42 protein-coding genes are annotated in these 57,671 nt (G+C 39.3%); 17 read left to right on the top strand and 25 right to left on the bottom strand.

Annotated features, from left to right (window positions below; translation table 11 throughout):
• Positions 1-28: 28 nt before the first annotated feature.
• From P1X15_RS28685 to P1X15_RS28650, 8 genes are all read right to left on the bottom strand, one after another.
• Positions 29-1,237 carry a glycosyltransferase family 2 protein gene (locus tag P1X15_RS28685; protein ID WP_277341567.1) on the bottom strand — a complete coding sequence of 403 codons (1,209 nt, stop codon included), beginning with the start codon at positions 1,235-1,237 and terminating at the stop codon, positions 29-31.
• 17 nt (positions 1,238-1,254) lie between these two features.
• The gene (locus tag P1X15_RS28680; RefSeq protein WP_277341566.1) at positions 1,255-2,196 is read right to left on the bottom strand and encodes a glycosyltransferase family 2 protein; all 942 of its coding nucleotides are present in this window, start codon (positions 2,194-2,196) and stop codon (positions 1,255-1,257) included.
• Entirely contained in the window at positions 2,193-3,365 is a 1,173-nt protein-coding gene (locus P1X15_RS28675) for a sugar transferase (RefSeq protein WP_277341565.1), read from the bottom strand. The genes P1X15_RS28680 and P1X15_RS28675 overlap by 4 nt, the downstream gene beginning before the upstream one ends.
• Before the next feature lie 15 nt (positions 3,366-3,380).
• A complete protein-coding gene (locus P1X15_RS28670; RefSeq protein WP_028665681.1) occupies positions 3,381-3,767 on the bottom strand; it encodes a PleD family two-component system response regulator in 387 nt (128 codons plus the stop codon).
• A gap of 559 nt (positions 3,768-4,326) precedes the next feature.
• Entirely contained in the window at positions 4,327-5,430 is a 1,104-nt protein-coding gene (locus P1X15_RS28665) for a hybrid sensor histidine kinase/response regulator (RefSeq protein WP_277341564.1), read from the bottom strand.
• A gap of 6 nt (positions 5,431-5,436) precedes the next feature.
• Positions 5,437-6,018: a chemotaxis protein CheB gene (locus tag P1X15_RS28660; protein WP_277341563.1), complete on the bottom strand. Its 582-nt coding sequence runs from the start codon at positions 6,016-6,018 to the stop codon at positions 5,437-5,439.
• A 10-nt stretch (positions 6,019-6,028) separates the two neighbouring features.
• A complete protein-coding gene (locus tag P1X15_RS28655) occupies positions 6,029-6,856 on the bottom strand; it encodes a protein-glutamate O-methyltransferase CheR (protein WP_277341562.1) in 828 nt (275 codons plus the stop codon).
• Between the two features lie 2 nt (positions 6,857-6,858).
• Positions 6,859-10,314, bottom strand: coding sequence for a response regulator (locus tag P1X15_RS28650; RefSeq protein ID WP_277341561.1), 3,456 nt, complete (start codon positions 10,312-10,314; stop codon positions 6,859-6,861).
• Positions 10,315-10,575: 261 nt separating this feature from the next.
• On the opposite strand from P1X15_RS28650, the gene P1X15_RS28645 reads away from it, so the two are divergent.
• Positions 10,576-11,097 carry a DinB family protein gene (locus tag P1X15_RS28645; protein ID WP_277341560.1) on the top strand — a complete coding sequence of 174 codons (522 nt, stop codon included), beginning with the start codon at positions 10,576-10,578 and terminating at the stop codon, positions 11,095-11,097.
• Here the strand turns inward: P1X15_RS28645 and P1X15_RS28640 are convergent.
• The 6 genes from P1X15_RS28640 to pgi all read right to left on the bottom strand — a co-directional run bounded on the left by P1X15_RS28640 (position 11,089) and on the right by pgi (position 19,301).
• Positions 11,089-11,541, bottom strand: a complete 453-nt coding sequence (locus P1X15_RS28640) for a GNAT family N-acetyltransferase (protein ID WP_277341559.1) — start codon at positions 11,539-11,541, stop codon at positions 11,089-11,091. The genes P1X15_RS28645 and P1X15_RS28640 overlap by 9 nt on opposite strands.
• A gap of 24 nt (positions 11,542-11,565) precedes the next feature.
• Entirely contained in the window at positions 11,566-12,720 is a 1,155-nt protein-coding gene (locus P1X15_RS28635; protein ID WP_277341558.1) for a helix-turn-helix transcriptional regulator, read from the bottom strand.
• A gap of 52 nt (positions 12,721-12,772) precedes the next feature.
• Positions 12,773-15,136, bottom strand: a complete 2,364-nt coding sequence (locus tag P1X15_RS28630; RefSeq protein WP_277341557.1) for a leucine-rich repeat domain-containing protein — start codon at positions 15,134-15,136, stop codon at positions 12,773-12,775.
• A gap of 39 nt (positions 15,137-15,175) precedes the next feature.
• Positions 15,176-16,276, bottom strand: coding sequence for an ATP-binding protein (locus P1X15_RS28625; RefSeq protein WP_277341556.1), 1,101 nt, complete (start codon positions 16,274-16,276; stop codon positions 15,176-15,178).
• A gap of 1 nt (position 16,277) precedes the next feature.
• Complete coding sequence (locus tag P1X15_RS28620) at positions 16,278-17,543, bottom strand: DUF2201 family putative metallopeptidase (RefSeq protein ID WP_277341555.1); 1,266 nt, start codon at positions 17,541-17,543, stop codon at positions 16,278-16,280.
• A gap of 108 nt (positions 17,544-17,651) precedes the next feature.
• Positions 17,652-19,301, bottom strand: a complete 1,650-nt coding sequence (pgi, locus tag P1X15_RS28615) for a glucose-6-phosphate isomerase (RefSeq protein WP_277341554.1) — start codon at positions 19,299-19,301, stop codon at positions 17,652-17,654.
• A gap of 603 nt (positions 19,302-19,904) precedes the next feature.
• On the opposite strand from pgi, the gene P1X15_RS28610 reads away from it, so the two are divergent.
• The 3 genes from P1X15_RS28610 (at position 19,905) to P1X15_RS28600 (ending at position 23,438) form a co-directional block, all read left to right on the top strand.
• Entirely contained in the window at positions 19,905-20,957 is a 1,053-nt protein-coding gene (locus P1X15_RS28610; protein WP_277341553.1) for a hypothetical protein, read from the top strand.
• Between the two features lie 214 nt (positions 20,958-21,171).
• Positions 21,172-22,104 (top strand): RraA family protein, encoded by a 933-nt coding sequence (locus P1X15_RS28605; RefSeq protein ID WP_277341600.1) that lies wholly within the window; start codon positions 21,172-21,174, stop codon positions 22,102-22,104.
• A 59-nt stretch (positions 22,105-22,163) separates the two neighbouring features.
• The gene (locus tag P1X15_RS28600; RefSeq protein ID WP_277341552.1) at positions 22,164-23,438 is read left to right on the top strand and encodes a mandelate racemase/muconate lactonizing enzyme family protein; all 1,275 of its coding nucleotides are present in this window, start codon (positions 22,164-22,166) and stop codon (positions 23,436-23,438) included.
• A gap of 69 nt (positions 23,439-23,507) precedes the next feature.
• On the opposite strand, the gene P1X15_RS28595 is transcribed toward P1X15_RS28600, so the two are convergent.
• The 3 genes from P1X15_RS28595 to P1X15_RS28585 all read right to left on the bottom strand — a co-directional run bounded on the left by P1X15_RS28595 (position 23,508) and on the right by P1X15_RS28585 (position 25,566).
• Positions 23,508-24,044, bottom strand: coding sequence for a hypothetical protein (locus P1X15_RS28595; RefSeq protein WP_277341551.1), 537 nt, complete (start codon positions 24,042-24,044; stop codon positions 23,508-23,510).
• Positions 24,045-24,072: 28 nt separating this feature from the next.
• The gene (locus tag P1X15_RS28590) at positions 24,073-24,606 is read right to left on the bottom strand and encodes a helix-hairpin-helix domain-containing protein (RefSeq protein WP_277341550.1); all 534 of its coding nucleotides are present in this window, start codon (positions 24,604-24,606) and stop codon (positions 24,073-24,075) included.
• A 66-nt stretch (positions 24,607-24,672) separates the two neighbouring features.
• Positions 24,673-25,566: an OmpA family protein gene (locus tag P1X15_RS28585; protein ID WP_277341549.1), complete on the bottom strand. Its 894-nt coding sequence runs from the start codon at positions 25,564-25,566 to the stop codon at positions 24,673-24,675.
• Positions 25,567-25,988: 422 nt separating this feature from the next.
• Between P1X15_RS28585 and P1X15_RS28580 the strand changes: the two genes are divergently transcribed.
• On the top strand, positions 25,989-26,315 hold the full coding sequence (locus tag P1X15_RS28580) for a hypothetical protein (RefSeq protein WP_277341548.1): 327 nt from the start codon (positions 25,989-25,991) through the stop codon (positions 26,313-26,315).
• 99 nt (positions 26,316-26,414) lie between these two features.
• On the opposite strand, the gene P1X15_RS28575 is transcribed toward P1X15_RS28580, so the two are convergent.
• Complete coding sequence (locus P1X15_RS28575; protein WP_277341547.1) at positions 26,415-27,524, bottom strand: o-succinylbenzoate synthase; 1,110 nt, start codon at positions 27,522-27,524, stop codon at positions 26,415-26,417.
• Positions 27,525-27,653: 129 nt separating this feature from the next.
• Between P1X15_RS28575 and lpxK the strand changes: the two genes are divergently transcribed.
• On the top strand, positions 27,654-28,649 hold the full coding sequence (gene lpxK / locus P1X15_RS28570) for a tetraacyldisaccharide 4'-kinase (protein ID WP_277341546.1): 996 nt from the start codon (positions 27,654-27,656) through the stop codon (positions 28,647-28,649).
• On the opposite strand, the gene P1X15_RS28565 is transcribed toward lpxK, so the two are convergent.
• The 4 genes from P1X15_RS28565 to P1X15_RS28550 all read right to left on the bottom strand — a co-directional run bounded on the left by P1X15_RS28565 (position 28,618) and on the right by P1X15_RS28550 (position 34,122).
• Positions 28,618-30,045 (bottom strand): T9SS type B sorting domain-containing protein, encoded by a 1,428-nt coding sequence (locus tag P1X15_RS28565; protein ID WP_277341545.1) that lies wholly within the window; start codon positions 30,043-30,045, stop codon positions 28,618-28,620. The genes lpxK and P1X15_RS28565 overlap by 32 nt on opposite strands.
• 128 nt (positions 30,046-30,173) lie before the next feature.
• Positions 30,174-30,803 carry a gluconate 2-dehydrogenase subunit 3 family protein gene (locus P1X15_RS28560; protein WP_277341544.1) on the bottom strand — a complete coding sequence of 210 codons (630 nt, stop codon included), beginning with the start codon at positions 30,801-30,803 and terminating at the stop codon, positions 30,174-30,176.
• 60 nt (positions 30,804-30,863) lie between these two features.
• The gene (locus P1X15_RS28555; RefSeq protein ID WP_277341543.1) at positions 30,864-32,603 is read right to left on the bottom strand and encodes a GMC family oxidoreductase; all 1,740 of its coding nucleotides are present in this window, start codon (positions 32,601-32,603) and stop codon (positions 30,864-30,866) included.
• Between the two features lie 100 nt (positions 32,604-32,703).
• Positions 32,704-34,122, bottom strand: coding sequence for a DUF4153 domain-containing protein (locus tag P1X15_RS28550; RefSeq protein WP_277341542.1), 1,419 nt, complete (start codon positions 34,120-34,122; stop codon positions 32,704-32,706).
• A gap of 111 nt (positions 34,123-34,233) precedes the next feature.
• Between P1X15_RS28550 and P1X15_RS28545 the strand changes: the two genes are divergently transcribed.
• From P1X15_RS28545 to P1X15_RS28500, 10 genes are all read left to right on the top strand, one after another.
• Positions 34,234-35,994, top strand: coding sequence for a glycosyltransferase family 39 protein (locus tag P1X15_RS28545; RefSeq protein ID WP_277341541.1), 1,761 nt, complete (start codon positions 34,234-34,236; stop codon positions 35,992-35,994).
• Positions 35,994-36,809 carry a transketolase gene (locus P1X15_RS28540; RefSeq protein ID WP_277341540.1) on the top strand — a complete coding sequence of 272 codons (816 nt, stop codon included), beginning with the start codon at positions 35,994-35,996 and terminating at the stop codon, positions 36,807-36,809. The genes P1X15_RS28545 and P1X15_RS28540 overlap by 1 nt, the downstream gene beginning before the upstream one ends.
• A 93-nt stretch (positions 36,810-36,902) precedes the next feature.
• A complete protein-coding gene (locus P1X15_RS28535) occupies positions 36,903-38,882 on the top strand; it encodes an NAD-dependent epimerase/dehydratase family protein (RefSeq protein ID WP_277341539.1) in 1,980 nt (659 codons plus the stop codon).
• Positions 38,883-38,907: 25 nt separating this feature from the next.
• The gene (locus tag P1X15_RS28530; protein ID WP_277341538.1) at positions 38,908-40,617 is read left to right on the top strand and encodes a hypothetical protein; all 1,710 of its coding nucleotides are present in this window, start codon (positions 38,908-38,910) and stop codon (positions 40,615-40,617) included.
• 111 nt (positions 40,618-40,728) lie between these two features.
• On the top strand, positions 40,729-41,652 hold the full coding sequence (locus P1X15_RS28525) for a transketolase family protein (protein ID WP_277341537.1): 924 nt from the start codon (positions 40,729-40,731) through the stop codon (positions 41,650-41,652).
• 8 nt (positions 41,653-41,660) lie between these two features.
• A complete protein-coding gene (locus tag P1X15_RS28520) occupies positions 41,661-43,283 on the top strand; it encodes a hypothetical protein (RefSeq protein ID WP_277341536.1) in 1,623 nt (540 codons plus the stop codon).
• Positions 43,280-44,398 (top strand): acyltransferase, encoded by a 1,119-nt coding sequence (locus P1X15_RS28515; RefSeq protein ID WP_277341535.1) that lies wholly within the window; start codon positions 43,280-43,282, stop codon positions 44,396-44,398. Before P1X15_RS28520 ends, P1X15_RS28515 begins: the two co-directional genes overlap by 4 nt.
• A gap of 155 nt (positions 44,399-44,553) precedes the next feature.
• Entirely contained in the window at positions 44,554-45,300 is a 747-nt protein-coding gene (locus P1X15_RS28510) for a glycosyltransferase family 2 protein (RefSeq protein WP_277341534.1), read from the top strand.
• Between the two features lie 74 nt (positions 45,301-45,374).
• Complete coding sequence (locus P1X15_RS28505) at positions 45,375-48,101, top strand: hypothetical protein (RefSeq protein ID WP_277341533.1); 2,727 nt, start codon at positions 45,375-45,377, stop codon at positions 48,099-48,101.
• Between the two features lie 2 nt (positions 48,102-48,103).
• Complete coding sequence (locus P1X15_RS28500; RefSeq protein WP_277341532.1) at positions 48,104-49,099, top strand: hypothetical protein; 996 nt, start codon at positions 48,104-48,106, stop codon at positions 49,097-49,099.
• Positions 49,100-49,108: 9 nt separating this feature from the next.
• Here the strand turns inward: P1X15_RS28500 and P1X15_RS28495 are convergent, their stop codons facing one another.
• From P1X15_RS28495 to P1X15_RS28485, 3 genes are all read right to left on the bottom strand, one after another.
• The gene (locus tag P1X15_RS28495) at positions 49,109-49,483 is read right to left on the bottom strand and encodes a hypothetical protein (RefSeq protein ID WP_277341531.1); all 375 of its coding nucleotides are present in this window, start codon (positions 49,481-49,483) and stop codon (positions 49,109-49,111) included.
• 3 nt (positions 49,484-49,486) lie between these two features.
• Complete coding sequence (locus P1X15_RS28490) at positions 49,487-54,130, bottom strand: ATP-binding protein (RefSeq protein ID WP_277341530.1); 4,644 nt, start codon at positions 54,128-54,130, stop codon at positions 49,487-49,489.
• A 180-nt stretch (positions 54,131-54,310) separates the two neighbouring features.
• On the bottom strand, positions 54,311-56,209 hold the full coding sequence (locus P1X15_RS28485) for a beta-N-acetylhexosaminidase (RefSeq protein ID WP_277341529.1): 1,899 nt from the start codon (positions 56,207-56,209) through the stop codon (positions 54,311-54,313).
• Positions 56,210-56,948: 739 nt separating this feature from the next.
• On the opposite strand from P1X15_RS28485, the gene P1X15_RS28480 reads away from it, so the two are divergent.
• Positions 56,949-57,557, top strand: coding sequence for a hypothetical protein (locus tag P1X15_RS28480; protein WP_277341528.1), 609 nt, complete (start codon positions 56,949-56,951; stop codon positions 57,555-57,557).
• The last annotated feature ends 114 nt before the right edge of the window (positions 57,558-57,671 follow it).

The raw sequence follows: 57,671 nt of genomic DNA, 5'->3' as shown, positions 1-57,671 counted from the left end.
CGCTATTGTGAAGCAGCAGCCTGTGTTATTACGATTTTTTCAAAGTTATGCCCTCTGCTCGTCTTACTTTTTCCCAAGCCCCTGATTGCTTTCCACGCAAGTATCGTACCAATCCCGCCAGCGCACATACATTCATGAAGGTAAAGTAAAACGGCACAAAGAGGAGTTTCCACCGCAGTTGACGCTGCTCAAGCTGATACCCTACCCATGCTGCTCCATAAAACAAACACTGCAATAGAAACATCACAGCCCACCCATACGAAATCACATCCGTAGGAGGATAGGATTTCCAAGCCAACCAAGCATTGGTCAAAAAAATGAGGGGCAAACACAAAGGCGCCACCGCCCACCGAAACACTCGATGCGATACGTATTCAAAAGTAAGTACCCCATACTGGAAAGGATTCAGCAAATGTTTAAGACGTACAATCGACTGAAAACCGCCCGCTGCAATCCGAATTTTTCGTTTTTGTTCGTCCAAAATCGAATAGGAAGGAGCTTCTAAAGCATAAGCCTCAGGCTCGTAAGCCACTCGGTATCCTCGCCCAGCTATGCGCAATGAAATTATAAAATCATCCAGAATAGTATCGGTTTCGACGGGTTCATAAAGCTCCGTACGAAGCGCAAACAACTCCCCTGCCGCTCCCACTATGGTATGTAGCTCGGCATCCCAGCGTTTGAGTTGGGATTCGTATTTCCAATATAGCCCTTCGCCTGCTCCCGCCGCCGATTCACTATCAGCGGTCTGAATACGTTTTTCGCCAGCTACTGCACCTACTTGAGGGTCAGAAAAATGCCTCACTATATTTCTGACAGCCAGACGATTAAGATGGGTATTGGCATCCGTAAAAATCACGATAGGCGTATGAACATACTGCATGGCATTGTTCATGGCAGCTACTTTTCCACGGCGCTCACTCCCGCCAAGTACTTCTACCACTCCTTTATAATGCTCCTCAATCCATTGCTCCGAACCGTCATTGGAGCCTTCTGTTACAAAAAGAAAGCGAATCTTATCTTTTGGATATTCTTGCGCAAGAGAATTTTGGATTTTGTCGGGCAAGCACGAAAGTTCGTTGTAAGCAGGCACCGCCAATGTCACCTCAGGTAGATAGTCTTCAGAGTAGTAAGGCTTCCTGCGCCCTTTTATCGCAATCATCACCCACACCACTATTCCATACCCAAGGTAAGTATATACAACCAGCGCCAATCCAAGAATAAATAACAATTCTATCATCGTCGAAAAAGGAGAGATTAAACTCGGTAAGGAATAAGTTCGACAGGAGGGTCTATGCTGCCATTGGCTTTGATGTGATGCTGCCAATTCCACTTAATGGCCTCCTTGATGGCTTTCAAATAAGGCCATTCCCTTTTAAGTAAATGCACCATAAAGGCTTTGGGAACAGCCAATAGAAAATAATATACACAAAACACAAAAAGTGGCCATCCTTGGGTATTGCGCCGCATAAACCACAGCCGATTTCGTATGTGATAATATACTTTCATGGGATTGGCTTTCCCTACACTTATCGATTCTTTATGATAAATCAAAGCCTGTGCTTGATAGTATATTTGAAAGCCCGCACGTCTTATACGTGCCGACCAGTCAAGTTCTTCATAATACAAAAAATAACTCTCCTCCCAAGTGCCTGTTTTGGCCAACACTTCTTTTTTTACCATCATGGCAGCTCCATGCGCAAAATGTGTAGGGCCAGATACATCATACTGCCCATGATCTTGTTCTTCTAAACCAATTGCCCAAGTACGCCCCGTGTATTTGCTCAAAGGGTGGTATCCAGCGTATTGAATCACGTTTGGATGATCAAAAAAACGAATTTTGGGACAAACGACTCCCACCGTAGGATCTTTCTGAAAAGGTTGAAGAAGCTGCTCCAATAAGTCGGGCGTCACTACGGTATCGTTGTTTAAGAAAAAATAATAATCGCCTTTTGCTGCCTTGATTCCTACATTATTACCGCCCGAAAACCCTAGATTTTTGTCACTCAAAATCACCCGTACTCCTTCATAGTTTCCTTGGGCTATCAGAGGTGTGGGATCTTCTGCGGAAGCGTTGTCTACTACAATCACCTCAAAATTACGATACGTAAGCAGACGTGTCGAATCAAGCATCTGACAAGTGACTGCCGCTTGGTTGTAATTGATGGTAATAAAAGATACAAAAGGTAAGCGACTCATACATTTTCTTTTTGAAACAATGCTTTGACCGTTTTCAACATAATGACTAAGTCGGTAGTAAAAGAGTATTTTTTTGCATACAAAACATCTAACTGAATACGCTCTATATCAGACACTTTCGCTTTGCCTCTTTTGGTAACTTGCCAAAGCCCCGTCAAGCCCGCAGGAGCTGCAAAACGCCGTGCATAGCCCGTGGCGGTTAGTTTTTCGGCCTCATAAGGAGGCAAGGGGCGATTACCAACAAATGACATATCGCCAATGAGAATGTTGAACAATTGGGGCAATTCGTCGATACTCGTATTTCTTAATATCTTCCCTAGCCTAGTGACTCGCGGGTCTTCCTTAAATTTCATGAAAGTTGCTTTGGCCTTTTGTCGCTTATGGTATACATCTTCGCAGACTTGTTCGTTGTCCAAAAACAAAGGGCGTTGGCACTCCGTACCCGCCAGCTGGCAGGCCTCACACAAGTAATCCTCAGTGTCGGTTTCGGGAGTGGCGGTATTGTACAAATTGAGCGAGCTCATGCTCGAAATAAGCTTATCGGCTCCTGTACGCATCGTACGAAATTTGTACATATTAAACATTTTATAGCCCATTCCTACCCTTCTAGAGCCATAAAAGATAGGGCCTTTGGAGTCGAGCTTGACCAATACCGCTACTATCAGCAGCAGCGGTGACAAAAACAGCAAAGCCGTAAAAGAAACCACTATATCAAAAGCCCGCTTACCGACGGGCATCCGAATCGACGAATGCGTATACGGGATTTTTTTTGACTCTTTGTATTCTTTTTTCTGAATCAGGTACTGAAACCTTATTTTGAGCGCTTCAGTAGGATAGGGAATACCAAAAACATCAATAATATGTTTTTTTAAGGCTTGATTGGTGAGCTTGGATTCGTTGACAGTACTTAAGACAATCACCGCCAAATGCTTCATATATTCATAATAATCGATTCCCTCTAAAATATGGTTATATCCTAGAGAATCATTGACTACCACCAAATCCGCCAAATTTCCTTTCTCAAGATATTCTAATGCGTCTATTTGATTTTGCTGAAGGGTTATTTCTACCATATCTGCAAAATCTTTGGTAAAAGTAGCGATGAGCTGCGGGTCATTTTCGACATATACAACTCGAAAAACAACCTTGCCGTGGGTGTTGGTTTGCATTTGATTCTCTTCTCATTAAAGTTGTTTGGCACGGCGCATCACTGCCATCACTTTTGCCCTTACTTCTAAGGGATTAAAGGGTTTTGTCATATAGTCATCAGCCCCTAGCTCCAAGCATTTGATGCGGGTGTTACTATCATCAAATGTTGACAAAATCATGATAGGTAAATGACGAAAGGTAGGACTAGCCCGAATCGTTCGAATCAAATCTTCTCCGTTCATGTAGGGCATTTGCAAATCTGTCAGAATGATATCTACAGGGTTGCCTTCTTCAAGCCATCCCATAGCTTCAATGCCATTGATATGGGTAGTTACTTCAAAGTCATCTTTCAAAGAATGGCGTAACACTTTTCGGATAAAAGCGTCATCTTCAACAATCAAAACATGATACCGGTTTGCCATATTCTAGTAAATTTTTAATATAGTCTTTTCAGTTTTATGATTAACATACGTACTTCATTAAGCCCACCTTTAAATGAGCTCAAATGATTAAAAATGATGGAAGAGTAGGGATTGAAACTAGTAATTGGTACTTATGAATGCAGTTTTCAGAGACATTTGTTTGTAAGTTCTGAAAAGGTATAGTATGTAATTTTATATGTTCATTAAACAAGTTTATAGAATGCTCAAACAATACTTTTATTCATAAATTCCAGCTTGGATAGAAGCTAAATTACTTTTTATATTTATTGTATAGACTCTCTTTAATCCTTTTTAGTCACATAACAAACTAAATTTATCGACAATGGTTGAAAACATCCTTACTTTTTTCTCTGAAAGATAAATCTCTCAATAGAGCCTTTGTATTTATTATTATAGCAACAATTATACCTATCTTTTACAAACAAATATACTCTCTTTGCTTCATATCAGCACTAGCACACAGAAAAAATATATACCAAAACACACTAATTATACCTTTTTACAGAGTTCTCACTATATAGTACCATCTTTTACTTGCTTACTTCCTCCATTGGAAATAAAACGTACTTCCTTTACCCAGCGTGGAGTCTACCCAGATATTGCCACCTTGCTCTTCGACGAGTATTTTGAGAATCGATAGCCCTAGTCCCGTACTGCTATCTGCAAAGGAATTGTTAACAGAGGTACGATAAAATTTAAAAATGGCTTCTTGGTCATCAGCCGGAATGCCCATGCCATTGTCTTTTACATAAAACTCATAGTAATCTTCTTTCTCCAAGTAGCCAATTTCGATGTACCCCTCAGGTTTATCGTTATATTTAAAAGCGTTGCTAATCAGGTTCTGAAAAATTTGTTGGAGTTTTACCTTTTTAGTAAAAATAGTAGGTAGTTCCTGCGGATATATAATCTTGATATGTGCGGGCAAAAACATCGAATGTACCACTTGCTCCACTAGCTCTTGTACGTTCACCTCTTCAATCACTTGCTGCTCCATGCTTTTGCGAGAGTAATCAAGCAGAGAATTGATCATATTGGAGAGGTACATTGCAGCTTCTTTGGTATGAGAGATATACTCATGCCGCTCTTCTGCGGAGAGCATTTCGTCGTCGTCCATCTCCAATAGCGATAGTGCGCCGATAATACCCGTCAACGGTGATTTCAGATCATGTGCTACAATTGAAGTAAATTTTTCGAGCTGTTTATTAATTCTCTCTAGTTCGTTTGCGGTACTTTTAAGCTCTTGTTGATAGTAGTAAAGACGCTGAAAAACCTTAACTTTCGCTTTAGTCACATTGACATCAAGGGGTTTTTGGAGATAATCCACCGCCCCTTCATCAAAGCCTTTCAGGATGTAATGTTCTTCTTTGTTGATGGCTGTCACGAAAATAATAGAGATATTTTTGGTTTTAGGGTTCGTTTTTAGAATACGTGCCACTTCAAACCCATCCATGCCAGGCATCTGTACATCAAGCATGATAAGACCAATATTGTTGTGTTTGAGGGTGTATTTAAGAGCTTCGTTCCCCGAATTGGCTTTTAAGAAAGTGCGATTATCATCTGCCAACATTTCCTCTAACGCAAGAAGGTTTTCTTCTCTATCATCAACCAAAAGAATTTTAAATTCCCGTAAAGTATGTGGCATGTGTACTTATATGTTATCGTTAAGTTGTTTCAAAAACGTCGTTATGTGGGAGGTTGGCAAACAAAGTGCCGATTGATTTTGTAGCAAAGCGGCATGAGGCATGATAGGGTATTCGGCGGTAGCGGGATCTTGGACAATCCCTATTCCACCTTTTCTGATAACCTCCGAAACCCCCTTAGTGCCGTCGGTATTGGCACCACTTAGCAAAATACCAACAGCCTGCTGCGCATATACCTGCGCTACACTCTCAAAAGTAACATCAATTGAAGGCCTGCTAAAAGAAATAGGTTCAGAATAATCAAGACTAAAGGTTTTATTTGGCTCGATAAGCAAGTGATAGTTTTGGGGAGCTAAATAAACCCTCTGCGCTAAGATAGGCTCTTTGTCGTCTGGTTCATGTACATTTTGGACATGTCGTATGTGCGATAAAAGTTTGTCCATTTCGCTGAACACATTTTTTGAACGATGAATCACAATCACTACCGTAAAAGAGAAAATCTCTGGAAGCGCCTCTAGCAAAGACATTACTACGGGCAAACTCCCCGCAGATCCTCCAATGACTACCATCTTTATGTCTTGTTTTTGCATCTTTCAAAACTTAATTTTTTCGTCGATAGATACGAGTGGCCGCACTTACTGATTCAAACTGCTCCTTTACATCGGTAAATAATAGAGATTCTTTGATTCCAACTGCTAAGTATCCTTTGGGAGACAAACTATTATAAAATAACTTGAAGACATGGTTTTGTAACTCTCGGTTAAAGTAAATCATGACGTTTCGGCAACAAATTAATTGAAATTCATTAAAAACTTGGTCTACGGCCAAATTATGTTGTGCAAAAAGAATATTAGAACGGAACTCCTTTCGAATGATAGCCGACTGATAATGAGCAGTATAGTAGACAGAAAAATCATTTTTTCCTCCCGATTGGATATAATTGATGGTGTATTCTTTGGTTTGTTCCATCGAAATAATGCCCTTCCTCGCACGCTCCAAATTGGCTGGGTTGAGATCGGTAGCGTAGAGTTTGGTCCGATTAAGAAGCCCTGCTTCATGTAGTAAAATACTCATCGAAAACACCTCTTCGCCCGTGGCACAGCCAGCATGCCAAATTTTGATAATAGGATAAGATGCCAAAGCGGGCAAGACTTTTTCGCGCAAGTCTTTATAAAACAAAGGATCTCGAAACATTTCTGTGACGTTGACCGTCAACGTTTCCAAAAACCAAGTAAAAAAGGAAGGCTCATTTATTAAGTTATACTTCAATTCATAAAGGGTTTTCAGATTGGCGATGTTCATACATCTTGCAATGCGCCTAGTAAGCGAGGTACGTGCGTAGTTTCTGAAATCATAGCCATACTTTTGTAAGATGAGCTGAATGATCTCGTCTAATTCTACATCTGTAAGTCGATACCCAATATCCATACCTATTTTGACAACCAAACACGCATTAAAGAGAACAATTGCCCCGTATCGATGGGCTTAGTGATATAGTCAGACGCTCCTGCTTGCATTACTTTTTCTTTGTCGTCAGGCATCGCCTTGGCCGTCAGAGCAATAATCGGCAAGGCTCCAAGTTTCAAATCCTGTCTTATACGACGAATGGCCTCATAGCCATCCATTTCGGGCATCATGATATCCATCAAAACTAAATCCGTATCGAGGTTTTGTTTGAGCATCTCAAGTGCTTCTCGGCCATTATCGGCGGTGACTATGTTTACTTCCTGCTCTTCGAGCAACGTACTCAACGCAAAGACATTGCGCATATCGTCGTCGACAAGCAAAACTTTTTTTCCTTTGAGTCCTGTATTGTTAAGAGCAGTGAAAGATACAGGCAGTTTTTTGGCCTCAACTTCTTTGACTTTGTAAATAAACAATTCTAACTCATCCATTAATCGTTCCATTGACTGCGCCGACTCTCTAATCACTACATTGGCTAAACGGTGCAATTGACGGTCAGTAGCGGGACTGAGGTCTTCGGCTATATAAACGATTACAGGTAGAGATTTCGGATGTTTGACTGCTTGCAGTCCTTTCAAGTTTTCAATCCCTTTCTGGAGATTTTTGCGCATATCAACAATCAAGCAATCATAATCCAACTGGTTCATTTTGTCGATTGCTTCCCCATTATTTTTTACAAAGTCGCTTTTCAAATCACTATAACGAGCCTCTATTTCTTTGCCCAGCAAATCCCCTTGCTGACGTTGCTCATCCGACAAAATCAAAATATTTTTGAGGTCTAACTCTAACTGAGCACCCAAAAGACTAAATACTTTTTCTAAATCTTGTACTTTGACTGGTTTTTGGATATAAGCCAATGCCCCTCCAATAGACACCCGAGTATCTTCAGCTCCCGAAATCACATGGACTGGAATATTTTTGAGACCTTCATTGTTTTTGAGCCAATGCAAAATATTCCATCCATCCACTACGGGAAGATGTAAATCAAGAATAATGGCAGAAGGATTGTATTTTTTAGCGTACATAAGCCCTTCATCTCCTTGTAGAGCCACAATAGTTTTATAGTTTTTGGTTCTAGCAAAGTCCTGCACTATATTAGCAAACACTGGGTCATCCTCAATAATAAGCATGATTTGGTCCCCATTTTTAAGGTTGTTCCGATCGTCGGTAATAGTGGTCTGTGAAATTATCTCTTTAGAAAGAACGATTTCTTCGATTTTTTTCTCTTCAATCGGCGGGACAGGTGCCGTTGAAGTGACTGGTGGCTCAAACGAATCAAGCGGCAAAAACACCGAAAATTTGCTTCCTTTAGAAATCTCGCTTTCTAGTCTAATCTCCCCACCCATACGCTTTACTAATTCTTTGATAATCGAAAGCCCCAAACCAGTACCTCCATATTTACGGTTAGTAGCACCATCGGCTTGCTGAAATGCCTCAAAAATTAGTTTTTGCTTGTCTTCAGGAATACCTATTCCAGTATCCGAAACAGATATGGATATTTGTCTTTGAGCCTTGTTGAGGGGGCTTTCCAAATAAAGGTGGGAAGCATTTGTCAGCTCAAAAGTCAAATGTACTTGCCCACCCTTGGGTGTAAATTTAAAGGCGTTGGAAAGCAGATTTTGGATAATTTGCTGTAAACGCTGTTTGTCGGTAAAAATACTTTTCGGCAAAGTTTCATCTACTTTCGTAATCATTTGAACCGATTTTTCTTCTGCTACCACCTGAAACAACTGTTTAACATCTTCTACAATACCCTGTAGCGGTACTTGTTCGTACTGAAACTCAATTTTTCCGGCTTCTATTTTCGACAAGTCTAATATATCATTAATAAGGTTGAGCAAATCAGACCCCGATTTATGAATTACCTTGGCATACTCAAGCTGTTTATCAGTCAAATTGTTGTTTTTATTTTCTTTCAACAAATTGGCCAAAATCAATACACTATTCAATGGTGTTCGCAACTCATGTGACATATTAGCCAAAAACTCAGACTTATACTTGCCCGTAATTTCGAGTTCTTTGGCTTTCAAGGCCAAAGCCTGACGAGCTACTTCTACGGCTTCATTTTTCTCTTCTAGCTCCGTATTGATGTGGCGGAGTTCTTCTTCTTGTACTCTCAATTCTTCTTCAGAAGCTTGCAGACGCTCTGCTTGAAGCGACAGCTCCTCGTTGGTTTGACGTAGCTCGTCTTGTTGGTTTTCCAAAACACTTTTTTGGTACTGAACTTGTTCCAACAAATTAACAATCTGCAAATGCGATTGAATAGAATTTAAGGCAGCGGCAATGTCTTTTGCGATATTTTTTAGCAAACTGAGCTGATTCTCACTTAAAGCAAAAAAAGAAACTAATTCTATTACTCCTTTAAGCTCTTTCCCAACCCACAATGGTATACAATGAATTTCACCAGGTTTTTTTTCACCACTAGCCGATTTGATAGTCCAATACGATTCTGGAATAGCTCTAACACTCACCAACTCCCGTTCTTTTGCGGCTTGCCCCACAATTCCCTCTCCTATTTCACAAAAGTAAGGAGCTTGTGGTGAAAGAGCACTCGAACCGCTCAAGACAAGTTGTTTGGTTTCGGGATGGTAGCAGTAAAACGCAGCAGCGGGCAGTTCTAAATAGAAAGTAAGGGCTTTGAGTACTTTTTGGGCTAATTCTTCAACTTCATTCACGTTTTGAATCGCATCATTCACCACAGTAAGGCCTTTCAGATACCAATTTTTTTCACGACTGCTTTGGTTCAGTTCGGCCAACTCGCGTAGATTCTCCTGAAGTTGTTGCTCCGTAATCCCTTTATTTTTAAACTCTAAATAATAAAAATACGTCAAGATTATCGCTAATACTCCCAAAAAAACGGTCCCCCAAATACTATCCCTAGTAAGCTCATTTACGTGAGTGACCATGTATTGGTCTCTTGTCACAATCATCCGTTGCTCATTATCATACATTTGTTTGAGCAAACGCCGCACGTTATCCATTTGTTTTTTTTCATTCTCCACAAATTCCGTAACCACCTTTCTATCATACTGTTCAAAATTAGGTGGCTGCGTACTCCATAGATTTCGCATTGCCAAAATCACTATTTCAATCTGAGAAAGGCGATTTAGTTGTTTGGCATTGTCACTGACTAGCTCTGAGAGTTTTTCGATGGTAGGATTAAGATGAGACTGAGCCAGGGTGAATGGGAGCAGGTATTTTTTTTCGTTGGTGCTACGATAGGCTCGTTGCCCCGTTTCCATATCTACAAGAAGTTTTTCAAGCGTCACGATTTGATTAATCGCCTCGTGTTTTTTTTTATTCCATGCTGCTTCGGCCACCTGCATCTGGATGGTATCATAAAAAGTATACCCTACAACACCCCCTAGCATAATAATCATAATAGAACCTAAATAAAGCCAGTTGGTCGAAGAAATTTTCATATATTCCAAAGTAGTTATTAAAATATGGAAGTGCTATTGCAAAAAATGAACCAATTTGAATATCATAAAAATGGAGGTGATTGCTCTGACCCAAATATAACTAACTTATAAAGAAGTACAAAGCACTCATACTTAATGATTAACCTAGTTTCTTATCTGACAAATTCATAATTTTGGTATATTTTTAATTTTTACCAACAAATCCCAAAAACTTCAATTTTTACTGTTCTTTCATCTATAAATACCAATTTTATTTTTTTAATGAGTACTTCCCAAAAACTTGAAGTATGGCTTAGAGGCCCTCTACCAAGCATCCCCACCCTACTCCAGCCAGTAGCCCATGCTTTGCTACAAGCACGCGAAGAAGTCGCTGCTCTTGGGCATGGTTTTGATAACCAACTACTCTGGCAATGTCCAGCAGGGATGGCCTCCGTGGGTTTCCATTTACAGCACCTTACGGGGGTTTTGGATAGGTTGTTTACCTACGCGCGTGGCGAAGCTCTCTCTCCTATCCAACTTGAGTGGCTTGCTGCCGAAGGTTCACCCCAAACAGAAGCTGATAGTTTTGAGCGTTTATTCCAAAAATTTAGTAATCAAATTGAGAAAGCACTTCTTCAGCTTGGGCATACTGATATAGCCCAACTGACCGAAATACGGGGTGTAGGGCGTGCCCAAATCCCCTCTACAGTAATAGGGCTGCTCTTTCATGCAGCTGAGCATACCCAACGCCACCTGGGGCAGCTGTTAGTTACGGTAGCAATTGTTAAAACACAATCAAGCTAACCGCAAATGTAAAATCGGGTAGGGTTTTCCTAAGCCGTCGAGTTCGGAGCGCGAGACTACTTCAAAACCCTGACGTTGGTAAAAACCCAGTGCGTCAGGGTTTTGCTCATTTACATCTACTTTACAAATTCCAAGCTTAATAGCACGCTGCGTCAGTAGTTTACCAATACCTTTTCCGCGCATATTTGGATGTATAAAGAGCATTTCTAGGTTATCTTCGTGCAGTCCCATAAACCCTACTATCGCTCCGCTATTATCTTTGACACAAAACAAATCAACCGCTTTCAAAAACTCATTGAGAATCAAAGGCTTAAAATATTGAATATCTGCTTCTAACAAAAAATGATGCGTAGCTCTCACAGAAGCTTCCCACACTTCCATAATCTCCTGATAGTGCTCAGGAAATCCTGGGTATATTTGTGAATCAAACAAACGTACTTGCATAGACGATAGGAAAGATTAGAGTTCTCAATTCAGGAATTTGGCACGGTATTGGGCGGGCGTTTGTCCCGTAATTCGCTTAAAAGCCGTATGAAATGCCGAAGTAGAATTATACCCTACTTGCTCCGCAATTTCGTCAATTTTAAGATGCATATGTGCCCCATCTGTTAGCAGCTTTTGGGCTTCTTCTACTCGGCACTTTGCCATCAAATCAAAAAAACTTTGTCCAAGGCGGTCGTTGAGTACCTGCGATAAATGATGCTGAGATACCGATAATCGCTGAGCCAATTTCGGCAACGTTAGGTCGTTTTCGAGATAAGGTTTTTGGGTTTGGAGATAGGTCTGTAGTTTTTGCAAAATCACTTCACCATTATCCTCTGACAACGAAGACTTTTCATATTTTTTTCGGTTTTCTACCGTATTCTCCACCTGAAACAACACCGAATGACTCAATGTAAGATAGCTTGTAGCATAGATGTAAAAAGTCACTAAGCTTCCCAGTAAATAGTCTCCCAAATCTTTCTGAAAACTAAGTTTGACTCCTACAAAGACCATTGGAAAAAGGCAAAAAAGAAAAACATAATTGCGTACTTGCGTAAGAGGAACCGCTGTTTGCCTGGTAAAAAAAGGTAGTTGATTTTTTTTGAACGATAAATATACTTCTTTCAAACTCAACCCAATATAAATCAAGATACTAAAGAGAGTTAGGTCATTGACGTGGTCGCGCAGGTACAAAGGGTCTTCTGGAATCCAATAAGTAAATGGGCGGTAGGATAGCTCTGGATGCCAAGCCGTAATGTAAGAGTTGTATTTATAATCGTAAGACTGGTATTGCCAAAAAATCGAGTAGAGACACCAAAACCCAAACGGAAGTAGATGCCATTGCCAGTGCTTGGGCAATCGCCCATGTAAGCGGGCATGTACAAAAAAATAAGGCAATACCGCCAATAGGAAGTTGGTGGGTTCGGCAAAGTTATCGGCCCACAGCGTCTGAAATTGATAGTTGGTATAGCACAAAAATATCTCAAAAATAGCCGCTGAATAAGCCCACATAATCCACCCCAAAGTACGATTGGCCACAGAAGTGGCTCTAGTACCGGTGAGAAAAAGCCCTCCCAATAAGATGCCTTGTACGACACCCAACAAAATCACAATCGCAAAAATATCAATGCGTGGAGGCATAAAGGGAAGGGTACACCAAGGCAGAAATAGTTAATATCTTATCACTAGGCACTTATAACAGCACCTTACAATTCGGCAATTTTTCAGTAAAACTACTTGGTATTTTAATATCTTTTTTTCTTGGATTAAAACTAAAATAATCACTACACCTTAAATCCAATACTTCTAAGCTATCTAGCTTTTCCAATGCGGTTGGGAATTTAGTAATTGAATTAAACGATAAATTTAAAATTCTTAACTTAGATAAGTTACTAATTTCCAAAGGCAATGACTTTAGATAGTTATAAGAAAGGTCTAATTCTTCTATATTCTCAAACAAAACAATATTCTCTGACAAAGACGAAAATTTACAATCATGCATATCTATTTTAGTAATTTGTTTAAGATTGGGATGGTCTGAAGGAAATTCAATGTTTATTCGTGGCTGTCCACTCCCCAAATGGTCTCGATTCGGGGGATACCCAACGCCACTATGAAAGTCCAGATGATTGCCTTTGGTAAGGCTTAAAAGTGCATGCTTTCTATGTTCACTATTCAGCGGATAATTTCCTAAAACAAATGCAAAACCTTTATAACAATATTTCATCAATAGCTTCGCAAATTGATAAACTTCTTCTTCACTTACAAATTTGAGCATTTTTTCTAATTTCCACCTTATATCACTTTCTTCAATATTCTGAATACCAGCAAAGGTGTGTTTGTCTTTTAGTATCCCAAACCATTGATTTACACCTTGTTTCTCTAGCAGTTTTCTTATATCTGCTCTCACCTTTGAATCATCAAAAGTTTTACTTAACACTAAAAACTCTTCCAATATTTCATCTGTAAAACCACCAGATTTAAGCATTTCTATACCTAAATTCACAGAAGTTGGGTCCGTACTCCTTAAAAGTTGCTTAACTCCTTCTTGCATCACGGTCTCTCCTTCTGAAGCTTCTTGAATTAAAAACATATCCTCTTCCCCAACTTTCTTAATAACTTGATATAATTGATGTTCTAAAATAAAATTAAACTCAGATTTATTATAATACTCTAGAGCCTGCTTCGGCTTTTTCCCTAAAACAACGTGAGTAACCTTTTCATTGAGTACACGAGAAAGAGAAATTCCTAGTACATTCAACTTATCCTTTATTTCATTTTTATTTTCAACAAAATTTCCATCTAAAAAGCAAACACTTCCTTTGGTAAAAGACTCATAACTTTTTTTATTTAATTCCAATTCCTGTAAACGAGAAAGGGTCGTATCAGCAATCACTTTAAATGGTACATTCAAACCTTGTAACAAGCGAAACAAAGGCCACTCCTTAATTATATCATTGGGCAAATTATCCTTAATAGTATAAAAAAACCATTCTTTGTCTTCTCTACTCAAACCACTCTTAGCTAGGGCACTCATAAACAATGAAATTTCATGACTATCCAATGCTTTAAAAGCAAATAATCCCCAACATAACAATGTTTTTTTTATTTCAAGCATAAAAAGTTCATCTTTCATTGGATTACCTTTTATATTGAAAGATGATTTCAGCGGAGGAACAAATTGAAGAAACGTAAAATCTTCAATCTGATTATTTTCTAAGTTCAGGAATTCAAGATTCGAAAACAATGACCAGTCATCTGAAAGTTTTTTTAAATTTGTCCCATTTATGCTCAAATCAGAAACTCGCCAAAGTACATCTTTCAAATTTGGCCATTCTTCAATAATGCTATTTTTCAATCTAAATACTCTAAGCTTCAGGCAATATTCTAAGTTTTCAGGAAAATATTTTATATTTGACATATCCAAATATCTTAAAGATTTACATTCTTTCAAACCAAGCACTCTAAGTTCATTAAAGTTATTTTCAAGATTAAAAAAGTTCATTTTTTTAAAATATTCTACATCAACAAATTTTAATTTACTATTTTCGAAAAGCTCTAATGTAGAAATATCTCTCGAAAGGCATGCAGAAGAAATGCTTTCAATTTCTGTATTTTTTAATGAAATAAACGACAATTTGCACAGCTTACTTATACCTCCAACTTCTTTAATTGGAGCATTTATGTTAAGCGAATACAAGTTTTCTAAATGATCTATATTTTCTTCAGAAATATACTCCAATAAGGAAGAAAACACGTTAAGATACCTAATATTACTAGGAAGAATTCTAACTCCCAATGATGTTAATTTTGTTAATCCTAGTGAAAGAGTTTGAATTGATTTCAATTTAGATAAATTCCTTGGTAAATTCTCTAAGTTATGGTTAGAAATAGTGAGTTCTTTCAAGTTTTCACTTTCACATTCTATCAATAAACTTTCAATATCGTCCATATTGCACCGAACATCCGTTATTGATAACTCAGTAGCTGCTTTCAACTTTTCTAAATCATATTCATTAACATTTTCAATCACCATACGTGTATCTATGTATTCCATAATTATTGCAGGTTTAGCATTAAATTTTGTCTTCAAAAATTACATTTTTCTTAAAATAAATTTTGATATTTCTGGGTCAGTTAATATCATTTTCAATGAGGGATTACCAAAAGCGACTAAGTCTTGTGCCATTGTCAATCGAATATCATTTGGAATAAACTCCATTTTGATAAAAGATTTTACATTCTCTAATTGTTCTTTGGTGAGTTTTAGATTATTTATAGTCAAATAGTTAATCAATCTAGTGCATATTGTAGCAATAATATCAACACGAATAGTTTCTTTAAATATTATTTCTTTAAGAGGTGATAAAACTACACGTTCAAAGTTTTTAGCATTCAATATTTCTTCGGGGCTAATTAGTTCACCTAGGTTATTATTTACAAAATTGATAAAAGATGTAACTGTGTTAGTATCAAGGCAAGAATCGGCAAGAAGCTGAACTAATGGAAGGTTTTCATATAAATCATCTATGTCTTTTATAGTGTCAAAAAATTGGACTAATGTACGTGGAGTTGTGCGATTCCCTGTTACAATTTCGGGATACAACAGTACAAAGTTTATCCCTCTGGGATCAATTTTTGATTTTTCAGCCCATTTAGCCCATTCTTTCACATCAAACTCCAAAGAGATATGAAGCATTCGAGTCAGCATTGCATCATCCATTGGAGTTACCGAATAGTCTCCGCCGTCTGGATTGGCAGTAAGAATTATTTGCCACAAAGGAGGGAGCTTCCAACTTACCAACTCAAAATTTTGAAGCAATTGCATAATTCCTCTCAATATACGTTCATCAGCCCTATTCACGTCATCAATAAGAAGGATGCCTGGCCCCGCCTCTGTTGGAACCCATTCTGGCGAACGAAACACCGTACGGCCATTCTCAACACTTGGCATCCCTAACAAATCTCCCATTTCTTCAAATTGAGCAGGGGCAATATAAGCAAAATCAAAATTTCGTTCTTTGGCAATAGCTTCTACAATTTCAGTTTTGCCAATACCATGACGCCCCCATATACAAACTGGTGTTTTTTTCCTATTTTGTTTTTCAAGTTCTAAATTTACTGTTAAAACATGGTTCACAAACTGGATTACTTCATCAGCTTTTGTTTTTGTTCCATAAAATGTATAGCTATGCATACTAAATTGATATTTTTTTGTGAATTTTTATTTTTTGTCCACTTAATGAGTCCCAAAGTACATTTGTGTTATTTATCCCTTTAGAGCTTATTACCCACATAATAGGTTTTCTATTTTTAACAACTGGAGTATTCCCAAATCCATCAGTAAAATATATAATTGCGTCAGCTATATATTTCTCATTTGCATAAGCAATAGGCTCATTAAAGTTAGTACCTCCTCTTCCATGAACTGTATTAGGTAGTTGGCCTTTATACATATAAGTATTATGTATTTTTGTATCACACTCAACCACACATATTTCCGTTTTTTGCCTCCAAATATAATAAAGTTCACTAAAAAATTCCATTAACTCTTCTAAATCAATACTCCTTGAAGTATCAATGGCTACTAAAATTTTCTTTCTATTTTTGATTTTAATCCCTGGTACACTACCATATCTCTTAGAGGGCTTACTAATTGTATTTTTGATATAGGTACGAGTACTATTTCCAGCAAATATCCTTAAAGCTCTCTTCCAATCAAAAGAAGGAGCCATAGATTCCATAATTTGTTCTATTTGATATTGTACTCCAGCAGGAAGAGTTCCTATATATTTTGGACCTACTCTTTTAACAGAAGTGTCAATGATTTTTATCAGTAACCTTTCAATTATTTTCTTGTCTGATTCCGGCAGCTTTTGTAAATCTGTTATCCATGAGTCGTGCATTTCAAACTGCCATCCACCTTTATTCATTAAATCAACAAATTTCTTCTGTTGGCTTGGTAGTTTTTCGTAAGCATTGCTTTCTACACCTAAAAAACTCCCAATATCATTCCATTCCTTTATCAATTTTTCATAATAGTACCCTACGTCTTTATTCAACTCCAATGATAAACTCGAAAAATCACTTATCAACACGGCGCCCTCTGGTAATTGTTTTTTTTCTATATATTGATTTACTACTATATCGGCAGCGATATTAAATATCTTCTTATTGGAGTACTTTCCAATTTGAAAAATATGTTTTAACACTATGTGAAGAATCTCATGCTTCAACAATCCATATCTAAGCTCTGGCGTATCTAGTTCATATTCCCAAAATTGTGGATTAATGTAAAGTTGTAGCATTCTGTTAGACGTAGTTCCTATCGCCATAGTGGGTACGTAGGAAGATACCTCTCTGATAATACCTGTAAAAAAGTGGCCATAGAATGGTTCCCTTAAAATCAATTGAATGGTTGTTTTTGAAACTTGTTCTAGAATAATAGCAGAAGAAGAGACCATGATAATTATCTAAAAAGCAACCCCTTATGATAGAGGTTAGTTTGGGAAATATCTAAGTGACTAGAAAAAGCTTTAAGTCACTTAGATATTTATTCATTATAACTAAGATTACCGCCAACGCTTGTATTGATTAATCAAGCCGTTGGTACTGCTATCATGAGCATCGATAGGCCAGTCATTTTGAAGTTCGGGATAGATTTGATTGGCAAGTTGTTTGCCAAGTTCTACGCCCCATTGGTCAAAACTAAAGATATTCCATATCACACCCTGCACGAAGATTTTGTGTTCGTACATGGCAATCAAGCTCCCCAATACCCGTGGCGTGACTTTCTTCACCAAAATAGAGTTGGTAGGGCGATTACCTTCAAAAACCTTGAAAGGAGCCAAAGCAGCTATTTCTTCGGCAGATTTTCCAGCCTTTGCTAATTCACCAGCCGCTTCTTCGTAGGTTTTGCCGTTCATGAGAGCTTCGGTTTGGGCAAAGAAATTAGAAAGCAACATCTTATGGTGCTCACCGATAGGATTATGACTCAAAGCTGGCGCGATAAAATCGGCGGGAATCAATTTGGTACCTTGGTGAATCAACTGATAAAAAGCGTGCTGACCATTGGTACCAGGCTCTCCCCAAATGATGGGTCCAGTCTGATAATTTACTTTTTCGCCGTTTCTGCTTATATACTTGCCGTTTGATTCCATATCTCCTTGTTGGAAATAAGCCGCAAAACGATGTAAATACTGGTCGTAAGGTAAAATAGCGTGGGTATCAGCATCAAAGAAATTGTTGTACCAAATACCCAACAAAGCCAATATTACTGGAATGTTTTTCTCAAAACGAGCCGATTGGAAATGATTGTCCATATCGTGCGCACCAGCCAAAAGCTGTTCGAAGTTTTGGAAACCGATAAAGCACGCAATCGACAAGCCAATCGCCGACCATAAAGAGTAACGCCCTCCTACCCAATCCCAAAAACCAAACATATTTTCGGGGTCGATACCAAATTTTTCTACTTCGGAGCGATTGGTCGAAATTGCCACAAAGTGCTTGGCTACATGGGAACTTTCCTTGGCTGTTTCCAAAAACCACCGCCGCGCAGACAGGGCATTGGCCATGGTCTCTTGAGTAGTGAAGGTTTTGGAAGCAATCATAAAAAGGGTGGTCTCAGGATTGAGCGTCGCCAAGGTTTCGGCGATATGAGTTCCGTCCACATTTGAAACAAAATGCACATTCAGCCCTTTTTTTCCGTAGGACTTCAATGCTTCTGTTACCATCACTGGGCCTAAATCTGACCCCCCGATACCGATATTTACTAAATCAGTGATTTTTTTGCCCGAAAAACCTTTCCATTCGCCGCTACGGATTTTCTCCGAAAACCCTTTCATCTTTTCCAACACTTCATTCACATCCGGCATTACGTCTTTACCATCTACAACAACAGGCGTATTAGAACGATTGCGAAGAGCAGTGTGTAATACGGCACGATTTTCGGTAGCGTTTATTTTATCGCCCGTAAACATCTTCTCGATAGCATCAGAAAGCTGACACTCACGCGCCAAATCACATAGATAGGCAATGGTACGGCCATTGATGCGGTTTTTGGAATAATCGACCACAATATCTCCCAAACGCAATGAAAATTTTTTGAAACGATTGGGGTCTTCTGCAAAAAGCTCTTTCATGTGCTTCTTGCTTAGGCTTTTGTGATGCGTTTTAAGTTTGCGGTAAGCAGCCGTCTGGTCAAAAGGAATGGCTTGTAACATCTTTAATAGGATTTTTATGAACATGCAAAAGTAGGATTTTCGACGGCTTTCTGCATGTTTTAGTCCAATAAAGTGTATTTAAGGGCGAATTTGTGGGGTTTTTGCTATTTATGTATAAGCAAATGAAAACAGAATTAATATCTGCTTTCCAAAAAGAGTTTATTACATAGCTTTATAAAAGCCACTTTTCTTTAGCCAAACAATAGGGAAGATTTAATTAAACTACTCGAAGGTACCTAAAAAACACTAATCTTCTCTTTTAGGACATTTTTTGCAGTGTTTACCTTTCTTTTTGTACGCTTTGCAACATTTTTTGAGCTCACACGCAAAGGCACAACCAAGAAAAGCATTAGGAGTAAAAAACTTCTCTTCGGTTTCAACAAAAGAACAAGCAGGTACTTCGATGGGGGTCATTACTATGTTAGTGTTTCTTTTATAAACGCAAAATTACCTTATTTAGATTAAATACAAACAAAAAATATCCATTATTTTTTTGCTGCTCTTATCAAGTATGTCAAATTGCATATAAAAAAGACCAAAATCCTTTAAAATTAGCCCTTTCTGACTTTTATTTGCGCACCATAAAAAACTTTTTTAATTCCTATGAAAATCAATATTTTAGTTGCTATTCTGCTGCTTTCAGTAGGATATACAACCGCTCAAACGCCCGATGAGAAACATCTCAAAAATATCAAACAACTTACTTTTGGCGGCGACAATGCCGAAGCATATTTCAGCTTCAACAACCAATACGTAAGCTTTCAGTCCAACAATCCTAAATGGGGATTACAGTGCGATCAAATTTTTTATTTGGATGTCAACAAAGGACTCAAAAATCCTGACGAACGACCTCCCTTTATCAGCACGGGCAAAGGTCGCACTACTTGCTCTTATTTCATGCCCGACAACAAACACATCCTCTTTGCAAGTACCCACCTTGGAAGCGACTCTTGCCCCCCTCCTGCCAAGCCCTATTTGAACAAATATCTATGGGCTATTTATGACACGTACGACATTTTTGTGTCGGATATGAAAGGAAAAGTAGTTAAACAACTCACCACCGAAAAAGGCTACGATGCCGAAGCTACTATTTCACCTAAGGGAGACAAAATCGTGTTTACTTCTACTCGTGATGGCGACCTTGACTTGTATATAATGGATATAGACGGCAAAAACGTAAAGCGAATTACGAATGAATTGGGCTACGACGGAGGTGCTTTTTTCTCACCGGATGGCAAAAAACTTGTTTTTAGAGCTTCTCGCCCCAAATCTCCCGAAGAAATTGCCGAGTATAAAAAACTACTTTCAATGGGCCTTGTGGCTCCTACCGACATGGAGATTTATGTATGCAACGTAGATGGTTCGGATTTGAAGCAAATTACCAAACTCGGTAAGGCCAATTGGGCGCCTTATTTCACACCCAAAGGCGACAAGATCATTTTTTCTTCCAACCACCATTCGCAGCGAGGCTATGATTTTCAGCTTTATACCATCAACCTCGACGGTACAGGTGTCGAACGCATTACCAACAATAGTATCTTTAATGCTTTTCCTATGTTTTCATATGATGGCAAAAAACTGATTTTTAGTTCAAACCGAGGAAACGCACCTGGCTCGCGCGATACCAATTTATTCATTGCTGATTGGGTAGATTAACAACACTACTTGCCCCTACTCAAGCAATCGCTTGTTCCTCTGAGGAGTGGTATAAAACCAAAACGTCGATGCTTATTAAAGTCAAAAACTTAATGGGCATCGACATATAATCATACACTTTCTATGATTAAGTATATAAGTTTGATAAGTGACTTTGAATGACAAACTAACTTATCGAATTAACCTATCTTTAATCATGAAACGTCTCATTGTGATGAGCCTCTTTGGGGCTTTGCTTCAGTTCTACTCCCCTGTTTTTTCCCAACAAATTTCGAAAGAAGAATTATTGTTTTTGACTCCTGAATGGAAGGGAGAAAGGTTTCCCGACGGACGCCCCAAGGTATCAGATGCACTCCTAAAACGCATGAGACTTGTTACTCATGAAGAAGCTTGGGCGGTAATGAAAGGAGAAAACTACAAATTTCAATATGCCGAAGGATGGCAATGTATCAACCCCGACAGTGTGCTGGTAGGCAGAGCCTTGACCGCTACCTTTATGCCAGGGCGACCCGATGTCCACCGCGTCATTGACAAAAAAGGCCATGAAAAGGACGGGCGTATTAAGTCCCAAAACGCTTGGCCCATCGACATGCTCGTCAGAGGAGATGTATATGTGGTAGATCAGTTTGGGGCTCACGAAAATGGTCCTACTATTGGCGACAACCTTGGCAATTCTATCTATGCCAAATCTGGCAATGGTATCGTGTATGAAGGTGCTATTAGAGATATAGCAGGTTTGAAAGAAATCGGGGGATTTACTTCCTTTTTTCGTAGCTACCACCCTTCACACCATCTCAACAATCCCGACGGTGAACTCAACACTACTTTAGTAGCGATCAATCATCCTACCCGAATAGGCAAAGTGATGGTCATGCCAGGAGATGTGGTACTTGGCCGCGATGGCGCTGTGACGTTTATTCCGCCTCATTTGACCGAAAAAGTAGTCACTACTTCCGAAATCGTACGCTTACGAGACATGTTTGGGCACGAGCGCCTCCGACAGCAAAAATATACCGCCGGGCAGATTGACAACCGCTGGACTCCCGAAATCGAAAAAGATTTTTCGCAATGGCTCAATGCCCATATCAATGAACTCCCCGTTCCGAAAGAACAAATCCAAGAATACTTAAAGAAAAGGACTTGGTAATTTTAAGTTTTGCCAAATTTCTAACTCAACTTCGTTTCACTTTTTTAACCTTTGATTGAATGAACTCCCGCCGTAAATTTCTTACCAAAAGCGCTTTAGCGAGTGCTTTTGGGCTTTCTACTATTCATAGTTTCGGCCAAGGTCTTGAGACCGCCGTTGAACGCGCACCTTTATCTTCAGCCCCCTCTGACCTCAAAATTACCGACATCAAATGCGGCTATATCCGTGGTGGTCATAGCTTGTTTGTCAAAATCTACACCAACCAAGGCATCATCGGCCACGGCGAAGGCGTAGATGCAACGCCCGGCACTTATCATTTAGTAAAAATGTTTGGACAGCGTATCAAAGGCAAAAGCCCCTTGAATGTCAATCGCCTTTTTGAAGATATTCGCCGTTCTGGTTTTTTTGAAGGCGCTCAATCAGGAATGTACATTGCCGTCCTTACAGCCGTAGAATCAGCCCTTTGGGATCTCACGGGCAAAGCTTTAGGGCTTCCTGTTTATCAACTTCTAGGAGGTAAATTTAGGGACAAAATCAGGGTTTATTGTGATACGGCACTTTATCAAAATAATCTCCCCAAACCGCAAGATTTTGCTGACGCAGCGCTTGAAGCTAAAAAACTGGGCTTTTCGGCGGTGAAATTTGATTTGGATCAAGCCAAAGATCCCAATAAGTATGATGCCTACAACTGGACAGCAAGCCCCGCCGAACTTCAACGGATGTACGACCAAATGGCCGCTGCGCGTCAAGCAGTAGGCCCTAATATTGACATCTGTGCCGACATGCATGGCCGATACGACATGGTGACGGGGCAACAAGTAGCCAAGATGATGGAGCCTCTGAAACTTATGTGGTTAGAGGAGCCTATTCCTGCCGAAAACCCCGAAGCTTATAAAATCATTGCCGACTCCACTACTACCCCCATTTGTGCGGGTGAAAATCATTATTTAGCGCACGGTTTTAGAAGATTGCTCGAAATTGGAGCGGTAGATATCATCATGCCAGACTTACAAAAAGCGGGGGGATTGGGAGAAGGGCAGCGAATCGCCAATTTGGCCAACCTATATTATGTACCTTTTGCGCCACACATGGTGGCGTCTTATTTAGGGGCCATGGCTGCTTGCCATGTGTGTGCCTCCGTTCCTAATTTTATGATACTTGAATGGCAAATTTATTTTCAAAAAGATCCCATGTTTAAAGAAATCGTGACTTTTGAGGGGCCTATGGTTGAAAATGGCTTTATCAAGCTATCTGAAAAACCAGGAATTGGGGTCGAAATCAACGAGGAAGGTATGAAAAAATACGCTCCTCCCGGAGTACCTTTTTTTGAATAACAAATCTACCAAAACAAACGCCCCTCCACGATTCGTATAGAGGGGCGTTTTTAAGTTTGTGGCTTCGGCTTACTGAAGTCGGCCTTTATTTAATTCATCTTGCCATTTTTTGAGCTCCTCCCATTTACCATCTCGGGCTAGAGCGGCCTGCTCAGGCCATGTGGTTGGATCATGCATTTGAAATCTAGGGCCTTTTGCCTCTAACCATTCCTTTAGATTCACGGCAGAAGTAGCGGCTAGCCTAGCAAAAGTCTTCACCCCTTCTGCATTAAGTATTTCTTCTATTTTGGGTCCTATCCCTTCTATGATTTTTAAATCATCCGCGACTTCTTCAATCAGCACTGGCATATCCACTATAGCTGCCCTTTGAGAAGTAGCATGTACTTGGACTAGTTTTGAATCTTCTGACAAGGTGCTTTTTTTGTGGCAATTGTCCAAATCCACTCTACGATTATGGATATCAACGTGAAGTTGCGCAAGCTGAGCCGAAAAAATACGGCGAGCAATCCACCATCCTAAATACGCAAAAAATGATAGCAAGGCCAACGCTTCTAGCAAGGCTACCCAAAAATTTTGACTAAGCGGAGTTATATCTAAAATAATCATGTTGTCTTGACGGATTTTTTACTTTATCTTATTGATTTGTCCTACCACCTTTGAGTTGTTCTTGCCATACTTTCAACTCTTCCCATTTTTCGTCACGCGCATAAGCAGCTTGCTCCGGCCAAGTAGAGGGCTCATGCATCTGGAATCTGCTCCCTGCCGTGGTCAAAATATCTTTGATACGATCAGGAGAAGTATTGGCTAAATCATCAAATGTGTTGATACCAGCCTCATTAAGCAACTTTTCGATTTTAGGTCCAATCCCTTCCACAATTTTCAAATCATCTATTTTTAAGTCCGCTACAGTGACTGGTACTGCTACCGCTAAAGGAACCGCAAGAGACTTTTCTTCAGAAATGACGGGTGTTTCCAGAATTTTACGAGTTCGACTATGACAATCGTCAACGGCGGCATCCAATTCTGCCAGCTCATTTTCTAAATCATCGATTTCTCTCACTTTACTAATATAACCAATAATAAAACCTAATATACTGGCAATCACCAGCATAAGAATTTGCTGCCACCAAGCATCAGCTAGTCCAAAGGGATTGAAATGTTCATACATATGAATTAAGGGAGTTGAAGAGTTTTTAACATATTAAAAAAAACACTTGTCAATAGCTACGCGCAACTATTGTACTACAATTGACACCCGACGGTTTGCTTTACGGCCTTCAGGAGTGCTATTGGATGATTTAGGCTGGGTTTCACCTTTGGCATCAGTTACAAGTTGATCAGCTGTAATACCGTTTTTCACAAAAACAGCTTTTACTTCCTCTGCGCGATTTTTCGAAAGTTTCATGTTGACATCATCTGGTCCAACGTCATCAGTATGACCAGTCAATATCAATTTTTTGTCCTTGTGACTTGCTAAGTATTGTTTAGCTTCGTTCACAAACTGCTGATTGGCTTCTGTCTTAATATAAGAAGCACTTCCCGTTTTAAAATACAAATCAAGAGGCTTGAAAACGCCTTCATATTTTTCGGATGCCGCTAGCTCTTCTTCGGTTTTAGGCATTATCAAACTATCAAATTTGAACTCCATACCATGCGTCGAATCCTCAAGGCTAAACGTTAAATCCACTTGTTTACTCTCAGTAGTCAATTGCCCCGAAGGTACCCCCGCCGCTAGCAAATATTGTTTGAGAGCATCGGCACGCGCCAGTCCCAAGTCCGCAAAAGAGGAAGGATTTTGCTCTATCGAAGAGTACAACCCCACAATAGAAAGTTTACGTTGAGGGTTTTGTTTAAGATAGGCCGCCAACGAGTCGAGTTCTTTCTTAACATTCAAGTAGTTGGGCTCTACCAATGATTTTTTAAACCCAAAATTCAACGCAGATGTCAAATTTAAGTTTGTCCCGTCGACGATGTTAAGAGCTGGCACGGTATACTCTACGGGGGAAGAAGATACCGCTGCTGTCGGTCCTTCACAGAGTTGCTTAATCTTACAAACGTGCCAGTAAGTAGAGCCGCCTATCCAACCAATAAGCGCAATCCAAGCTAATGTTTTGATTCCAGATAGCATAAGGAGTTTATAATTGAGTAAACAAAAAGAAGTTATTGGTATTTATGACGTTAAAATTTCAAATAAGTCTCTCATTAGGCTTTAAGAAGTTTTTATTTCTAAAAAAAAACGCTGGAAAGCGATTGCCAAAAATTGTTTTATTTGAAGGTCTACCACAAAAAAATAAATATTTTTACACAAAATAAAATTTTGTTAATTATATAACAAAACCGATTAATTATATAATAAAATTGATTTAATATCAAACAAAAGGATAAATATCAAAATAATATTCCGAATCAATATAATATTTGCCGCCACTTATATCAAAAAACGCCCGTTCATCCATTTTCACTTCTCTAATAAACAACTAAGTCCGAAATTTGCATTGTTAAAAACAAATAACAGCCACAACAAAAGACAATTAAATCAAAGTAACCATTATGAAAACGTTAGTAATCACAGCCGCCTTAAGTGTTTTATCACTTGGACATATTGCAGTAGCTCAAGATGGAAAGAGCATCCGCACTCAATCTCAGATTGTAAAAGAAATGTTGGAAGCACTCCCAACCCAAGATACTAATACAGAACCAGCTCCTTTGTTTTCAATCAACGACCTGCGTCTTATCGCTTCTCTCCCTACAGTTGATCAAAACGTAGAAATTCCTCAATTGATCAATGAGAAAGAAGTTTTTGTAAAAAACAATGGTGTAGATGCCCCCAAAGCTGAAGTAAAGCCCGCTGGTGAGGTTCGTCGCGCTGACAAATAATCTGATAAAATCAATTCCCCAAGGTCACTTTTACAAGTGACCTTTTTTTATTGTAAAAAACCAATACAAGTATCTAGCTCATTAGCAACTTATTAGGATTCAGGCGGTAGTAGAGATACGAGTAGCATTCAACACACTGAAATCCCACGAAGAAAAAGCATCATGGTATAACTGTCCTTTTTCAATCACCAATGGGCTCGGGATATTATTATGATAAAGTTGTCCAGTTCCTAAGCCTTGTGGCAGTTGATTGTCAAACTCAGCCGTAAACTGAGCAATGGCATTGAGCCCCACATTCGATTCCAAGGCAGAAGTAATCCACCATCCGATATCAAGACGTTGAGCGGTCTCGATCCATTCGCGGGTAAGCTCAAACCCACCTAAAAGCGTAGGTTTAAGAATAATATATTGAGGTTTGAGACTTTTTAAGAGGCGGCGCTTTTCTGCATAATCAAAAGTTCCGATCAATTCTTCGTCTAAAGCTATTGGGATAGGAGATGTTTCGCAAAGCTCCGCCATAAAGGCCAATTGTTTAGATTTTATGGGCTGTTCGATAGAATGTATTTCAAATTCTGCCAACTTTTGGAGTTTCTCCTTCGCTTCGAAGGGTTGAAATGCACCGTTTGCGTCTACTCTAATGCTGATTTCATGGGCTCCAAAATGGCTGCGTATATGTTTCAAAATTGACCGTTCTTGTTCAAAATCAAGCGCTCCAATTTTCAGTTTAAGCGTATCAAATCCGGCCGTAATTTTTTCTTCAATCTGCTGTAGCATAAACTCATTAGTCCCCATCCATATCAGTCCATTGATAGGAATGCGACGGCGACTAGCTACAAAATCATTTGAGAAAAGCACACTTTTGCAACCATTGAGGTAATCTAACATGGCTGACTCAAATCCAAATCGAATAGAGGGCCACTGATTACCAATAAGTTGTTCTAAAATAATAGGAATATTCCAACTGTATAACTCTAAATCCAATTGATTGAAACTTTGACATATAGACTGTAAAGTTTCTTCAAAATCTGGACGATCATCGATGCTCAGTCCTGCCAAAGGACCGCATTCACCCAATCCCACCAATGAAGGCTCACTATCGTCATAGATTTTAATCAACCAAGATACTTTTTCGCTCAAGACACCGCGAGAAGTTCCTGCTTCAAAGCGAAAATTTAGCTTATACGGTTGATAATGAACCTGTAATGACATTAGAAATATACTGTTTGGGGTAATATGGTGCACAATTTAGAGAAAATTACCTTACTTTGCTTAAGTCACTTTAAGAAAATGTTAAGAAATTTATCAAAAGGTATTAGGCTATTGTTAAGCCCTTTCAGCTTGTTGTATTGTTCAATCACATCATTACGAAATTATGGATACGACTCTGGATTAAAAAAAACATACCAATCAGTCACCTTTAGCATCAATGTGGGTAATTTGACGGTTGGTGGAACTGGCAAAACACCCCACATCGAATACATTACGACTCTTTTAAAACCTCTTTATACTTTGGCAATCCTCAGCAGGGGCTATGGAAGAGATTCTAAAGGCTATCTCAAAGCCTCTCCCCAATCAAGTGCTGCCGAAATTGGCGATGAGCCCCTCCAAATTTATCGACGATTTGGGCAACAGATACCTGTATATGTATGCGAAAAACGAGCTGTGGGTCTACAACTTATTCAACAAGAAAAACCTTCTCCTCAAATCATATTGCTAGACGATGCCTTTCAGCACCGCGCTATCACTCCTCACCTCAATTTGTTATTGAGCGACTACGGACGATTATTCTACCAAGATTTTCTCCTTCCAAGTGGTTTATTGAGAGAATCACGCGCTGGTGCTAAAAGAGCCGATGCAGTCGTCATCACAAAATGCCCTGCTACCTTGGAAGCTACCCAAAAAACGCTCATCACAACTTCGGTAAAGCACTACGCAGGCAGCGATACGCCTGTATTTTTTTCTACTTTCGAATACGGTCTTCCTACTGCTTATATTCCTAATACAGCTTATGCTTTCCCTAACCAATTTTGGCTTGTGTCGGGAATTGCACAACCTCATATTTTTGAAGAAGCAGCCAAAGAGCATTTCCAAATAATGGGACACACGGCTTTTGGTGACCATCATTCTTTCTCCAACGATGACCTCCAAAAAATCATTAAGCAGGGTTATCCGATTCTAACAACCGAAAAAGACTGGGTGAAGCTACAGCCTTTGGTAGAAAACATAAAAACAGAAGCTGGCAAGTTCTTTTACTGGCCCATTAAAGTAAAATTTGACACGTCCGATTTTGACAACTTTATTCTTAACGAAGCAGCGCGACAGTTCCACGTTTAATAAAACTTCTACCCACTTTATCACTCACAATCACCTTATAAAAATAAGGTCCATTCGGAGCTGGTTGGCCATTGAGTTTACCGTTCCAATAGCGGACGTTAGGTGTAGTTTCAAAGATAATATTCCCCCAGCGATCATAAATAAAAATTTCAGACTCGCCTTCTGCCTCAGTTTTGATTTCAAAAACATCATTGATTCCGTCTCCATTGGGGGTAAAGGCGTCGGGAACAAAGACTCCTGCTAAAGAAGCACATAAAGCAGCAGGCGGATTGACACATATTTCATTCGATAAGATTTCCCCGTCTTTTGTACTGAGTTGTAATCGATAACAAGCTTGTTCTCCACATTGTGCCTCGGGGTCATCTTTAGACCACACCGTCTGAGTAGGTGCCCACCACAAGGCATTGTTTTTAGTAACTGTTCTTTTTGTTATTTCTGCGGGATAAATATAAGGAGCAATATTGATAGTATTGTAAGTAGAGCTTGGAACTACTTTCAGAAAAGTGGTACACAAAATATTTGACTCAAGTGAAGCAATACAGTTTTCGGTAGGGCGAAATTTGTAGCAAAATATTCGATTGGTATCAACCGTTATTTTCACTTTTTCTTCTTCACTTCTGACAACAATCCCTGTATTCTGAAAAGTTGTAAGGCCATTTTGGCGGTAGAGCGTAAGCTCAAATTGATTAGGATTAGAGATTGTTAACTCTCCAGTAGTAGCATCTAGTATTTCAAGCTTCGTAATTTTTGCCGGAACAGTTGCTACATTTAAAGAAATGGTACGAGTAGTTTTCCCTCCACAGTTGCTAGTTTTATGTTTCCCCTGGACGGTAACCGATTTTGTTTCAAAATTGGCATACTGATGCGGTGCCGACAAATTTAATCTATTGATAATAGACGCATTGCCGTCGCCCCATTCAATCACATATTCTTCATATTGTGGAATATCATGGTTGGTGATTGTGAGCGTGACGTTGCCGTCTGGGCAAGGTACTACCGTAAATTCGGGAGGAGTGGGGTCTTGCACCGTAATCGTCGTACAAGCTCTTTGGGGTTGTCCTTGAGCATTTTCTGATAGTTTCATTACAACATAACTACCAGCCTTCGTATAATTAAAAGAAGCATCAGTAGTAGAAGTATAACCAGAAGGATCACCGCCTTTGTAATCAAAAATATACCGAACGTTGGTCAACCCTGTTGGCGATTGGGTATCTATTATTTGATGCGGAGCACATCCCACCGGGTTCAAAACTTTGATAACACCCGGTAAAATACCATTCCCAACACATTGATTATCAGCGGGTGTTTGGGCAGAAGTGAACAAACTTACACCATTAAACACAAAAAACAACAACAGCCACTTTTCTGAACAAAACAAAAAAGGTGGTACGAACAATAGAGTTTTTTTACGATAAATCTTCCTCAAAAATCGCATTCACTTTATCCTTTATTCGTAAAAATAACAAAATAGCGGGACAAAAATTGCACCCGCTATCGAAAATTACTAGTATTTCTTCAAAAAATCTAAGAATCGTAACTTAATCCATATTTTTTCAAAACGTCCTCAGGTACGCCATCCCAAGCATTAGGGCGGTTTCCTACATATCCCAAATATTTAAATCCCACTTCAGTAGTAAAATATCCCGTTGCGGTTAAGTTTCGCATTAGGTTAAAAAACGATACTCCCTGGCTCATTTCTGGTTTGGCTTGAGCTGGATAAGCAATTTGGTCGAGCATTTGTATTTGTTGGGCTTTAGGACAAGCTACAAATTTCTTTCCAAACTGTTTGAGGCATTGGTTATCCAACCAGCTCAACCCACCACGCATGGGAGTTTGATGCTGCGGCATATCTTTAACGATAAATTCGATAAATTCGGCAACTTTAGCTTCCGTTGCTCCACCAAATTGGCCATCGGCCGGAATGATGAAATCGGCCAGTACCCGAATCGTCTGCATCTCGTGCGGAGTAAAAAAGACCGTAGCTGCAAGTTTAGCATCTCTAGCAAGTTCTGCTGCACTTTTGCCGTTTTTAAAGTCAGAAAGTGAAGGGGGTGCTACTGCTTTTTTGGGTACATCTGCCTGCGCTTCTGTACCAGCGATGGTAGCCGTAAGGGTACCGAGTGACAATGCTTTTAAGGTATCTCTGCGTTTCATTTTTGTAGCGATTAAATGGTGGGTAGCAAACATCCATAAATACTTACCACCACACTCCAATTATAAATTCCCTTTCTTTCTTTGGTCAATAATGTATTCTGAAGCACGCATTGAAAGTGCCAAAATCGTCCATGTAGGGTTTTTATCGGCCTGTGACACGAATGTACCTGCATCTACCACAAATACATTGCGTGCATCATGCAACTGACTGTATCGATTAGTAACAGATTTGCTTGGGTCATCTCCCATACGAGTAGTTCCTACTTCGTGGATAATACGACCTGGCGCCGCTAATCCGTAGTTGGTTTCGGGGCCAGGTTTTGAGCCATTAGGAATCCCCCCCATAGCAGTGATGATTTCCTCAAAGGTATCTTGCATGTGCTTGGCCTGCTTGATTTCGTGCTCCGACCATGTGTATTGGAAGCGTAATACAGGAATACCGTATTTGTCTACCACATTAGGGTCTATTTCGCAGAAGTTGTCTTCACGGGCAATTGCCTCTCCACGGCCTGCCATCCCAAAATTGGCCCCGTAGAAATAACGGTAATCTTCTTTCAATGAAAGTCCGTATCCTCCTGCCTGTTTCATTTTGCCGTCTTTGCCAGGATACTTTCCGTTCATATTTTCCATACCAAATCCAAAACCATAGCCTGGCATTCCCATGCCTCCGCCATACTCGATGTGGTACCCGCGTGGGAAGTCAAGTTTTTTGTCGTTGAGCCACCAAGGCGTATAAACGTGCATCCCTCCTACTCCGTCTTCATTATAGCGCTTACGATCTACCAAATGAGGCAAAAAAGCACTACGTCCTGCACCTGTCGAATCGTGGAGGTATTTACCAAGTACACCGCTTGAATTACCTAGCCCTTTGGTATGTCTTGACGACTTTGAATTCATCAACAAACGCGCTGACTCGCAAGCACTTGCGGCAAGCACAACTACTTTAGCGCGAACAGTATACTCTTGAAGATTGTTTTTGTCTACGTAAGATACTCCCGTAGCTTCGCCGTTTTCGTTGGTAATGACCTCACGAGCCATTGCATTAGTAAAGACTTTTACGTTACCAGTCTTTACGGCAGGTTTTACCAATACTGACGAAGAAGAAAAGTCGGCATAAGCTTGGCATCCACGACTACACTGAGAGCAATAGAAACATGAACCACGCTCATTGTTGATAGGCTTGGTCAAAATCGATAAGCGCGACGGGATAATAGGAATGTTGACTTTTTTACCTGCCTGCTTTAGCATCAACTCATGCAAACGAGGCTTGGGGGGCGGCAAAAATATACCGTCGGGTTCGTTTGGAATGTTTTCTACACTTCCAAAAACACCCACAAGTCTGTCTACTTTATCATAGTAAGGTTTTACATCATCATAGCTGATAGGCCAGTTGTCACCAAGCCCATCTACATCTTTACGCTTAAAATCTAAAGGACCAAAACGCAGCGAAATCCGTCCCCAGTGATTGGTACGTCCACCTAGCATCCGCGAACGAAACCAGTCAAATTGAGTGCCGCTTTTGCGCGTATATGGCTCTCCTTCAATATCCCAGCCCCCCCAAGCAGCATCAAAATCCCCAAAAGGACGATGCGTACTTGCACCACGACGAGGCGACTCCCAAGGGTTTTTGAGTTGAGTAATATACTTTGGGTCGGCGGGATCGTACCAAGGCCCTGCTTCAATCAAGGCAACTTTCGCACCCGATTCAGCCAATACTTTGGCCGCCATACCACCACCAGCACCTGACCCTACAATACAAACATCATAGACGGTGGGTTGTTCTTTGATTTGGAAACTCATATACGTAGAAACAAAAGGGTTTTTAAAATTTTTGTTTAATTCTATAAAGGATTTCGCCTTTTACAAATACTGTATAATTTTTTATCAAGGCTATTCGTAATCATAAAGTTTTTCGGAGCCACTCTACATCCCAGCAGCGAGAACGCCAATCGGGCTGTAGCTTATGTGTAGATTTCCAATATTTAATCTCTTCCAAAAGGTGTTTCTCCCTACCTGCTACTCTGCTATCTTTTTGCTCTATAAGCATCTTCAAATACGGCAGCCTGCTAGGTTCGAGGGTTGAAATATACATCAAATCTAAATGTTTGGCATAATTTATATTGTACCAAGTCATAAAACGACTCCAATCGACGAGCCCCATTGTGACTGTCACGATGTACACCATCCATAAGTTTCGACGCCACAAAAACATGTTAGAACGTCGGTATTTAATTTTAACATACGTTAGAATCAGCCCCCCAAGCGTCAGTAATAATCCTAAATGCACCCCTACTTTTTTAAAAGTTAAACCAAAAGACTGAATATACACTGTATTTTTATAAAAAGTAAGTATTCCCAAACATGCGTTCAAGACAATCCAAATTACTGCCAGTCGGATTAAAAGTTTATTTTTTGAGTAAAAATTTAGATTCCCCTTAAAATAGTACATGATTAGTCCGATAGCAAATAGGATACTTATAATCAATGCATTAAAGCCTTCGTGCAATTGTCCCGAAAAATCTTTGGAGGAAGGATAAAACCCCGGAACCAAAATTTGAAGCAAATTAAATACCAAAAATATACTAATCAGAAAATTAAGCATGACAAATGAGATAACACCTTCCTTGTTTTGATACGCAAGAGCTAGCATTTTAATGTTTGGCCGATTTTCTCTGATGCGCTCCACACTATCTGAATGAGCAATATCCCGTTGCGTAAGTATCGACTCTCCAACCGGATAAAACAGACCACATAAGCTTATCATGATACATAAAATATAGCCGATTAATAAAAAATCTACCTCCAGCTCAAAGGTTGGTAATTCAATTCCAAACTCAGGATTGGCCCAACAATAAAGTAAATAAAAAAAAGCGGTCACCGAAAAAGGTATCACATACAACGAGTACTTGGCTTGCCCTAAAACCCGTTTCCCATTGCCTACAAAGTGCTTAAAACCTTGGAATAGATACTTCCTTTTCCAAAAAAAACTAACTCCTATCAGATTAAGAAAGCCATTGCAAAATGCTACTAATAGGCTACTTTTAGGAGCATACGTGAGACCAGCCAATACCAGCAAACTCATCCAATACATCATTGGCAACCAAGGACTTGTATGCCAAGCCAAGCCCAAAGAAGCAGCGAAGTATGTAGCACACCCTAGCCACCATTCTTTGCTCTGCCTAACATGTGACTGACTTGCCATAATAAGACCAATGATAACCACTGAAAATACTACTACATTATAGCCATGCAGTTGATCATAAAATAGGTAGGTGTATATCCCTACCGCCAACCCCCAAAACAATAGTTTTTTGTCCATTTTGTGTTATTTTTAAATTAAAAGTACTTTGTATTACAAAGTAAATAAATCAAAAACATCACTTCCAAATCTTTTTTCAATAAATTTGCGTCAACAAAACTGATAATCGCATTGTTTCAGACACTTTCTACCCACGCAAACAAATACCTACTTTATGGGCTTGTGGCTATTTTGGCACTAGCCGCTGGCCTAAGACTTTTCCGCTTGGATGCTCACGGTATATTTTATGACGAAAAAGCCACGATGGTGGTAAGTCAGGGAATCGTACAAGATGGCGGCAATCAACACGATGTGTTTGACAAAGGAAAACTAGTATTTACTAATCAAGAATTTTGGCGGGAGAAAAAACTCCCCGATTATTACGAAGCCATGACTCGCAGCGACATCGGCAACAGTTCCTTTTATTATTTTATATTACATCATTGGCTTAATCTATTTGGTATTTCTGATTTTTCGGCTCGTTTACTGTCGGTTATTTTCAGTGTATTGACTGTTTACTTGATATTTGTTTTTACAAATCACTTTACCAAATCTAGCACGCTTGCACTAACGGCAGCGTTTTTGGCCGCTATTGAACCATTTTTTGTGGCTTATAGTCAGCAAGCACGCAATTACTCTCTTACTTTTTTCTTGACTTTGTTGGCTACGTATTTTTTTCTACGAGCACTTGAAGCCGACACCCAAAAACAAAGCTCTTGGAAGTGGTACGTAGGCTATGGTATTACGATATTGTTGGGGCTTTATGCACATTTTCTAGTGGCGTCGGTTATGTTGGCCCACGGTGCTTATGTCTTATTTTTTGTCAGAAAACTTAAAAGTTGGATTTCTTTCTCGTTAGCGGGGGCTTTTGCCATGGGTGGTTTGGCTTGGTGGTTTGTGTATGGCGGCGGTCAATACACCCTTTTTAGTCTCAATCATCAATCAAAAGTTTATCTTGAGTGTGCCCTTAATCGCCCCTACAACAACCCTTACGGTATTATTTTGCCGGCTACATTCAAAAATGTTTTTGACAAGAGCCTGCCTATCTTTACCGACTTGTGGATTTATTCAAACGGACTTGTGGGTACACTTGAAGGCAAAAAGAACATTGTTTTATCGCTTCTTATGGGAATAGGGCTGATTTTTGCGTTTCGTTTCAGTCAGCGCAAACCCGAAAAAGCCACCATTATTACTTTGGTATCGGCTGGAATACTTGGGGCAAGTGCTATTGTGTATACGACTCAGCGTCTAGGCTTTGTGATTGCGTCGGTTGCAGTTTTGATGCTCTACTTGGCTTTCTACAAAGTCAAGCTACTGGATAAAAAACTTTTAGGTTTTTTCATTATTATTGCCATTGTGCCCTCCGCTTTTTTGATCTTGAATGCCGTAAGAAGTGGCCATACTTATGGTCTTACGCAAAGATACTCAGGCTTCTCGTTTCCCTATGTTGTCATTTTGGCAGGTATGGCTCTTTGGCAACTATTAGAAAGTAAGGGGGTGTTCAAGTTCTTGATTATTGCGATTCTCGTCGCCCAATTAGGCCTGATTACGACTACCTTAGGAAGTATCTACGCTGATACTTCCCCCAAGTATAGTTACCGTGCTACTCCTCGCCTTCCCAATCCTCACTATGCTGCTGCGCAAAAAGCATTAAAACAATATCAACCTGGCGATACGATTGTGTTGCCTGCCCCTTTAGCGAAGTTTGACAACCCCATGGATAAGACTTATCTGCCTTATTCGGTGGTTGATGCACAATATTTTAACTTGTATTTGCCAAAAGACGGTATCTTTGTGCAGCGATTAGATACCGTAAATGTGAATCAAATCATTCTTAAAAAGGCTACAGGCCAACTGATTGAATTAACAGACTTGAAAGGAAAAAGATACTAATGGTAGCAACACAAACAACTTCAATCGACTATAAAAAACTCAGCGGGGACTTACGTCTGAAGGTCCTCAGTCTTTATAAAAAAGCCAATGCAGGGCATATCGGCTGCTCTTTGAGCTGTGTAGATATACTAATCGCGGCCTTGATTCAACAAAAAAGAGCGCAAGACACTTTTATCTTATCGAAAGGGCACGCGGCAGCGGCACTTTATGTGGCACTCAATCACTTAGGTGAAATATCTGACGACGAACTTGATACATTCTATAAAGACGGAACTACCCTCCCTGCTCACCCTGCCCCTAACAAACACGCGGGTATTCCCTTTGCAACGGGATCATTAGGGCACGGACTGCCGATTGCTTCAGGGATGGCTCATGCGTCAAAACTTGCTGGAACAGATTCGCTTTCATTTATTCTAATGTCGGACGGTGAAACCAATGAAGGAACTACTTGGGAGGCAGCCCACTATGCGATTCAAAATCAACTAGACAATTTGATTCTTATCATCGACAAAAACGGCCTTCAAGGCTTTGGGAATACCACTGATGTATTGGGAGAAACCGCCTCTCCTGCTAAATGGAAAGCCATTGGCTTTGATGTATTTGAAGTAAATGGCCACGACCCAGCTGCCATGATTGAGCTTATCGAGGAAGTCAAAAGTAGAAACAATGGGATTCCGAAGGCAATCATTGCGCATACTACCAAAGGAAAAGGCGTATCGTACATGGAAGATCGCATGGAATGGCACTACTTGCCTATGAGCGATGAACTATATGAGAAAGCCAAAGCCGACGTCAACCAATTCTATTTTTCTTGACCCCGTCTAGCTTTACTTGGTAGGTAGTTTTAGAAAGTAAAATTATCTCTTCAAAATACTAATAACGATTTTTTACTTAAGTACAATTATATTTTGATTTACGCCGACAAAATACAGCAGCTCAAAGGTCCTATTTTTGTGTTCGGGGCTAGTGGCTTCATTGGAGCCAACCTTTTCAAAGATATCTTCAGCATTCGCAAGGATGTATACGCGCTTACCCACGACGCCACCAAAGCATGGCGACTCAAGCTCATGGATGTCCCCTTTGAAAACATCGTCCACTGCGATATACTTTCAAATAATTCGGTCGAGCAAATTTTTGAAAAATACAAGCCTCGTACCATTTTCAATTTGGCCGCTTACGGTGCTTATAGTAAACAAAAAAATATCAATCTTACTTACGAGACCAATGTCATCGGGACAGTCAATATTCTTGAAAACTGTACCGACCAAACCGTATATATTCATGCAGGTAGTAGCTCCGAGTATGGATTCAACTGCACGGCACCTAAAGAAACTGACCCTGTCAAACCCAATAGTCATTATGCCGTCTCAAAAGTTTCGGCGGCGTATTTGATTGAGTTTTATGCCAAAGTTCACCAGCGTAAAGCCCTTAATCTAAGACTTTACTCCATCTATGGCGGCTGGGAAGAACCCGACCGACTCATTCCGCGCCTAGTCGAAGAAGCCCGAAAAGGCAAATATCCTCCTCTAGTATCGCCAGATATTAGTCGTGATTTTGTGTACATCGACGATTGCGTAGAAGCCTTTGTAGATGCGGCGTTAGGAGTCAATTCGTCAATTGCTGGCAATTCCTACAACATCGCTACTGGTACCAAAACCACCATGCGTGAACTCGTGGATGTATCGCGTCAAACATTCAAGATAGCTGATGCGCCTCTCTGGGGAAGTATGCCCAATCGAGGCTGGGACTTAGCCGAATGGTACGGCGACCCTACCCAAGCCCAACAAGATTTGGCGTGGCAAGCACGTACTTCTCTAAGTGATGGACTAAGACTTACCAAAGAATGGCAAGAAGCTCATCAATACGAAGAGCGTTTGCTACCTGCTTTTGCCAATCCTAAGCTCAATCCTGTCATTACGGCGATTATTGCCTGTTATAAAGATGCGCAAGCCATTCCGTTTATGTACGAGCGTTTGGTAAAGACTTTCAATGAAATGAAGGTCAGGTATGAGATTATTTTTGTCAATGATGCCTCACCCGACAATCAGGAAGAAGTTATCAATCAAATTTGCCAAAAAGACCCCAATGTTATTGGTATTACACACTCGCGTAACTTCGGGTCGCAATCGGCATTTTTGAGCGGTATGGAAATTTCGACGGGCGATGCTGTGGTGTTGATGGACGGTGACTTGCAAGACCCGCCAGAAGTGATTCCTCAATTTTATGAAAAATGGTCGAATGGCTTCGATGTAGTATATGGTGTGCGTGTGCAGCGTGAAATGAAACCCCACATTCACTTCTTTTATAAATCTTTCTACAAAGTATTCCAAAATCTTAGCTACATCCCTATCCCACGTGATGCCGGTGACTTTTCGATGATTGACCGTAAGGTCGTCAAAGAATTGGTGGCACTTCCTGAGACTGAGCAGTTTTTGCGGGGGCTACGGGCCTGGGTTGGTTTCAAACAAACGGGGGTTGATTATGTACGACCCGAACGTATGTTTGGCGTATCTACCAACAACTGGCGCAAAAATATCTGGTGGGCTAAAAAAGCCATTTTCTCTTTCAGTTTTGCCCCTTTGGAGTTGATGAGTTATGCCGGTTTTATTCTGACAGCTTGCTCAGTATTAGGAATTTTTTATCAGATACTAGCCAAATACATCATTGCGCCTGATACACCGCAAGGATTCACGACAGTAATCATCCTGATTACCTTGTTCGGAGGTTTAACACTGTTAGGAATTTCATTCTTGGGTGAATATATCAGTAAAATATTTGAAGAGACTAAAAAACGACCCAAGTTTATCAGAACAAAAATTCAAAAAGGTGAAAAGGTATTTCGTACTTCTGACGAGATTATGACCCTTGTCAAACAAAGGAAAAAATAGCTCTTTTCATCTTACTCAATCAATAATGAAATTCTCTACTACTATAGCTCGACTAGCCAATATAAGTTTTGTTTTTCCACTGCTCATCTTTTGTCTCTTTTTGGGGTATTTCGCTGCCGATGTACCCCAAGGAGATGATTTTGAGTTGATTTTACATTTTCTAACCAACTATGTATCTACTCAAAGTTTGGGAGAAAAACTCTCACTCCTAACGGCGCAATTTGTAGAGCACCGGTTGTTTTATACCCGTTTTGTGGTCTTACTTCAGTACTTAGTGAGTGGGAAAGTTTCCTTTTATTGGATTATTATTTTAGGGAATCTTTCGTTGTTGGGAATTTTGGTGATTTGCTGGCGGCAACTCAAGCTTGCCCATTATTCTACTATTTATTTGTTGCCTGTTTCGATTATTCTCTTTCAGCCTTGCTATTCGTACGATGGTGTTTTGTGGCCTGCCGCTACACTTGCCTACAATTCGGTTTCTTTCTTTGCCATTCTTACCATACATTGGCTATCAAGTAGGCAACAAAAACACCTTTGGTGGGCCCTCGGCAGCGCATTGATGTGCACTTATACATTCGGTAATGGAATCGTCATTTTAGGTGTAGGAGCAGGACTTTTAATCGCCCAAAAACGCTGGAAAGACCTTTCGATTTGGGCCTTAGGTGCTTTGGTAATCGCGATAGTTTATTTTACAAATTATACCAAATTTGAAAATCGTAACAATCCTTTCAACAACATCACCCAACATTTCCGGTATGTAGTTACCAATCTGCTTGTATTTCTAGGCTCAGCACTCAACTGGAGTGAAGAATGGCCCAAGAAACTTACAGCGAGCGATGTAGCTTCTATTTTGGCGGGAGGATTTATTTTAATCTGCTTTGGGTATCTCGTGGTTCGACTTTTAAAATCGTATTTCAAAACGCCTATAAACGAAAAGCCGTCTCATCCCAACCGCTTTTTCGATTTTCAAATTGGAAGTTTGGGTTTCTTTGTATTGACAGGTTTTTTATTGTGTCTTTCGAGAGTTGACAAAGACGAAATCCTGATGCACATCAATCGTTATCGTATTCATTCGGTGGCAGGCTTGGTGTTAGGGTATTTTTGTTTGCTCCCTTTTTTGGCAAAACAGAAATTGTTTTTTAGAGGATTTGTGGGAGCATTAGGCATTTTTTGGCTTATTTCTTTTTTTCATTTTTATAAGATTTTTGCCGAATACAGCCGTTCGTATACTTCTGCACAGCACAATTGGGTCAGTACGCATCAGTGGTTTATTTATCGTGATACTTCCTACTGGGAAGAAGCTTCCAAGCTGGCTATGGACAAAGCAGAAAAAGCTCTTCAATATCGTATTACAAAGTCTCCTTTTGACATAGTCGCTGAAAAAGCAACAGTGTTCCCCCATTTCAAAATGGAACAGTCTCCTACTGATAAGATTTTAAAAATATCATCAGACGTACCTCGCTTATCGCTCAAAGAAGACTATTACATTGCTTTTCGAAATTTATCACAATCCCAAACTTACTTAGTACCCGCAGTGTACAATCGCCGTAGTATTCGGTTGGTGATGATGGGGAATGATTATTATTACCCACACTTCAATTTAGAGCTCACCTATCGTCATTTCCCAACGGGAAAATATCAAGTAGGCGTAGCTCATGTTGTAAACAATTCCTTAGAAATCCAATGGCAGCCCGCCTATTTTGACGCCGTGCAGGAAAGTAACTTCACCCATTAAGCATTTATTAGAATTTGGGTAACCCTTTGAATTTTGTTTAATTTGTATTTGTATTCATCAATTATATGAGTATTCCTGAGTCGTTGATACACTCAAAAGGATGTAAAAACCATGCGTAAAGAATTTTCAGCCGCCATCGAAAAACTAGCCCTCGCCGATGAATCAGTAGTATTTATCACGGGCGATTTGGGCTACAATGCCTTAGAAAACCTCCAAGAGAAGCTAGGTAATCGTTTTATCAATGCAGGAGTAGCCGAGCAAAACATGGTGGGAGTAGCCGCCGGAATGGCTTACAAAGGATATAAAGTATTTTGCTATAGCATTGCTCCTTTTGTGGTGTATCGCTGTCTTGAGCAATTCCGTAATGACGCCTGTCTGCACAATCTCCCCGTTTTTTTGGTGGGCAATGGCGGCGGTTATGGTTATGGCATCATGGGTAGCACTCACCATGCAATTGAGGATTTGGCGTGTTTGAGCAGCCTTCAAAACGTCAAAACGTGGATACCTGCTTTTAGCGATGAGGTAGAGCCTGTTTTAACCCAAATACTTCAAGACAAGAGTCCTGCATATCTTCGTCTAGGTGTAGGTGGAGCCACTCCCGAAGGAGCCGAGTTGTCGGGTTCATTGAAAAAAATCAATTACGCTCCTGATGCTTCTACGGCTATCATTGCATTAGGTCCTATTGTCGCCAATGTCCAGAAAGCGCTATCTCAGCTAGGTTTGCAAAACGATTGTGATGTATATACCGCCCTTACTTTGCCCCTTCAACTTACCCCTACGATAATCGAGGCGCTCCGCAAAGTAGAAAATATATTGGTAGTAGAAGAGCACGTAAGCATTGGCGGATTGGCACAGCAGCTGTCTGTCAAAATGCTTGAAGCGGGGATTCATCCTAAAAATTTCAAATCGCTCACTGCCCAAGGCTACCCTAATGGGCTTTATGGCAGTCAAAATTACCATCAGACCCAATCAGGATTAGATGCTTCTCATATTGCGAGTATTATTCAGTCCTTTTCTCATTCTCTCATTCACTGATTGGGTCGATGAACAAACGAGCCTTAGCGTCACTTATCGTTACTTTTGCCCTGATTTTTGTATATTATCAGCTTTGGAATCGCTATGCTATCAACATACCGAAATGGGACGACCATGCCTTCAAAGCAACTATCGAACAGTACGAAAAAGCTAGCGGGCTAGGTGATAAACTACACGCCATTTTTGTCCAACACAATGAGCACCGTGTTGCACTTACACGGATTGTGGCGATTGTAGATTATAAGATTTTTGGCCACATCAATTACGAGCATTTGATGTTTGTCGGAAACCTAGCTTTGCTAGTGATTTGGTGGCTACTTACTCGATTTTTCAAACCGCTTCCGGGAGCCGTATGGTATGCGTTGCCGATTGCTACTTTTTGGTTTTCGCTTGCATTCTGGGAAAATACCTTTTGGGGCATGGCCGCTATCCAAAACTTTTGGGTAGTAGCCTGGGCTGTGCTTACTTTTTGGCGACTCAGCCGCCGCGACAAGCATTGGGCATGGGCCGTCCCGATGGCCTTTATGGGACTTTTTACGAGTGGTAATGGTATCCTGATTTTTCCTTTAGCGCTGGGCGTCCTTCTCCTCCAAAAACGGTGGAAAGTCTCCTCTTTTTGGGTAGTCTTTAGTGCGATCAGTATTGGGCTTTATTTTTGGCAATACAAAGCTCCACCCACCGACTTAGGAGTCAAAGGCAGTAGCAACTTGCTGACACTCATCAAAGGGTTTCTGCTATTTTGCGGGTCATTATTTGAAAGTTTACCTTTTGGGAATACCCCTATCCAAATGCCCTTTTTGATGGGTGGACTCACTTTATTTGTCAGTTTAAGTATTTTACTTTACATCCTGCGGAGTTATTGGAAACGTCAATTCGAGTTGAATGAGTTTGATTATTTTTACTTAGGAGGGGTACTTTTTGCTTTGGCTACGGCGGTGATTGTAACTTATTCGCGCATCGGACTAGGTCCCGAAAATATGCTTACGAGCCGTTATAAGTTGTATTCTGCTCTTTTACTAAGTTTTAATATCGCCTATTTGACCCGCTTGGTCAGTCCCAGATTTAGAGAAGTACTTACATTGACTTTTGTGGTAGGTGCCGCTTTCTTGTATGCTAGCAATCAGCACTATCACCTCTACGATACGATTCAGCTACGAAAATTCAATGTAACCAGCTGCTTCAACTGGCGCAACGACCCTACTAATAAGCCTAGCGCTATATATCATCCTCCTAGGCTGTTGTTTGAAAAAATACAAATCCCCTCTGATAGTCTCATGGTAGGAAAAACCTGCTCGCTTGTTGACCAAAAACTAAGCTTGGCACAGCCCGAATATCAAGTATATGACTTGCGTGATGGTGGGTTGTATGTATTGTTATCAAACCAGAAAAATCAGTATATTTTTCCAACGACTCCCGAACGTAAGCATTCATTCCGTAATATTATCAATTACAATCGCTTTTTTGCCAAAGGTTCGTCCGTTCAAATACCTGCCTCTGAGGTCACCGCAGGTACATATCGGGTGCGTTGGCTACACTATGACCGTAAGGGAAAGTTATATTTTGAAAATGCCCCCTGCGATGTAGTAACCTTTGAAAAAGTAGCGCAACAAAGTATCAAGACAAATTGGTGAAACAGCACAACAACTATTTAATTCAACTTGACGGATTACGTTTTTTGGCCGTTGGATTGGTACTCTGGGACCACTGGACTCCCGAGCCTCATTTTCTACCTTTTGGCAAATTAGGCGTTAATCTATTTTTTGTATTGAGCGGTTTTCTGATTGCTAGGATTTTGATGAGTAGCCGCGACAAGCTCTTTGGGCAATCCAATGGGTTAGGACAATACATGAAAAAGTTTTATATCCGCCGTACCCTTCGGATTTTTCCTATTTACTACCTTTCTTTGGCCGTACTCTGGCTTTTCAACGACCCTTCCGTACGAGGCAAAGAGCTTTGGCAAATTCTGTATGCTTCTAATATTTACATTGCTCTCAAAAAAACATGGCTAGGAGTGACCGACCATTTTTGGTCTTTGGCGGTCGAAGAGCAGTTTTACATTTTTTTCCCGATTCTTATCTTTTTTATTCCAAGACGCTTTCTGGTACCTTTTTTTGGGGTGCTGATTGGAGTAAGCCTCTTATTGCGCACTTATTTTTTCATCACAGGTCAGCCGTGGTTTATTTCATATGTCAGTATGCCCACTGCATTGGACGCTTTCGGGCTAGGAGCAATCATGGCCTACATACAGCTTTATCATCGAGTTACTTTTCAGTCTATTTTCGACAATCGTCTGTACTTATGGGTAAGTTTGGCGGCATTGGCCGTGGTGTTTTATTGGTCAGCCCAAATCACCCAATCAGGTGTTGACCAAGATCATAATCTATCTATTAATATTTGGGAACGATTCTTTGCCTCTGTATTCTTTATGTTCCTTTTAGGAGGTGCCATTGTTGGGTATAAAGGCTGGTTTAAATGGGTTCTGGAAAACCCCGTCAGCAACTATTTAGGCAAAATTAGTTATGGTCTATACGTATATCACAATTTTGTGTATAATCACTACCATTCTCCCGCCAACCACCCCGTGGTAAGGTTATTGGGAAAACTAAATCGAAGCATAGAAGGCTTCCAACAAATGCACGTTGCTCAGTTTTTGATATTATTCTTGCTTACTACCATTGTGGCATCCATTTCATGGCATTTGATAGAAAAACCCATCAATGACCTCAAAGACAAATATGCCCCTTAAAATTTTAAGAAAGCTAGTTCAGAAGTACCACAAAATAAATCCTTCTCTTGTAAACCTAGGGTACACGGCTTTTTTTGAGTAGTTTTGCGAAATTTTACTGTGCTTTGATTCAAAAACGGATAACAAATAACATTTAACTTAAATTACCTCACTTAATGAGCCTTTATTTCTCGATTGTGATGCCTGCATATAATGAAGAAGAATGTATAGAGCAGGTCGTAACCATGTGGACATCCTTCCTTAAGAATACCTTCCCTGGCAAAGAAACCAAACTCATCGTAATTAATGACGGTTCTAAAGATGGTACCAAAACTATCCTTGACCGCATCGCCCCTGGTATCGACAATCTACTTGTAGTACATCAGCCCAATGGCGGACACGGCAACGCCGCCGTCAATGGTTATAAAAAAGCCGTAGAATTGGACTCGGAATGGGTATTTCAGACCGATAGCGATGATCAATTTGTGACCGAAGACGTCATAAAGCTATGGGCAAAACGTAATGAATCAAACTTTATCATGGGGTATCGCCAAGTGCGCTACGACGCACCTGCTCGTTTGGTAATTACGCGAATTCTTAAGTACACTATCTTTTTTGCATACGGTACTTTCATCAACGACGCCAATATCCCCTTCCGCCTTATCAAAGGAAGTTATTTGAAAAAATTGTTGGCGCAGCTACCCAATCCAGAGCCTTTTGCTCCCAACATCTTCTTGGCAGTTATGGCAAAAAAAGCTGGCGAAAAAACCTTTGATATACCCATTACGCACAAAGAGCGTTTGACAGGCACCGTTTCTATCTTGCGCTGGAAACTTATCAAAGTATGTATTCAAAGTTTTAAGGAGCTGCTACGATTCCGCTTAGAACTAAATAGCAAGGTGAAAGCAATAAAAGCGGCCTAAAAGAGTAAGTAGCATAAATGGTACACTGTTTGCAGCATAATGGTGTATAATTGATTGCTTACTCGTTTTAACCTATGAAAAAAAGAGGACTAATAGTCGGTCTATCCTTAGTATTATTATTTGCGGGGTGGTGGGGTTTTCAACGTTGGCAGAGGTACTCGGCCACGGTGTGGAAACTACTACCTGAAAACTCTTTTTTTCTGATTCAAAGTCAGAAACTGCAAGATACTACGTATAAAGTCCAAAAAGGGGGTATCGAAATCCGGGACATTCCTTTGCTAAACTTAGCAGCCCGCCAAATCGACCTTTTTCGGCTTCTCACCGACGACAGCACCCGTGCCGAAAAACTCCTCCAAGGGCGTCCGATTAGTTATGTATTACAAAAAACATCAAGTGGTCGCTTTACTTACTTGATTTTTGTACCCTTGGAAGCATTTCAAAGCTATGGGTGGCTAGAAGGGCCAGTATCTTCTAAGGCCAGAGTAACCTCTCATATCCATAGTGGACAAAAAATCTACGACGTGACTAGCCCCACTTCGGCCCCTCTTTTTGCTTATACTTTTTTCAACAATTTTTTGGTGGCCTGTGTCTCAGGAGATGTCTTGGAAGATTGGGTACGATTTGCCCAAAGTCCATTGCGAACCACCAATACCAGCCGTTTTGAGAGCATCAAACAAGAAAACAGTGACCTAAGTATTTATCTTGATAATGTGGTTTTATCAGAAGCCCTACGTCGTGATGCAGCTGCCAGTAGCGACGCAGGTTTGCTGTACTTTTTGTCTTTTTTGCCAAGTACCGAGGGACTTCACCTAGATAAGTTTTTTTCTTCCAAAAATCCAACGCTTATTTCGAAAGGTAAAAAAGTAAAACTCGGCGGTTATTTGGAGGCCCTCAATGATCAAAAAGCCAGTCCTCTCAAAAGTACCTATTTCATTCCCAACAATACAGCTATTATGTACCGATTGGGATTTGATAATGCCAGCACTTTTTCGCGTAAGCTACGTGCTCAGTTGGATAATGTTTCTAATGACTCTGTCAATCAGCTACGCCGTAACTTACTCACTCAAATCGGTAACGCCCGCGTTGACTCTTTTTATAGACACTTTAATAAAGAACTGATTTTGTGCCAGTTAGAACCTAACAATGTTCTTACAAAAGGGCAAATTATCCTTCAACAGGTAACCCCCAAGCATGGATTAGAGCCTTTTTTTAAACGTCTAGCGATTCTTTTCAATAAAAACACTGGTCTCCCCTACGAACCCTTCCAAGGAGGGTATGTCTATACCATCAATTGGCCAGAGCTACCAGCAGTACTTTTTGGTGGTTTGTTCAAAGGGTTTCAGAAATCGTACGTAGCTTTTCACCAAAACTTCATTGTCTATAGCAATGATTCACAAGTACTCAAAGACTATCTCATTGATGTAGAGTATCAACGTACCTGGGCCAATTCGGCGATTCATCATACTTTTTTGAATAAAACCCTTGGTGCCTCCAACTTTACTTTTATTGTTAGCCCTCGTAAAAGTAAGGATTATTTAGCCGCAGGTTTCATGAATTATCTCTTCACAAACCTCAATTACGACATTACAGAGCAACTTCCCTTTGATCAGATGGTGTTTCAATCGGCCTATAAAAGTGGGCGAGCCTATTCATCGCTGACGTTTGGGCGCCTTACCAAAGCCGCCAATGCCAAAACCCTTAATAAAGTTTTTCTACAACAAGAACAGGCTTTTGAACCAGCACCAGCTGGCGGAATTTATACGGTCAGAAATTACCCCAGTGCGCTCGACAAAATGATTGTCGTCACTTCGTCAGGAGAATTGCAGAATCCATTTGTAGAAGAGAAAAAACGTAAAATTGCTCAACTCGACGCTCCGATTGTGGGCGATATTTATTCAGTAGATTTTTTGAGCATCGGGCGCTTGCAATATGTATTCGCGACCGAAAAAAGTTTATATGTCATAGACGAAGATGATCGTCAAAGATACATGTCCTTGCCCCCTATCAAGCTACCCGCTGGGCGTAGCGTACGTAGTTTCCAACAACTAGAAAGTGGAATTGAGGGCAGCTTTCGCTTCTTGGTTATCGACAATGAGGGATATTTGTACCTTTGGAACAGTCCCAGTCAAGACCCTATCGTACTCAATCGTTCCAGGCCTTTTGCAGAATTGCTATTGCCAATTCATGAAGTAGAATACCTGGGCAAACGTCATTTCTTATTTACCCAAGCTTCGGGACAAGTGGGGCTCATCAGCGAAACGGGGGTGATTCCTCCACCCTTCAAAATTGACCTTAAAACCAAATTTACTGGGCCATTTTTTGGGGTATTTACGCCCGAAACAGGCACCACTCACCTGATAGGTGTCAGCAAGTACGGCGAACTACACGATATGACATTGACGGGTAAAATCTTGAGTAAAACGCAGCTTTTCCGCTCCGACCCAACGGCATTTTTCCGTGCACGCTCCTCCATCAACAACCGCGATTGGATATTGTTCCGTGAATCAGAGACCCAATTTGCCGTACTAGACAAACAAGGACGTGAATTGTTTTCGGCTAAGGGACTGATTCCCTACCGCAACAATGTACAGTATCATTTTTTGGGCTCAGACATTAAGTTTTTAAGCGTAAAATCGGGTAATTTTACCACCCTTTATACCCTCAAAGGTACCCAGCTCGGTGACAAGCCGATTCCCAGCGAAATCCCCATACGGATTACGCTCGTAGAAGGCTACAACAAATTGCTCATCCATAGCTACGCCAACAAAAAACTCCAAACTTGGTCCCTCAAAATCAGGTAATTGTGACACATATTCTCAAATATATTATTCTATTCGTTTTCTCACTTTTGTGGATGATAGGCTGCAATCCTATGCTCCGCCAAAAAGCCTTTGACCTAGGATTGACCAAAGATTCTTATCGATACGGAGATTTGTACCGCTTGTCTAACCTTCCAGATTTCAAACAACTTACCCAAGCCTGCCCTAAACAATCGAATCTTCCTAAAACCAATACGAGCTTATACATCATTGGCGATAGCTTTACCGAAAAAGCCCGCGTAGATAGTCTTGATTTTGTGGCTAAGAATTACTTACGAACGCACTGGAACGAGCCACTAACCATACAACTAGATACCACAAAACGTAATATACTTGTGCTACAAACCGTAGAGCGGCATTTTAGAGAGCACTTCGTAGACTCTGTAAGGGTTCTTAAAATAGGTAAATCTCAGAAAGTCGTGCCCCAAGGTGAAGCAAGTATTTTTTCGCTTGACTATTGGGACAAAGTATTGGGCGAAAGCGAAGAAGCCCTGACGAGTTTCCTATTTTCGGGTGACGTATTTCTGACCTTAAAAGAATGGAAAGCAAGCCTTAATCTCGCGTGGTTTGACCGCCACAACGACCAAGTTGCCCTCTCCCCCGACGGGAAGAATATTCTTTTTTGCTGGGATACCGATTCGACTCGTATTACATCTTCTTTCAAATATCTCCCCGATAGCGAACTAGACAGCCTCATCAAGGGTGTTAACCAAACGCGCCAGCACTATCTTTCGTTAGGCTTTGACGAAGTGTATTTATCCATTATTCCCAATAAAACCAGCATTGTAGCCCCCTCAATGGGCCCTTACAATCACTTGGTAGAGCGCGTACAGCAATACCCTTCTCTACAAGCCCCCGTGCTTGATATTTGGCCGGCTTTTACTCAAAACTCCCAACAAGTGTATTCCCTAAGCGATACACACTGGACTTGCTTTGGTCAATCCATTTGGGTCAAGAAAGTAAATGATGTGCTGAGGTAGAAAGTATTTTTAATCATACAAAAAAGACTCATCATATTGTTTTAGTGCAATACATTTATTTTGATAACCGCTCAGTAACTGAAAAACGCCATATATAAGCGGACCTCCAACTACCCACAATCCTCCCTTCTCTAAAAAAATAAAACCATATAAAGTAATTAAAATAGCTATTACACTAAGTAATGTCCAGATAAATCCTCTTTTTATCCTGGTATTTGCATTATTGATAGTATAAACTGCAAAAGCGTTTCTAGCTACTTTTGAACACCATCTTTCTTCTAGTCCTCTATCTTGCAAATAACTTCTCACAGCTGTTACAGAATTGCCTCCTTCTAAATACTTAATAGCTTCCTTTATGTAAAAATCATGTTGTTTTTTATTCATATCCTATCTGTTATTTATCTTCTCACTATTGACAAACATATCGTATTTTAAAATACCCGCATCTTTTGTTTCATTTTCTATTTCTTTTATTCGCTTTCTAATATAGCCTGAGTTAATTCTCTGCCGTTCAAGAGCCGCCCCAAAATGATATAGATTATCATTATAATCATCTTCGAGATAAATAAAATTACTTATCTGATATTTATATGCAGACCCTTCACTATGTACTTGAAGCGACTGATAATAATATTGAAGTGCTAATTGATATTGAGGAACTACCTCAAGAGTATGAATCACTCGAAAACCTAATAGTTGATTAAAAATGCTATCAATTTCGAAATCTAATTCAAGTTCAGCATCCAGTATTTTACATAAACGAAGGTGCTTTAACCAGAAGGCCAATTTTTCGTGAAAAGAAGCCATATAAGCATTATTTAAGAAATGGTTGACACCATATATTTTTAGAGATGCAATAATATGGTAATTACAGTAAATAGAATTTACTACTACTTGAAAATACTCTTTTAGTAAAACTTTCATTTGACCCAAACAAATGTCATTTTCGTCCACTATTCCTAATTTTTTACTAAGATATTTATCGGAAAATCTTTTAGTAAATTCATATTCTCTAATTTCAAGCTTATCAATATTATTGTCATTGATGAGAAAAAGTGATGAATACTCTTTTTCCCAAGAAATTAAGTTAGGGGTAGTTCTTTTATTTATATCTATGTATTCTTTATTCAGTTTTTCTTTCAAATATTTATAATTCATACTAACTTGTAAGTTCAACTCTACTATTCGAACAAATTGGTGTGAAATACCATTAAAAGGAGTCACGAGGCTTTGTTCAGGGCATCTAGTTATAAAGTCTTCAAGTGTTGTGTATACAGAATAATCACTTGCCTTTATTTTCATATCTGCAATTAATAGCAAAGCTTCTTTAGTTTCAGGATTATTAGAGAGATTCATATAAATATACTTCGAATATTCTTTAGGAGTTAACACTGAGTTGATATCAAAATAGTCTTTAAACTTAAGTATTTGTGGCCTATCAGATGAGTTATTATTCCAGCTACTAATTTCCAATATTTTTTTTAGAAAACTATTTTCAAGCCAAAATATAAGTTTTTCTGAGCTATCATCAAAATACAGAAAATTCCTCATAAGCAAGAGTATTTTCCTAAACTGAAAGCTAGTACTATTACTGCGCCCAGATTTCAAGTAAAATCTTCCTGATAAATAATACATTAACACTATTCCTTCTAACAAAACTCCTTCATTTTCATTTGTTTCACCAAACAAGAATGATTTATTATTATCAATATACGATTTAAATCCTTTATCTAAATTTCCAATTACTGATTCCTTATCATCATTTTTTATCTCTATAATAGATTTTAGAAACTCATTAGATAAAATTTTCTTTTTTTCATCTTCCACAATTTTTAAATCAAACAAAGTAAGAAGTAAATCACCTAATCTAGTAAGAGCATCAGCAACTCCTCTCAGCATATTTTTATCATGAGAATTATTGAAGTCATAAATCATATCAAATGAATTTTTTACAATACCATGCAAACAACCTAATTGTTTATTATTGGGCAAATATGACGCAAGGCATTTTTTATAGTACACATATGAAATAAAAGAAAACCTAAAATCCCTAGAGCCATCCCTAGTTAAGCTACCTATATTAAAAATCATTTTATTATATTTATTGTTTTTATTAATTTCTTCAAAAGACTTTTGAATAAAAGAATGCTCCTTAAGAGGTTGTTCAAAAAAAATCATATTCAAAAATTCAACATTCACCTCCATTTCATTATATGGAAGAGGCATGTTTTTATAAAAGGCAATTGTAGCCATTTGTGCATAATGGTTTGATTCAATGATATCTCTACCATTGTATGAAGTCTTACCAACATTATTAAGCATATCATGAAATATCTTACTAAAATTAGCCATTTTTTGAAAAGTAAGCCCTTCGTCTAACTTCTCCTGCACATATACAACAGAAGCAAGTGCATTAGAGCTTAATAGTAATAACTCTCTAAAAGAAGGTGAAACTAGCAGTAGACGTTCTTCTCCATTAGCCTCAAAAAAAGATTTCATTTGAAGTAATGCATCTGTATAATGCCCCAATGCTACATCATATGACTTCATTTTCTCATAAGTAAGCCCCAATTTTAGTCTAAATCTTACAGACAGTATCAATTGTTCATGAGTAAAATATTTAACTTCTTTTTTCGGCAAACCCTGCAAAGCATCAGAGTATGATATTATAGCATCTTCGAATTCATCATCGTACAGCTCTGCATCTCCAAGTAAATTATTAAGAAAGGTCAATGACATTGAAAATTCATCATTGCTATCTTTAAAATCTTTGTGGGTTTCACGAAGTTCTTTTATACGAGCGGCTAAATGTTTTTTGATAGGGTAATTCTCATCCAATGTAAAATTAAAAGCTGCTGATTCTTCCTCAGCAATCTTTGAAATATATGCTATTTCATTATGCGTTTTATCGTAGAATTTATATTCAAAAAAACCTGATTCAGTTTCACGTATATGATTTTGACTTAGAAAATAAATAAGCTCTTCAATAAATAGTCTTAGTTCAGGGGTTTTATTAGACGATATGATTTCAGGCAACAATTCTAAGTTCTTAATTGAAAAAGCAAATGGGTGAAATTTAATAAGATTATCAATTAGGTATGGCGATGAAACCAATAGACTATCCCCATAGCGTTTTAGAAAACTACCATACATCAAAAGAAAAGGTCGAAATAAATATGAAGTAAAACCTAATTTATATTGTTTTTTATATGAAATTCTTAAATACAACTCTCCCATAGTATTATCTTTGTCATACATAGGACTTCCCGCATAAATATTCAATCTCCTATCTATTATTTCGTTTTTAGGAACCCTAACAATAGATTCTTCTAACAAGTGAACCATTTTTTTAGGAGATCCATTACTGCGGTAAGCAATATATATAATAAGATTTTGAAGAGTAAAAATTATTTTCAAAATCTCCTCCTTAGAAAGACAATTTTCTTCCCCCCCTACTTCATCTTCTTTTATCATTCCAGAATCACATCCACTAGGCTCATGAGATACACTTTCATTTATTTTTTTACCATATTTTTCATTTAAAAACTCATAGTAGTTCGCCAAAAAATGATTTTTGTAAAATTCATCTTTTTTATCTTTTTTGTATTTTTCATCAATAAGAATTTTTTCAAGGTATTCTTCTACCATTTCTCCAATTCCAGAAGCTCTGCTCCTAGAAGGTTTATCTCTATAAAAACTATCTACGTATATAATCTGATGAAAGACACTACTAATAGACGATTGTCTATCTGCAATATCTGCTAAAGAAGCATCAAACATTTCTCTTCCTGCAATAAAAATAAAACGTGCTTTTGCTTCAGTAACAAAATATTTCATTGAAGATAATAAATTCAAAACTGCATACTTACGTTCTCTCAATTCATTTGTATAAGTACTATAATGTAGGTTAGTAGAAGCTGCAATATTTTTCTCATAAAAATACCCTTTTCCTGTTTGTGGATCTAGCTTATCCAACTCATCAAAAACAAATATAAACTCTTTAGTATACCTAAATTCCCTCAAAATATTTACCAAATCAACAAACACTTCTCTATTAAAAGCAATAAAAAACATGAAAATTAAAACAAAAAATACGCAAAAAACAGCCTCATCTCTCGCAACACAATACAGCACATACAAAAAAAATAAAATACTAAAATTAATAACTATAAAAAAAACTAGCACAAAAATTTTCCCTAACATTCTACTTCTATCATAAAAAAACAATTTTTTATATTTACTTAAAATTTCAATCAATTCATATTCAGCTTCTTTAGATGTAAGTGGTTGAAATTTTTTTGATTTTTTATTTATAAATCCTATAGGTAGTTGCTCATTGGTACTCTGAATCCCTTTTTCATCATTTACTTCGCCTTGGCAGCGATCGTATAGCAACTCCACTTGCCGGTATATAGTCACTAATTTGTAAACAGAGGAGTAATTTCGAGCTATATATAGCAATAATTGCAAAATCTGAAACATCCCCAACCCCCCTATCAAGCTTACTACTAAAGCATTGATGATACTGTGTTCTTCTGCAATCTCAATATTAATCTGAAAATACTTCCCAAACAATAGCAATAAGAAGAAGCTCAAGCAGCCGAAGAAAAAAATCAAACTACGTCGTTCAAGGTAATTGATAATTTTCAATCTATCATTACCTTGAAGTTCATCCTTGATAAACTTAGTAATTTGCCTTAAAACATCTATTTCTTTGAGATCATTTTGGGCAAAACTTATGTGGCTTTCCTTAACCTTAACATTATTCTCATCTTTAAATTTCTTATAATCTTTGATGACTTTCCTTACAAAACTTGTTTTCCCCATACCCCGATAACCCGTAACTAGATAAGCCCCTCGCTCATCTCCATTTTTAAGCATGTTTAACAATCGCTCGGTTATTTTATTTCTCCCTAAAAATATTTCACCATCATTACCTTCAATTGGATGGTGATCAAAGGTGTATTTTGGGAGAAAAAGGTATATATTCTTAATAAATGCCTTGTACGCATACGAATATTCAGAAGCCATAGTCGTAAAGAGTTTAGTTTGACTTTAAAGAAAAATTACTCTTTCAACTAATTCTTTTTTTAAAAAAAGTTATCAAGTGGCATATCTTTACCAAAATCTTCTTCTTTTAACACGTATAAGGCAAAAAAAATGGCACCTAAGTTAGTGCCATGATTGGTTCATAATATCACGAAAATCCTCCTACTTCTTCCCTGCTCTTTTGAGCAACTCATCTCTTTTGAGGATAATCATCTTGCCAATAGGCTTGCCTTCACGGTATGTAATCACGCGCAAAGTGACAGGGCCTTCGGGGATTTCGATAGGATTGGCATAGGTTGGCGAATAACGCCCCGGTACGGAGTCATCTATCGAATAAAAAATATCCAAATAAGGAACCTCCGTTTCGAGAGCTACCGTCAGTTTACCGTCTTTCAGCTGTGGTTTGATGACAGCATCATAAGCGCCACGGGCATAATTTATCCCTGCCAAATCGGCACGTTCCATTTGGGTTTCCATCCGGCGGACAAAATTTTCCCAATTTTTGCTGCCTTTGGGCGACCAATACACCTCCGACAACGCCCAACTCCGTGGGTACAGCATATACTCCGCATGACTCAGGGTATTGACACCTTCGGTCCAGAGGTTGCCTTGGCCGCCCAAAATAAACTTAGTATCTACGCCATCGGGCACGGGTTCAAAATCATAGCAGGTTTTGAGGCGTAAGGTGCTATATACATAAGGCTCAAGGGTAGCGTCGCTTTGCATATAGTCGAGATAGCAATATTGTACGGGTGTCATGATGACATTGTGCCCCATATGAGCCGCTTCGATACCCCCTTTCAGACTCCGCCAACTCATCACGGTAGCATCGGGGGCAATCCCACCTTCCAAAATCTCATCCCAACCCAAGAGCTTCTTACCTTTCGATTTCAAGATTTTGTCAACTCGTTTCATAAAATACGCCTGTAGCTCTTCCACGTGCTTCATATTCATTTGTTTCATCAACGCTTGGCAACCCGCGTCTTTTTCCCAGTAGCCTTTATAGCATTCGTCGCCCCCCACATGAATGTAAGGACTCGGAAATAAAGGCGCTACTTCGGCAAATACTTTGTCCAAAAACTCATACACTTTTTCATCCGAAGGATTGAGGGTATTATCGACCAGCATCTTAAACGTACCGTCGCTGTACCATTCCGAAAACTTACTACCGGGGTTTACTTTGGTGTTGGGGTCTTTGGTACAAGAAAGCTCCGGATAAGCCGCCAAAGCCGCCATGCTATGGCCGGGCACGTCTATTTCGGGCACGATTGTTACGTTTCTTTCTTGTGCATAGCGCACGAGCTCCCTAATATCGTCTTGGGTATAAAAACCACCCTCCGTAGCAGCTTCTCCGTCTTTGGGGGGAGCCAATTCGCCAAAATCTCCGATACGAGGTACACGCCATGCGCCCACAGAGGTAAGTTTGGGCAAAGATTTGATTTCGATACGCCAGCCTTCATCGTCGGTCAAGTGCCAATGCAATACATTAAATTTCATGCGAGCCATGTAGTCGATATGGCGTTTCAGGTCTTCTTTCTTAAAAAAATGACGACTTACATCAAACATCAATCCACGCCACGCAAAACGCGGATAGTCAAGCACGCGAACGCTCGGAATCGGCCAACGACGCTGCACCACGTTCTGACTTTCGATGTCGGTCGGTAGCAGTTGCAACAAAGATTGCACACCATAATACAAACCTGCCGGCTGATTAGCCGCTATTTTTACACTTTTGCCTAACACCTCCAACTCATAGCCTTCACTACCTAAAGTGGCTTTGGGAGTGGCATTTAGGTACAAAGTGATGGCATTGGGCAAAGCTGATTTAGAGTTAACAACTTTTAGCGAAAAACCAGTAGCCACCGCTAGTTTTTGCGCCAATTGATGAGCTATATCTTTGGCGTCCTGTTGTCCATACACAATCGTCGAGGCAGCAGTAAGCAGATATTCGCCGTTGAGTTGGTTCAATTCTACGGGTTGGGGAATAAGATGAATCGCCTTTTTTTGGGCGTAAGTGGTAAGGCAACACCACAAAATACAAAAAGCCAGGGTGTACTTCATAAAAAGGATTTTAAGTCAAAGTGATGAATAGCCACAAAAATACGCGGAGTTTTTACATTTTTTTAAAATATAAAACTCCGCAGGATAGAGCTTAAAGAAGTGTATTTCCAGGCGCTTTCCCAATAAAAAAGCCCCAAATCAACGGAATTTGGGGCTTTTTGTAGGACTTAGGGGACTAAAAAAATCACCATATCGCATTGATTATCAACAATTTAAAACACTTAATACCCAATATTTAGACTTAAATTTCTTCTTTTACAGTTACTCTTAGTTAGATATAGTACTGTATATCAATCTATTACAAGATAGGATAGATAAAAAGAATATACCCTGAGTACTAATGGGAAAATAGACTTTCCAAGTTTTATACTTATAAGCTTGATAATCAGTGGATTTATAAATTTGGAAAGTCTAAACTAATTTTGCTTAATTACTCATTTTGTAATCTATGTGATTATTCAAGCGTTGGGCGTACCCAAAAGGGGCAATCAGTTATCGGTTATACAGCTTGTTTTTAATTGTCCGTAAATTGTGATTGTCTGGGGTTTCTTGCTCCTGACATTAATGATTATCAATATTTCACAGTCAAGGAGAAAACAAAATAATATTTGGCAAATAAGACTAAAAATCCAGTATAGTATGCTTAAATTAAGATGTTCGTAGCTTTAAACATTTCAATTTTATATTATTTAAGATTTTATTTATATATTTGATTAAATTCAATGACAATTATAATTAAATGGAAGAATCTAATAAATTGCCAAAAAATCCTATCTATAACAGTTCAGCTTTTAAATGGAATTTACAAGATAAAGCTTCATCCTTAAGTGCTTATACTTATATGAGAGAGGGTTATAATTATTCATCCCCTCATTATTCCTCAGAATCTTCCAGTTTAGGAACTAGAAACTCTATATTTACAGAGGATTTTCTAAAGAAAATACAAAGCGATTCGAAACTATCAAGCGAAATTGCTGCATTGAAAAGCGAGGTATCAAGTAAAAGTGCTGAGGTAAATAAGTTTAAAGCTGATGCGATTGAACGTGAAGCGGCGATAAAGAGTTTAGAAGATGCTAATAAAAAACTTAACGCTAAAATTCAAATACAGCATATTGCTTCGAGAATCTCCACCGAAGCTAACGAAAGATTAATGGTAAATTCAAAATTTCAAGAATTATTTGATAATTTATCTAGTTATGAAACTACGGTGGTATCTATAGACATTCGACGTTCTACTGAACTGATGTTGAAGGCCAAAAATGCAGTTTATTTTTCAGATTTTATTAATAATCTCCGCACTATACTTTTTAACATAATAATATCAAATTATGGAGTTGTATATCCCTGAAATAGCTTGACACAAATTGTGTAAAGTTATGAAAGTGAGCAGCTTTATTAATTTAAAGAAAAAGTACAAAACAGGTGCCTTTCGATGGCATGTCATTGAACTGTATCGATTGGA

The organism is Runella sp. MFBS21, assembly GCF_029433105.1.
Lineage (GTDB): Bacteria > Bacteroidota > Bacteroidia > Cytophagales > Spirosomataceae > Runella.
Note: the sequence above shows the minus strand (reverse complement) of the source record. Positions and strands in the feature narration are given on the sequence as shown.

Bases quoted from the DNA above. Each gene is read 5' to 3' on its own strand.
- P1X15_RS28555 (WP_277341543.1), bottom strand. From the start codon at position 32,603: ATGAGTTTCCAAATCAAAGAACAACCCACCGTCTATGATGTTTGTATT.
- P1X15_RS28525 (WP_277341537.1), top strand. From the start codon at position 40,729: ATGCGTAAAGAATTTTCAGCCGCCATCGAAAAACTAGCCCTCGCCGAT.
- P1X15_RS28480 (WP_277341528.1), top strand. From the start codon at position 56,949: ATGGAAGAATCTAATAAATTGCCAAAAAATCCTATCTATAACAGTTCA.
- pgi (WP_277341554.1), bottom strand. From the start codon at position 19,301: ATGTTACAAGCCATTCCTTTTGACCAGACGGCTGCTTACCGCAAACTT.
- P1X15_RS28585 (WP_277341549.1), bottom strand. From the start codon at position 25,566: ATGCTATCTGGAATCAAAACATTAGCTTGGATTGCGCTTATTGGTTGG.
- P1X15_RS28650 (WP_277341561.1), bottom strand. From the start codon at position 10,314: ATGAAAATTTCTTCGACCAACTGGCTTTATTTAGGTTCTATTATGATT.
- P1X15_RS28490 (WP_277341530.1), bottom strand. From the start codon at position 54,130: ATGGCTTCTGAATATTCGTATGCGTACAAGGCATTTATTAAGAATATA.
- P1X15_RS28485 (WP_277341529.1), bottom strand. From the start codon at position 56,209: ATGAAGTACACCCTGGCTTTTTGTATTTTGTGGTGTTGCCTTACCACT.
- P1X15_RS28560 (WP_277341544.1), bottom strand. From the start codon at position 30,803: ATGAAACGCAGAGATACCTTAAAAGCATTGTCACTCGGTACCCTTACG.
- P1X15_RS28680 (WP_277341566.1), bottom strand. From the start codon at position 2,196: ATGAGTCGCTTACCTTTTGTATCTTTTATTACCATCAATTACAACCAA.
- P1X15_RS28660 (WP_277341563.1), bottom strand. From the start codon at position 6,018: ATGCAAAAACAAGACATAAAGATGGTAGTCATTGGAGGATCTGCGGGG.
- P1X15_RS28685 (WP_277341567.1), bottom strand. From the start codon at position 1,237: ATGATAGAATTGTTATTTATTCTTGGATTGGCGCTGGTTGTATATACT.
- P1X15_RS28620 (WP_277341555.1), bottom strand. From the start codon at position 17,543: ATGGTCTCTTCTTCTGCTATTATTCTAGAACAAGTTTCAAAAACAACC.
- P1X15_RS28630 (WP_277341557.1), bottom strand. From the start codon at position 15,136: ATGGAATACATAGATACACGTATGGTGATTGAAAATGTTAATGAATAT.
- P1X15_RS28510 (WP_277341534.1), top strand. From the start codon at position 44,554: ATGAGCCTTTATTTCTCGATTGTGATGCCTGCATATAATGAAGAAGAA.
- P1X15_RS28675 (WP_277341565.1), bottom strand. From the start codon at position 3,365: ATGCAAACCAACACCCACGGCAAGGTTGTTTTTCGAGTTGTATATGTC.
- P1X15_RS28530 (WP_277341538.1), top strand. From the start codon at position 38,908: ATGAAATTCTCTACTACTATAGCTCGACTAGCCAATATAAGTTTTGTT.
- P1X15_RS28670 (WP_028665681.1), bottom strand. From the start codon at position 3,767: ATGGCAAACCGGTATCATGTTTTGATTGTTGAAGATGACGCTTTTATC.
- P1X15_RS28550 (WP_277341542.1), bottom strand. From the start codon at position 34,122: ATGGACAAAAAACTATTGTTTTGGGGGTTGGCGGTAGGGATATACACC.
- P1X15_RS28605 (WP_277341600.1), top strand. From the start codon at position 21,172: ATGAGCCTCTTTGGGGCTTTGCTTCAGTTCTACTCCCCTGTTTTTTCC.
- P1X15_RS28505 (WP_277341533.1), top strand. From the start codon at position 45,375: ATGAAAAAAAGAGGACTAATAGTCGGTCTATCCTTAGTATTATTATTT.
- P1X15_RS28640 (WP_277341559.1), bottom strand. From the start codon at position 11,541: ATGCAAGTACGTTTGTTTGATTCACAAATATACCCAGGATTTCCTGAG.
- P1X15_RS28595 (WP_277341551.1), bottom strand. From the start codon at position 24,044: ATGATTATTTTAGATATAACTCCGCTTAGTCAAAATTTTTGGGTAGCC.
- P1X15_RS28540 (WP_277341540.1), top strand. From the start codon at position 35,994: ATGGTAGCAACACAAACAACTTCAATCGACTATAAAAAACTCAGCGGG.
- P1X15_RS28600 (WP_277341552.1), top strand. From the start codon at position 22,164: ATGAACTCCCGCCGTAAATTTCTTACCAAAAGCGCTTTAGCGAGTGCT.
- P1X15_RS28625 (WP_277341556.1), bottom strand. From the start codon at position 16,276: ATGCATAGCTATACATTTTATGGAACAAAAACAAAAGCTGATGAAGTA.
- P1X15_RS28575 (WP_277341547.1), bottom strand. From the start codon at position 27,524: ATGTCATTACAGGTTCATTATCAACCGTATAAGCTAAATTTTCGCTTT.
- P1X15_RS28655 (WP_277341562.1), bottom strand. From the start codon at position 6,856: ATGGATATTGGGTATCGACTTACAGATGTAGAATTAGACGAGATCATT.
- P1X15_RS28520 (WP_277341536.1), top strand. From the start codon at position 41,661: ATGAACAAACGAGCCTTAGCGTCACTTATCGTTACTTTTGCCCTGATT.
- P1X15_RS28590 (WP_277341550.1), bottom strand. From the start codon at position 24,606: ATGTATGAACATTTCAATCCCTTTGGACTAGCTGATGCTTGGTGGCAG.
- P1X15_RS28635 (WP_277341558.1), bottom strand. From the start codon at position 12,720: ATGCCTCCACGCATTGATATTTTTGCGATTGTGATTTTGTTGGGTGTC.
- P1X15_RS28610 (WP_277341553.1), top strand. From the start codon at position 19,905: ATGAAAATCAATATTTTAGTTGCTATTCTGCTGCTTTCAGTAGGATAT.
- P1X15_RS28665 (WP_277341564.1), bottom strand. From the start codon at position 5,430: ATGCCACATACTTTACGGGAATTTAAAATTCTTTTGGTTGATGATAGA.
- P1X15_RS28645 (WP_277341560.1), top strand. From the start codon at position 10,576: ATGAGTACTTCCCAAAAACTTGAAGTATGGCTTAGAGGCCCTCTACCA.
- P1X15_RS28580 (WP_277341548.1), top strand. From the start codon at position 25,989: ATGAAAACGTTAGTAATCACAGCCGCCTTAAGTGTTTTATCACTTGGA.
- P1X15_RS28495 (WP_277341531.1), bottom strand. From the start codon at position 49,483: ATGAATAAAAAACAACATGATTTTTACATAAAGGAAGCTATTAAGTAT.